Below are 55,591 nucleotides of genomic sequence, written 5' to 3' on the forward strand. Positions count from 1 at the left end.
TGACCGTCATGATCGACAGCAGAATCAACGCCAAAGGCGTGCAGTTCGTAGTAGACCATCTGGCCAACATCCCACGCCCGGACCGCGAAGCCCATCGCTTGATCCGGCAGTGGCTTGCCGGGCAAGGTGTGCATATCGACCCCGATCGCGTCGATGTGGTCACCCTGCACTACCGGCCGGATGACCAAGGGTATGTGGCAGCGGTCCAGCAGACCCAGAGCATGACCCAGGCGCTGCTGGGCAACTGGCAAGGGGAGTCCGATAACAACCTCATCGGCGCACTGTTCGCCAACCCTTGGGCAGGCACCTTCCCCCAAGGGCCGTTGAAGCTGGTCGATCGCCTGCCAACGCTGGGCTACGGCCATCAGGGCGCCGCCTTCGAGGTGTATAACGGCCTGTTCCAGCGATCGTCTCCCGCCCGTTACGATGCCTCGACCCACATTCAGGTTCCGGCTGAAGCCTTCCAGCGGTTCATCGAAGCGCTGGACTTTCACCAGCCGTTCAAAGCCATGCTCGACGCTTACTGGCAGGAGCATCAGGACACTCACCGCCTGGCCAGCAAGCTCAATTTCATCGCCGCCTGCAACGCCCAGGTCAGCCAGGGGCGCCTGAGCAATGCTGCCAGGGAACTGGCATGGCAAGCCGCCGGCATGATGCCGCAGCGCTTCAAGATACGGGTCAGCACGCTGAGCATCTATGGCTATGCGGCCACAGACCTGCTGTACATCAATGCCCCGCACAGCGATCTGACCCTGCTGTACATGCCAGGTAACAGCTCGCCCTTGCTCGAATTCGCAAGCGAGAACCTGCTCAAGGACTGGGTGGGCGATCAGTGCAAGGACCCCGCCCGACGCGAAGCGCTAAAGCAACACTTCAGGCTCGCCGACCGCCCCCAGGGCCTCGATTTCAGTGGCCTGGACACCGCGCTCGAGGGCCTTGGCGACTATCCGGACCGGCACCGGTTGCCACCTGAACACGGTTATTTCAACGATGATGGCGTCTGGCCCCCCAGAACCTACGTGAACTACAAACCTGGCAAATACAACCCCAAACTGACCGGGGATATGTTCGCAGCCCTGACCGAGCGCCAGCGCCAGCGCAGCTACGACGATGCCGATTTTGTCATTACCACCGACAGCCAGGTTACCAAAGCCAAATGGCGTGGCTACCTCGCCAACACGCTCAACCTGCTAGCGCCACTGTGCCTGGTGGTGCCGGGGCTGGCGCCACTGCTGGCGCTCGGTGGCATTGCCCAGTTGGGCCTGGGCCTGGATCAGGTGATCAACGGCCACAGCCTGAAAGCCAAACAGGACGGGGTGGGCGACATCGCCTGGGGGCTGTTCAACGCCGTACCGCTGGCAACGGAGGGCACAGCAGGCATCAAGGCCCTGTTCGAGTTCAAAAGCGATGGTTTTGTCATGCCGCGCGAGGTCAACGAGCAGCTCGGCTATCCGTTGAGCCCGACCAGCCCACCGCGGCTTCCAGAGCCAGAAGGCGCGGAGTACTTCCACCACCACGAGCCGATTACACCGCTTGACGAAGGCGACCCGGCTGTTGCCGGCGCGGTGATACGCTTGCCACACTACGATGGCGAACTGGACGACCTGGAATGCAGCATCGAAACCTACAATGCACGCGTGGTCTATGACCTGGAGCACGACGCATTCATCATCAAGGAAACCGTCAACGAGGTCGAGCCGCAAGCCTACATCGCAGTGCCTGGCAGCCGTGACCTTGTGGCGCTCGACAGGCAGCGCCCAGTCACCGACGCCATGCGCACCCGCACCTTGCGCGCGCTGGGTGTCGACCTGCCACTGCCAGTCACCATTCCGACACCAGCCCCGGACAGCGCCCCCATCCCCAAACTCATCTCCAGCCTCTGGGTCGGCGACAAAGTCATAAGCGAGCCATTGCTGGCCAACCTTGCCGCCAACGCCGCGCGCCTGAGCGACAGTGAATACAGCATGCGCCTGTTTCTGTCGAAGGCTTCGCCTACCGCTTACGAACAGAACGCAAGGCTATTGGCAGCCCGGGCGCCAGGGCTGCAGGTATTGCCGCTTGAAGAGCAAGGCTTCTTCCGGGCCTTCCGCCAGAGCCGCTATTACGCGCAGTACGAGGCAGCGCTGGATGGCAACGGTGGCATCGCCACCAATTACGCGTCTGCGACCGATGTGCTGCGCTACCGGATGCTGCACCATGAGGGTGGGCTGTACATGGACGTGGACGACTTCCTGCTGCCGGACGGCAAGGGCGAAACGATCGATCAGGTCGAGCTGCGCACCCCACCCGATGGGCTGCTGCTGCCACCGCCGATGTCCAACGAGAAAATGAGCATGAATTGCCTGTACAACACCAGCCTCATTGGTAGCCATCCAGGCAACCCGCTGCTGGATGCGATCTCCGATGAAATGCTCGCACGTTACCAGACCCATGCAGACTTCTACGAAAGCCGACCGAGCCTGGAGCAGGACCCGAGCGGTTTCTACCGCTATGCCAACACGCTCAGCTACCTCACCGGGCCGGCACTGCTCACCGAAGTGGTCGATCGCCATCTACCCGGGTTGCGGACCCTGCGCCAGATCATCAACCTGCACACCATGCCACGCGTCAACACCTATCCATTCATCAACCCTTCGCAAGCCAATACAGCCCTGAAGCAACTGCTGCCCCTGAACCGATTCGCCGGCGTGGGCGGCAATCACTCCTGGGTTCGCAACTGAAATGAACAGCGGGTACTGAACGGGCCTGGCGACACCTTTCAGATCGAGCGACGCATGGGCGCCGCTCGATTTCCCAGGCGACGGACCTGCTGCCGAGGGTACCCCCGTCAAGGAGCCCGGTGCACCTTGCTCATCAACTCCGCCTCGGCCTGGGTCAGGCCGCAGCTCTGGGTCAACTCATCAACACTCGCCCCCATCCCCACCAGCTTGGCCGCCTGGCTGAAGGTAACGTTGCTGGGGTCGCGCTGCTCAAGGCGCTCCAGCCGGTCTGGCAGGGTAGCCACTGTCGCACGCAGCTCATGGATGGCCTCACCCATGCGCACAGTGCCGTTCTGGTAGTCATCCAGACGCTTGGCCAAGTCCTTGATGCGCTGGTCACGCAGCGCATCGCCCTCGGCCTGCTGCGCAGCCAGCTCGCGCTGGCGCTTGCTGTAGTTGAGGAAAAACCACAGGCTCAGCGCCCAGGCCAGCGCCAGGAAGATGACAGCAACCTCTAGAATCAACTCAGATGTTCTCCAGCTCGGACCACTCTTCCTCGGTCATCATCTTGTCCAGTTCGACCAGGATCAGCAGTTCGCCATTCTTGTTGCACACGCCCTGAATGAACTTGGCCGACTCTTCGTTACCCACGTTCGGCGCGGTCTCGATTTCAGACTGGCGCAGGTAAACCACTTCGGCCACGCTGTCGACAAGAATGCCGACCACTTGCTTGTCGGCTTCGATGATGACGATACGGGTGTTGTCGGTCACTTCGGTCGGCATCAGGCCAAAACGCTGACGCGTGTCGATCACCGTCACCACGTTACCGCGCAAGTTGATGATGCCCAGCACGTAGCTCGGTGCACCCGGCACCGGGGCAATCTCGGTGTAGCGCAGGACTTCCTGCACCTGCATCACATTGATGCCGTAGGACTCGTTGTCCAGACGGAAGGTAACCCACTGCAGGATCGGATCTTCGGAACCTTGTGCAGACGACTTTTTCATTCCCCTACCCTCAAAATCCGCCGTTGGCGGTATGTTCTGTGTCATTTCTGTTTGGCGTGCATCTGCTTGACCGCACCGCTGGCGATCAGCTCGGCCAGTGCGGCGACGTCGAGCAGTGCGCACATGTGTTCGATTACGGTGCCGGCCAGCCACGGGCGCTGGCCACGCTGGCTGCGCCACTTGATCTCCGACGGGTCCAGGCGCAGCGAGCGGCTGACCTGATGCACCGCCAGCCCCCATTCGTAGCCCTGCACCGAAATCACGTATTGCAGGCCCTGGCGAAAATCATCGCGGTAGCGGTCGGGCATTACCCAACGCGCAGTGTCCAGCACCTTCAGGTTGCCGGCCTGGCAGGTCAGGATGCCGAGGAACCAGTCGGGCTGGCCGAACAGTGGCGTCAGCTCCTGGCCAGCCAGGGTGTAGATCGAGCCCAGGCACACCAACGGCACCGCCAGGGTCAGGCCGGCAACGTCGAACAGCAGGCATTCGAACGGCTCGGCCGCCCACACCGGACGACCGTCGACAGTGGCCGGGGGTACGGGCAGGTTGGGTGCCGGCAGATGCACATCGACCAGCGGCACAGCCGGTTCCACGGTTTGTTCTTCGACCAGTACCGGGATGCTGGCTTCGGCCACGACCTCCTGCTCGACCACCGTCACCACCGGGGCTTCCACCGGCATCACGCTGGGCAGTACCGCCAGACGGGGCTCGGCGAACGGCCGCGGGGCAAAGCTGGCGGCGGCGGCTTCGGCGGGCTCAGGCCGGGCTGGCTGCCGGGCATCGCGTACCTGCTCCTCGCGCACCGCCTCGGCGAACTCATCAGCCACTGCCGGCTGCTCGCTCAGGTCTTCGGCCTCGGTGGCCTCCTGCAGCAGGCCGTCCAGGTACGATTGCAGGGCCATCTGCGGCCGGGTGCTGGTTTGCCGGGTTTGAGTCATCAGGCCACCTGCACTGCGGTCTTGTAGGTGAGCAGGTGCTTGAGCAGCGCCCGGTAGGCGATCAACCCACGGCTCTTGCTGTCGAACTGCGAAGGCGTGACGCCCTTGCGACTGGCATCGCGCAGGCGCGTATCCACCGGAATGTAGCCCTGCCACACATGCTGCCCGTAGGTGTCACGCAGCAACTTGAGGGTGCCAAGCGACGCCTGGGTACGACGGTCGAACAGGGTCGGTACGATCTGGTACGGCAGCGCCTGCTTGCGCGAACGGTTGACCATGGCCAAGGTGCCGACCATGCGCTCCAGGCCCTTCACGGCGAGGAACTCGGTTTGCACCGGGATCACAAGCTGCTGGCTGGCGGCCAGGGCATTGACCATCAGCACACCCAGCAAGGGTGGGCTGTCGATCAGGGCATAGTCGAAATCTTGCCACAGCTGCGCCAGACTCTTGGCGATTACCAGGCCCAGGCCATTCTGCCCTGGCGACTGGCGCTCCAGCACCGCCAGGGCGGTACTCGACGGCAGCAGCGAAATGCGCTCATCGCTGGTGGGCAGCAGCAGTTGCCCGGGCAAGCCTTCGGGCACCGTGCCCTTGTGCAGGAACAGGTCGTAGCAGCTGTGCTCCAGGGCGTCCGGGTTGTGCCCGAAGTAGCTGGTCATCGAGCCGTGCGGGTCGAGGTCGACGACAACCACGCGCTTGCCGGCCTCGGCCAGCAGGCCGGCCAGGGCAATGGTAGTGGTGGTCTTGCCGACACCACCTTTTTGATTGGCTACTGCCCAGACTCTCATCAAGCAAACTCTATCTATTGATTTGGCAGGGACACTGTAGAAACAACCGTCATGCGCAAAACTTCAAAGCTCGCACGCCCCTCTGTGGGAGCGGGCAAGCCCGCGAACACCGGCGTAGCCGGTGCCATTCACCGAGTCGCTGGCTTCGCGGGCATGCCCGCTCCCACAGGGGGCGGCGGCACATTCAAAATCGTGTTCGTATCAGCGACGGGGAATTGACGTATCACGGCCTCGCTACCGTTGCTTGTATTGCCGGTGCACTTTGTGTGCCAGCACGGCGCAATGCGGCATCCGGGGTGGCATTGGCGCTGCCCGAGCCTGTCAGGCTGCGGCGCACTTCCAGGTTACGGGAAATCACCAGCACCACCCGGCGGTTGCGGGCGCGCCCTTCGGCGGTATCGTTGCTGGCCACCGGCTGGTACTCGCCATAGCCCACCGAAGCCATACGCGCCGGGTTGACGCCCTCCATGGCCAGCAGCCGCACGATGCTGGCCGCGCGCGCCGAGGACAACTCCCAGTTGGTGGGGTACTGCGCGGTGCGGATCGGCAGGTTGTCGGTGAAGCCTTCGACGTGCACCGGGTTGGCGAACGGCTTGAGGATGTTGGCCACCTTCTCGATGATCGCAAACGCCTTGTCACTGGGCATCGCATCACCGCTGCCAAACAGCAGCGATGAGTTGAGCTCGATCTCCACCCACAGCTCGTTGCCGCGCACAGTCATCTGGTCGCTGTTGATCAGGTCGCCGAAGGCATCGCGCACGTCATCGCTGATGGTTTTCAACGGGTCGACATTGGTCGCCGCCAGGCCCGCTTCGGTCTGCTCGCTGTCTTTGACCAGCGGTTGGGCCGGGCGAACGCTCAGCGGCTGCTCATCGCCAATCGGGATCGGCTTCATGCTGCGCTCGGGGTCGTTGAATACCCCTAGCAAAGCCTGGGAAATAACCTTGTACTTACCCTCGTTGATCGAGGAAATGGAATACATCACCACGAAGAAGGCGAACAGCAACGTGATGAAGTCAGCGTACGACACCAGCCAGCGCTCGTGGTTTTCGTGTTCCTCGGTATGACGACGGCGACGCATGGGTTACTCCATGAAGCCTTGCAGCTTCAGCTCGATCGAGCGCGGGTTTTCACCTTCGGCAATCGACAGCAGGCCTTCGAGCAGCATTTCACGGTAGCGCGACTGGCGCATGACGATGGCCTTGAGCTTGCTGGCGACCGGCAAGAGCACAAGGTTGGCACTGGCCACACCGTAAATGGTGGCGACAAAGGCCACGGCAATGCCATTGCCCAGTTGCGACGGGTCGGCCAGATTGCCCATCACATGGATAAGGCCCATGACCGCCCCGATGATGCCGATGGTCGGCGCATAGCCGCCCATGCTTTCGAATACCTTGGCTGCCTGGATGTCACGGCCTTCCTGGGTAAGGAAGTCGACCTCAAGGATGCTGCGGATCGCTTCCGGCTCGGCGCCATCCACCAGCAGTTGCAGGCCCTTGCGCGCATAGGGGTCGGGCTCGCTGTCCGCTACCCCTTCCAGGCCCAGCAGGCCTTCTTTGCGAGCGGTCAGGCTCCAGTTCACCACTCGGTCGATGCCGCCCGCCAGATCGACCCGCGGTGGAAACAGGATCCAACGCAAAATCTGCAAGGCACGCTTGAACGACGACAGCGGCGACTGCAACAGCGCCGCCGCCAGGGTGCCACCCAGCACGATCAGAGCCGCCGGGCCATTGACCAGAGCACCGACATGACCGCCTTCAAGGAAGTTGCCACCGACGATGGCAACGAAAGCCAGAATCAAACCGATCAGGCTGAGGACGTCCATCAGACGCACGCCTCCACCAGGTGCTTGCCGATTTCATCCAGGCTGTACACGGCATCCGCCAGGTTGGCCTTGACGATGGCCATGGGCATGCCATAAATCACGCAGCTGGCTTCATCCTGGGCCCACACCGTGCTGCCCCCCTGCTTGAGCAGGCGCGCGCCCTCGCGGCCATCGGCGCCCATGCCGGTGAGCACCACCGACAACACCTTGTCGCCGTACGACTTGGCCGCCGAACCGAAGGTGATGTCCACGCACGGCTTGTAGTTCAGGCGCTCGTCGCCGGGCAGGATCTTCACTGTGCCACGGCCATCGATCATCATCTGCTTGCCACCGGGGGCCAGCAGGGCCAGGCCCGGGCGCAGCATGTCGCCGTCTTCGGCTTCCTTGACGCTGATGCGGCACAGCTTGTCCAGGCGTTCGGCAAACGCTTTGGTGAACGCCGCCGGCATGTGCTGGATCAACACGATCGGCGCCGGGAAATTGGCCGGCAGCTGGGTCAGTACCCGCTGCAGCGCCACCGGCCCCCCCGTGGAGGTACCGATGGCCACCAGTTTGTAGGGTTTGCGCTTGGGTGCCGGCGACTGCGAGGCCGCCGGTGTCGGGGCCGCAGCACGGGCAGGTGCTGCCGGGCGCGTCTGCGCCTGGCTGGCGAAAGTGCTGGCGGGCGCTGGCGCGGCGACCGGCGCCGTTCTGGCATAGCTGCCGATCCGGCGGTTGCTGCGCGAAATGGTGTGCACCTTCTCGCACAGCAACTGCTTGACCTTGTCAGGGTTGCGCGAGATGTCCTCGAAGTTTTTCGGCAGGTAGTCCACTGCGCCGGCATCCAGCGCGTCGAGGGTGACGCGGGCGCCTTCATGGGTCAGCGACGAGAACATCAATACGGGCGTCGGACAGCGCTGCATGATGTGCCGCACGGCGGTAATGCCATCCATCATGGGCATTTCGTAGTCCATGGTGATCACATCGGGCTTGAGCGCCAGCGCCTGGTCGATTGCTTCCTTGCCGTTGGTCGCGGTACCCACTACCTGGATCGTTGGATCCGCCGAGAGGATTTCCGAGACACGGCGGCGGAAGAAACCAGAATCATCCACCACCAGGACCTTGACTGCCATAAACACTCCATTAGGCGGCGCAACCCGCCAGGGCGCGCCACCGAAATCAAATACGCCGCGCGGCGTAACGCTTGAGCATGCTCGGGACGTCGAGAATCAACGCGATGCGACCGTCGCCGGTAATGGTGGCCCCGGACATGCCCGGGGTGCCTTGCAGCATCTTGCCCAGCGGCTTGATGACCACTTCTTCCTGGCCCACCAGTTGGTCAACGACAAAACCGATGCGCTGGGTGCCGACCGACAGAATCACCACGTGGCCTTCGTGCTGCTCTTCGTGCACCTGGCCCTGGACCAGCCAGCGCTTGAGGTAGAACAGCGGCAGCGCCTTGTCGCGCACGATCACCACTTCCTGGCCGTCGACCACGTTGGTGCGCGACAGGTCGAGGTGGAAGATCTCGTTGACGTTGACCAGCGGGAAGGCGAACGCCTGGTTGCCCAACATCACCATCAGGGTGGGCATGATCGCCAGGGTCAGCGGCACCTTGATGACGATCTTGGAGCCTTGGCCCTTGGCCGAGAAAATGTTGATCGAGCCGTTGAGCTGGGAGATCTTGGTTTTCACCACGTCCATGCCCACGCCACGCCCGGACACATCGGAAATCTCGGTCTTGGTCGAGAAGCCAGGGGCGAAGATCAGGTTGTAGCAGTCCGACTCGCTCAGGCGCTCGGCGGCGTCCTTGTCCATCAGGCCCTTTTCCACGGCCTTGGCGCGCAGGATGTTCGGGTCCATGCCCTTGCCGTCGTCCGAGATCGACAGCAGGATGTGGTCGCCTTCCTGTTCGGCCGACAGCACTACGCGGCCGGTACGTGCCTTGCCAGACGTTTCACGCTCCTCGGGCATCTCGATACCGTGGTCGACCGCATTGCGCACCAAGTGCACCAGCGGGTCGGCCAAGGCTTCTACGAGGTTCTTGTCAAGGTCGGTCTCTTCGCCGACCAGCTCCAGATTGATCTCTTTCTTCAACTGGCGCGCCAGGTCGCGGACCAGGCGCGGGAAGCGGCCGAAGACTTTCTTGATCGGCTGCATACGGGTTTTCATCACCGCGGTCTGCAGGTCGGCGGTGACCACGTCAAGGTTGGACACGGCCTTGGACATGGCCTCGTCGCCGCTGTTCAGGCCCAGGCGCACCAGACGGTTACGCACCAGCACCAGTTCGCCGACCATGTTCATGATCTCGTCCAGGCGCGCGGTATCGACGCGTACCGTGGTTTCCGCTTCGCTGGCGGCATGCTTTTCAGCGGCCGGGGCCGGCGCGCGAGGCGCCGCGGCAGGTTTGCTGGCCGGCGAAGGCGCTGGCGCTGGCGCGGCAGCGGGCTTGGTCACTGGCGGGCTTTCGGCCTTGGCGGCAGCCGGCGCTTGCGCCTGGACAGCAGCCGGGGCCTCTACAGCGGCAACATCGCCACCGAACTTGCCCTTGCCGTGCAACTGGTCCAGCAGGGCTTCGAACTCGTGCTCGCTGATTTCATCGCTGGCGGCACTGTTGTCGGGTGCGGCAGGCGCTGGTGCCTGGGCGGCTGGCAAGGCGCCAGCCTGGAAGGTGCCCTTGCCATGCAGCTGGTCGAGCAGCGATTCGAATTCGGCGTCGGTGATCTCATCACTGACCGCTTCGCTGCTGACGGCCACCGGCGGCGCGGCAACCTCGGCATTGAACTGGCCCTTGCCGTGCAACTGGTCGAGCAGCGATTCGAACTCGGCGTCGGTGATTTCATCACCCGCACCGCTGACAGTCTCGCCCTGCATCTGCTCGTCGGCCGCCGCTTGCGCCTTGATCGCATCGAGCGAATCGAGCAACTGCTCGAATTCACTGTCAGTGATGTCCTGGTGTTGCTCCTCGGTCTCGGCCGGCGCGGCAACCGACACGTCGGCAACCGGCGCCGGTGCAGGCGCTGCAACAGTTTCGGCTGCGCCAGGTTCGGCCAGGCGCGACAACGCCGCCAGCAGTGCGGGGGTGGCCGGTGTCACTTCGGCACGCTCGCGCACCTGGCCAAACATGCTGTTGACCGTATCCAGTGCCTCGAGCACCACATCCATCAGTTCCGCATCGACCCGGCGCTCACCTTTGCGCAGGACGTCGAACACGTTCTCGGCGATATGGCAGCACTCCACCAGCTCGTTCAGCTGGAGGAAGCCGGCGCCCCCTTTTACAGTGTGGAAACCGCGAAAGATCGCATTGAGCAGGTCGGCATCGTCAGGTCGGCTTTCCAGCTCGACCAGTTGCTCGGACAATTGCTCAAGAATTTCGCCGGCTTCTACCAGGAAATCCTGGAGGATTTCTTCATCGGCGCCGAAGCTCATCAAACGTGCTCCTTAAAAACCAAGGCTGGACAGCAGATCATCGACATCGTCCTGACCGGACACGACGTCTTCACGCTTATCGGCATGAATCTGCGGACCTTCACCCCGAGTCGGATGTTTTTCTCGATCTTTTTCTGCACGCAATTGATCGTGGTCATGTTTTATACCGGCAAAGCGGTCGACCTGGCTGGCCATCAGCACCAGCTTGAGCAGGTTGCTTTCCACCTCGGTCACCAGTGCGGTGACGCGCTTGATCACCTGGCCGGTCAGGTCCTGATAGTCCTGGGCCAGCAAAATGTCATTGAGGTGCCCGGAAACCTTGCGGTTGCCCTCGGCGCTGTGCGTCAGGAAACTGTCGACTCGCTTGACCAGATCACGGAATTCCGGCGCAGCCACTTCGCGGCGCATGAAGCGCTGCCAGTCGGTGCTCAGGGCCTTGGCCTCGCTGGCCAGCTCATTGAGCACCGGTGTGCTTTCCTCGACCAGGTCCATGGTGCGGTTGGCCGCGCCCTCGGTCAGCTTGACCACATACGACAGGCGCTCGGTGGCGTCGGTAATTTGCGACACCTCTTCTGCCTGCGGCATGGTGGGGTCGATCTGGAAACTGACGATGGCACTGTGCAGCTCGCGAGTCAGCTTGCCGACTTCCTGGTACAGGCCGCGGTCGCGGGTCTGGTTCAGTTCGTGAATCAACTGCACCGCCTCGCCGAAACGGCCCCGCTCCAGGCTTTCGACCAACTCCTGGGCATGCTTCTTCAGGGTCGACTCGAACTCGCCCAAAGACGTTTGTGATGAATCCATGACGCGCCCCCCCTGACGTGACTCAGCCGTTGACGCGTTCGAAGATCTTCTCGATCTTCTCTTTGAGCACCTGAGCGGTGAACGGCTTGACCACGTAACCATTGACGCCGGCCTGTGCCGCTTCAATGATCTGGTCGCGCTTGGCTTCAGCGGTCACCATCAAGACCGGCATGCTTTTCAGCTTGTCGCTGGCACGCACTTTACGCAGCAGGTCGATGCCGGACATGCCCGGCATGTTCCAGTCGGTCACCAGGAAGTCGTAGTGACCGTTTTCCAGCATCGGCAACGCCGTGGTGCCGTCATCGGCTTCGTCGGTGTTGGTGAAACCCAGGTCACGCAACAGGTTCTTGATGATCCGCCGCATCGTCGAAAAGTCGTCAACGATGAGGATTTTCATGTTCTTGTCCAATTAGACCTCCAAGCAGTCTCAAACGCGCTCGGCCTACCGAGCACGCACTCATTCAATTCGGTACAACGTGGAAAACGACTGCAACGACAGTGGGCTCAACGCGCCCGCCATTCCCCCAGGCGGCTGCGCAGGCGCGCGGCACATTGGCTGTGCAACTGGCTGACCCGCGACTCGCTGACACCCAGCACCTCACCGATTTCCTTGAGGTTCAGCTCTTCGTCGTAGTACAGCGCCAGCACCAGGCGCTCACGCTCCGGCAGGTTGGCGATAGCCTCGGTCAGGGCAGCCTGGAAGCGCTCCTCCTCCAGGCCGCGCGCAGGTTCGACCTGGCCACTGGCGCCATCCTCATGCAGCCCTTCGTGCTCGCCGTCCTGCAACAGGTCGTCAAAGCTGAACAGGCGGCTGCCCAGGGTATCGTTCAAGATCCCGTAGTAATCATCGAGACTCAATTGGAGTTCGGCAGCAACTTCATGATCTTTAGCGTCACGGCCTGTTCTGGCCTCAACTGCACGCATGGCATCACTGACCATACGGGTGTTGCGGTGTACCGAACGCGGTGCCCAATCGCCTTTGCGCACTTCGTCCAGCATGGCCCCGCGGATGCGGATGCCGGCGTAGGTCTCAAAGCTGGCGCCCTTGCTGGCGTCGTATTTGTTGGCCACTTCCAGCAGGCCGATCATGCCGGCCTGGATCAGGTCCTCGACTTGCACGTTGGCCGGCAACCGCGCCAACAGGTGGTACGCGATGCGCTTGACCAGCGGGGCGTAGCGTTCGATCAGCTCGTACTGGGCGTCCTTCGCCGCCCGGCTGTACATCTTGAAGCCGCTGGCGTTCATAGTACGGGTCCCGCGCTGGTGGGTTGCACCAAGCGCTCGACAAAGAACTCCAGATGGCCGCGCGGATTGGCCGGCAGCGGCCAGCTGTCGACCTTCTGGGCAATCGCCTTGAAGGCCAGCGCACACTTGGAGCGAGGGAAGGCTTCGTAGACGGCACGCTGCTTCTGCACCGCCTTGCGCACGCACTCGTCGTACGGCACGGCACCCACGTACTGCAGGGCAACGTCAAGGAAGCGGTCGGTGACCTTGGTCAGCTTGGCAAACAGGTTGCGCCCTTCCTGCGGGCTCTGCGCCATGTTGGCCAACACACGGAAACGGTTCATGCCATAGTCGCGATTGAGCAGCTTGATCAACGCGTAGGCGTCGGTAATCGAGGTAGGTTCATCACACACCACCAGCAGCACTTCCTGGGCGGCGCGAACGAAGCTGACCACCGAGTCACCGATACCCGCAGCGGTATCGATCACCAACACATCGAGGTTGTCGCCGATCTCGCTGAACGCCTGGATCAGCCCGGCATGCTGGGCCGGGGCCAGATGCACCATGCTCTGGGTGCCCGAGGCTGCCGGTACGATGCGCACACCGCCGGGGCCCTGCAGCATTACGTCACGCAGCTCGCAACGCCCTTCAATCACATCGGCGAGGGTACGTTTGGGGGTAAGGCCCAGCAACACGTCGACATTGGCCAGGCCCAGGTCGGCGTCCAGCAGCATGACCCTGCGGCCAAGCTCGGCCAGCGCCAGGGACAAGTTCACTGAAACGTTAGTCTTGCCGACGCCACCTTTGCCACCGGTCACGGCGATCACCTGTACGGGATGCATGCTACCCATGTCTGTTCTTTACCTTGTCTCGCTGGGACTCAGGCCACACGTAGGGCAATTCTGCGTGCCCCTTGGCATAGCGACTTTGCACACGCTTCATGGTCAACCCGCTCGCCGTGGGTTGTGATAGAGATCAGCGAACATGTCGGCCATGGCCTCTTCGCTGGGCTCGTCCTGCTGCTGCACATTCACCGCCCGCGTGACCAACTGGTGGCCCCTTGGCAGGTGCAGGTCGTCAGGAATGCGTGGGCCATCGGTAAGATAGGCCACTGGCAGTTCATGACTGATGGCAAGGCTCAACACATCGCCAAGGCTTGCCGTTTCATCGAGTTTGGTCAGGATGCAGCCGGCCAGGCCACAGCGCTTGTAGCTGTGGTAGGCGGCGGTCAGCACCTGCTTCTGGCTGGTGGTGGCCAGCACCAGGTAGTTCTTCGCGGCAATGCCACGCCCGGCCAAGGTTTCCAGCTGCATGCGCAGCGCAGGGTCGCTGGCTTGCAGGCCGGCAGTATCGATCAGCACCACGCGCTTGCGCAGCAGTGGCTCCAGCGCTGCTGCCAGCGACTGGCCCGGGTCGACGTAAGTCACCGGCACGTTGAGGATGCGGCCCAGGGTCTTGAGCTGTTCCTGGGCGCCGATACGGAAGCTGTCCATGCTCACCAGCGCCAGGTTCTGCGCGCCGTACTTGAGCACATAGCGCGCGGCCAGCTTGGCCAGGGTGGTGGTCTTGCCCATGCCCGCCGGGCCGACCATGGCGATCACCCCGCCCTCTTCGATCGGCTCGATTTCAGGTACTTCGATCATCCGCGCCAAGTGAGCCAGCAGCATGCGCCAGGCCTGGCGCGGTTCCTCGATCTCGGCGGTCAGGTCCAGCAGCTCGCGGGCGATCGGCCCGGACAGGCCGATGCGCTGCAGGCGGCGCCAAAGGTTGGCCTGCTGCGGCTTGCTGCCCTGCAGCTGATTCCAGGCCAGCGAACCGAGTTGCACTTCCAGCAGCTCACGCAGGCCCGACAGCTCCGAGCGCATGGCATCGAACAGGCGCGGGTCAACCGGCGCAGCAGCCGGTACGGCAGCGGCCTCAGGGGCATCGACGTGCGGCTCGATCAACGGTTCGGCAGCGGTCAAAGATTGCCCGGCGAACAATTGGCGGTTGTTGTCGCTGCTGTCCTGACGCTGGTCCAGCTCGGCCTGGGCAGTGGCAATGCGCGTGTGGGTCTTGCGCAGCTCTTCTTCCAGCTCGGCGTTGGGCACACGCGGGGCCAGGGCGGACAGCTTGTAGTCCAGCGCGGCCGTCAGCTCGACACCACCGGCAATGCGGCGGTTGCCAATGATTGCGGCATCGGCGCCCAGCTCGTCACGGACCAGTTTCATGGCCTGACGCATATCGGCGGCGAAAAATCGCTTAACTTGCATTATCCCCTACCTCAGCCGTTAGGGCCCACGGTGGCAACGATGGTGACTTGCTTGTTGTCAGGTATTTCCTGATACGCCAGAACATGCAAATTCGGTACAGCCAGGCGACCGAAACGCGACAACATGGCGCGGATCGGGCCGGCGACCAGCAGGATGGCCGGCTGACCCTGCATTTCCTGGCGCTGGGCCGCCTCGATCAGCGAACGTTGCAGCTTCTCGGCCATGCTAGGCTCCAGAAGAACACCATCTTCCTGACCCTGCCCGGCCCTTTGCAGACTATTCAGCAAAATCTGTTCCAACCTTGGCTCCAGGGTAATCACTGGAAGCTCCGACTCAACGCCGACAATGCTTTGCACGATGGCGCGACACAATCCGACGCGCACCACCGCCACCAGTGCGGCGGTATCTTGACTCTTGCCGGCGTTGTTCGCGATGGCCTCGGCAATACTGCGAATATCGCGCACTGGCACCTGTTCCGACAACAGGGCTTGCAGCACCTTGAGCAGCCCCGACAAGGAAATGACACCCGGCACCAGCTCTTCTGCAAGTTTAGGCGATGCCTTGGCCAGCACTTGCAGCAGTTGCTGAACCTCTTCGTGGCCGATCAGCTCGTGGCAGTGTTTCTGCAGAATCTGGTTGAGGTGGGTGGCCACCACGGTGCTGGCATCGACCACGGTGTAACCCAGCGACTGCGCCTGTGAGCGCTGGCCGACGTCGATCCACACTGCTTCCAGGCCAAACGCCGGGTCGCGCGCGGCAATACCGTTGAGGGTGCCAAACACCTGCCCAGGGTTGATCGCCAGTTCGCGGTCCGGGTAGATCTCCGCCTCGGCCAGAATCACCCCCATCAGGGTCAGGCGATAGGCGCTGGGTTGCAGGTCGAGGTTGTCACGAATGTGCACGGTGGGCATCAGGAAGCCCAGGTCCTGCGACAGCTTCTTGCGCACGCCCTTGATCCGCGCCAGCAACTGGCCGCCCTGGTTGCGATCGACCAGCGGGATCAGCCGATAGCCGACCTCCAGGCCGATCATGTCGATGGGGGTGACGTCGTCCCAACCCAGCTCCTTGGTTTCCAGCGCGCGCTGTGGCGAGGGCAGCAGGTCCTGCTGACGCTGCGCCTCTTGCTGGGCTTTGACCTTGGCCTGTTGCTGTTTCTTCCACACCAGGTAGGCGCCGCCGGCCGCCATCAGGCCGAGGCTGAGGAAGGCAATGTGCGGCATGCCCGGCACCAGGCCCATGACGATCATCAGCCCCGCCGACACCGCCAGCGCCTTGGGCGAATCGAACATCTGCCGATTGATCAGCTTGCCCATGTCTTCAGAGCCTGAAGCACGGGTGACCATGATCGCGGCGGCGGTGGACAGCAGCAGTGATGGCAATTGCGCCACCAAACCGTCACCAATGGTCAGCAGGGCGTAGACCTTGCCGGCCTCGCTGAACGACATATTGTGCTGCAGCATGCCGATGAGCATGCCACCGATCAGGTTGATGAACAGGATCAGCAAGCCGGCGATGGCGTCGCCGCGCACGAACTTGCTGGCACCGTCCATCGAACCGTAGAACTCGGCCTCCTGCGCCACCTCGGCACGTCGGTGCTTGGCCTGGGCCTGGTCGATCAGGCCGGCATTGAGGTCGGCGTCGATGGCCATCTGCTTGCCGGGCATGGCGTCGAGGGTGAAACGCGCACTCACTTCCGAGATACGCCCGGCACCCTTGGTCACCACCACGAAGTTGATGATCATGAGGATGGCGAACACCACGGCACCGACCACGTAGTTACCGCCGATCACCACCTCACCAAAGGCCTGGATCACTTTACCGGCAGCGCCGTGGCCCTCCTGGCCATGCAGCATGACCACACGGGTAGACGCCACGTTCAGGGCCAGGCGCAACAACGTGGCCACCAGCAGGATGGTGGGGAACGCGGCGAAGTCGAGGGGGCGCAGGGCGTATACACAGACCAGCAGCACCACGATCGACAGGGCGATGTTGAAGGTGAAAAACACGTCGAGCAGGAACGGCGGTATCGGCAACATCATCATTGCCAACATCACCAGCAGTAACAGCGGCACACCCAGGTTGCCCCGGCCGAGCCCGGCCAGGTTGTTGCGGGCGTTGCTGATTAACTGAGTGCGATCCACCGCGAGTCCTCTTGATGCAAAACTTTGACGCCCAGGGGGCGCCTGGGCGTGGCTTTGCAAGAAGCCTTCCAACTTTGCTCGAAGGGAGATTTATGTTGCCGGCGCCGGCCCTTTCGCGGGTGAACCCGCTCCTACACGACGGCCTGCGCCCAATCACCGATGTGTGTCCATCCCCGATCAGGTGTAGGAGCGGGTTTACCCGCGAATACGGTAGCGGCGGCAATGGTGAACGGCGGGTAGAGATTGGCCAGCAGGCCCGGCCCTTTCGCGGGTGAACCCGCTCCTACACGACGGCCTGTGCCCAAACACCGATGTGTGTCCATCCCCGATCAGGTGTAGGAGCGGGTTCACCCGCGAAAGAGCCAGAAGCCGTGACACAAGGTCAATTGTCGCGGCGCAGGTCCGGCGGGATCGGCAGGTCGTCCTTCAGCGGCTCTGGGCGCTTGCCCTTGCCGGCGCGGTATTGGCGAATCTGGAACACATACGCCAGCACCTGCGCCACCGCCAGGTACAGCCCCGCCGGGATCTCCTGCTCAAGTTCGGTGGAGTAATAGATCGCCCGCGCCAGCGCCGGCGACTCGAGGATCTGGATGTTGTGCTCCACGCCAATTTCACGAATCTTCAACGCCATGAAATCGCTACCCTTGGCCAGCAGCAACGGCGCCGCACCGCCTTTCTCCGGGTCGTATTGCAACGCCACCGCATAATGCGTCGGGTTGGTGATGATCACATCTGCATCCGGTACCGCCGCCATCATGCGCCGCTGCGACACCTCGCGCTGCAGTTGGCGAATACGTTGCTTGACCTCGGGCTTGCCCTCGCTGTCCTTGTACTCGTCGCGCACTTCCTGCTTGGTCATCTTCATTTTCTTGTGCGTCTGGTACAGCTGGAACGGCACATCTGCCGCGGCAATCAGCAACAGCCCGGCCGACATCCACAAGGCACTCCAGCCCACCACCTGCAAGCTATGAATGATCGCCTGCTCCAGCGGCTCATTGGCAATCGACAGCAAGGCCTGGCGGTCACCGGAGAGCACCACCACCGCCACCACCAGAATCACGAAAAACTTGGCCAGCGCCTTGAGCAATTCAGTCAAGGCCTGCATCGAGAACATGCGCTTGATCCCCGACAGCGGGTTCATGCGGCTGAATTTGGGCTGCAGCAAGCTGCCCGAGAACAAGAAGCCGCTAAGCGCGATGGGCGCCACGAAGGAAATCACGAACAGCAGGATCAACACCGGCTGCACCGCCCAGATAGCCATCTTGCCCGAGGCCAGCAGAAAGGCCCCCATGGCCCGTTCATCGACGATGATGTCGCGGGTCAAACTGAAGTTCATGCGCATCAACGCCAGCAGTGTTTCGGCCAAGTGACCACCGAATGCCAGCAGGCCACCAGCGCCCGCCAGGGTCACCGCCACCGTGTTCAGCTCCTTGGAGCGCGCGACCTCGCCCTTCTCACGGGCATCGCGTTTGCGCTTTTCGGTGGGGTCTTCTGTCTTGTCCTGACCGCTCTCGCTTTCTGCCATGTTCAGCGCGCCCTCGCCAGCTCACGCAGCCACTGCAGCGTTTCACTGGCCAATGCCTGATAGTGAGACAGTATATCGGCCAGGCCCACCCAGAAGACGAACATGCCCATGACCAAGGTCAGCGGGAAGCCGATGGAGAAAATATTCAGCTGTGGCGCTGCGCGGGTCATTACGCCAAAGGCGATGTTCACCACCAGCAGCGCGGCAATCACCGGCAGAATCAACAGCAGGCCGGCACCGAACACCCAGCCCATGCGCCCGGCCAACTCCCAGAAGTGGTTGACCACCAGCGCACTCCCCACCGGCAAGGTGGTAAAACTTTCGGTCAGCACCTCGAACACCACCAGGTGGCCGTTCATCAACAGGAACAACACACTCACCAGCATGGTCATGAACTGGCTGATTACCGTGACGTTGACCCCGTTGGCGGGGTCAACCATCGAGGCGAAGGCCATGCCCATCTGCACCGCAACAATCTGCCCGGCAATCACGAAAGCCTGGAACAACAACTGCAAGGCCAGGCCAAACAGTGCGCCAACGATGATCTGCTCGGCGCACAGCAGCAAACCGCGCAGGCTCAGCGGGTCGAATTCAGGCAGTGGCGGCAGTGCCGGCACGATTACCACGGTGATGGCCACGGACACGTACAAGCGCACCCGCGCCGGCAACATGCGGGTACCGAAAATCGGCATGGTCATCAGCACCGCGGTCACCCTGAACAACGGCAGGATGAAGGTGGCGACCCAGGTGCCGATCTGCGTGTCGGTCAGTTCCAGCATCGCCGCATCAACCTATGAGCTGCGGGATGTTGGTGTAGAGCGTGGTGATGTACTCCATGAATTTCTGCACCAGCCACGGCCCGGCAATGATCAGCGTGATCAGCATCACCAGCAGGCGCGGCAGAAAGCTCAGGGTCTGTTCGTTGATCTGCGTGGCCGCCTGGAACATCGCCACCACCAGGCCCACCAACAGGCTCGGCACCACCAGCACGGCAACCATCAAGGTTGTCAGCCACAGGGCATCACGGAACAGGTCGACAGCTACTTCAGGTGTCATCGGCGGCTCTCCTTGACGGCGTCAGACGCCGCCGAAACTGCTGGCCAGGGTGCCCATGATCAGCGCCCAGCCGTCGACCAGCACGAACAGCATGATCTTGAACGGCAGCGAGATGATCAGCGGCGACAGCATCATCATACCCATGGCCATCAGCACACTGGCCACCACCATGTCGATGATCAGGAACGGGATGAAGATCATGAACCCGATCTGGAACGCGGTCTTGAGCTCCGACGTGACGAATGCCGGCACCAGGATCGTCAGCGGCACCTGGTCGGGGCCGGCGATGTCGGTGCGCTTGGACAGGCGCATGAACAAGTCAAGGTCGCTCTGCCGGGTTTGCGCCAGCATGAAGTCCTTGAGCGGGCCCTGAGCTTTGTCGATCGCCTGCTGGGCAGTCATCTGCTCCTTCAGGTACGGCTGCAGCGCGTCCTGGTTCACCCGATCGAACACCGGCGCCATGATGAACATGGTCAGGAACAGCGCCATGCCGGTCAACAGCTGGTTCGACGGCGTCTGCTGCAGGCCCAGGGCCTGGCGCAAAATCGAAAACACGATGATGATGCGGGTAAAGCTGGTCATCAGAATGACGAACGCCGGGATGAAGCTCAGCGCGGTCATGATCAGCAGGATTTGCAGGCTGACCGAATATTCCTGTTGCCCGTCCGGGGTGTTGGACAGGGTGATGGCCGGGATCGACAGCGGGTCGGCGGCCAGGGCCAGCGGCGCAGCCAGCAGCAGCGCCAGAGTCAACAACGTACGCAGCGCGCCGCTCATCACTTGTTGTCCTTAGGGTCCTTGCCCATCAGCTCCATCAGCCGCTGGGCAAACTCCGGCGTCGCCTGACGGACGCTTGCCGGCACTTCCACGGGTTCGGCCAGTACGTGCAGGGCCTCGATGGTGCCGGGGGTATGGCCTATCAGGATCTGCTCCTTGCCCACCTGCACCAGCAGCAGGCGGTCACGCGGGCCGATGGCACGGCTGCCGACAATCTCGATCACCTGCCCACCCTTCACAGCGGTGCTCTGCAGGCGCCGCAGCAGCCAGGCCAGGAAGAAGATCAGGCCCACCACCAGCAGCAGGCCCAAGACCATCTGCGCCAGCTGCCCGCCGAGACTGCCAGGTTGAGCCGCCGGGGTGGCCGCTGGCGTGGCCGCAGCCAGGCAGGCGTGGCTGGCGAACAGCACCGCTGCCACGGCGATGGCGCGCATCGTGCCCTTCACTCAGCGCAGCTTCTTGATACGTTCGCTGGGGCTGATCACGTCGGTCAGGCGGATGCCGAACTTTTCGTTGACCACGACCACTTCGCCATGGGCGATCAGCGTACCGTTGACCAGCACGTCGAGCGGCTCCCCGGCCAGGCGGTCGAGCTCGATCACCGAGCCCTGGTTGAGCTGCAGCAGGTTGCGGATGTTGATCTCGGTGCTGCCCACTTCCATGGAAATGTTCACCGGGATATCCAGGATCACGTCCAGGTTAGGGCCTTCGAGGCTGACATTTTCGTTCGGCTTCGGCGAGCTGGCGAATTCTTCCATCGGCAGGCGGCCCGGGCCGCTGCTGCCGGTGTCCCCGCCCAGCAGTGCATCGATGTCGGCCTGGCCGGCAGAACCGGTTTCTTCCAACGCTGCGGCCCACTCATCGGCCAGTGCCTGGTCCTCTGGGGAGGTGATCTCGTTTTCGTTAGCCATGATTTCCTCGACAGGCATTCAATTCGTTGTAAGCGACCGGCACACCGTCAGCGGCGTTCGATCGGGTCAATGATCTGCAGGGCCAGGTTGCCCTTGTGCGAGCCAAGCCGCGCCTTGAACGCTGGCACCCCGTTAGCGCGCAGCACCAGGTGCTCGGGCAGCTCCACCGGGATCACATCACCCGGCTGCATGTGCAGGATGTCGCGCAGCTTCAGCTGGCGTCGGGCGACCGTGGCGGTCATTGGCACGGCCACGTCCAGCACGTCCTCGCGCAGGGCCTTGACCCAGCGCTCGTCCTGGTCGTCCAGGTCCGACTGGAAACCGGCGTCGAGCATTTCCCGCACCGGCTCGATCATCGAGTACGGCATGGTCACGTGCAGATCGCCGCCGCCGCCGTCCAGTTCGATGTGGAAGGTGGACACCACCACCGCCTCGCTGGGGCCGACAATGTTGGCCATGGCCGGGTTGACCTCGGAGTTCATGTACTCGAAGCTGACCGGCATGATCGCCTGCCAGGCTTCCTTGAGGTCGACGAAACACTGGTCCAGCACCATGCGCACCACACGCAGTTCGGTCGGGGTGAACTCACGCCCTTCGATCTTGGCGTGGCGGCCATCGCCGCCAAAAAAGTTGTCCACCAGCTTGAACACCAGCTTGGCGTCGAGGATGAACAGCGAAGTGCCGCGCAGCGGCTTGATCTTGACCAGGTTGAGGCTGGTGGGCACGTACAGCGAGTGCACGTATTCGCCGAACTTCATGACCTGCACGCCCCCCACGGCCACGTCTGCGGAGCGGCGTAGCAGGTTGAACATGCTGATACGGGTGTAGCGGGCGAAGCGCTCGTTGATCATTTCCAGGGTCGGCATGCGACCCCGCACGATACGGTCCTGACTGGTCAGGTCGTAGCTTTTGATACTGCCAGGCTCGGATGCACTCTCGGTCTGCACCAGCCCGTCGTCGACACCGTGCAACAGGGCATCGATTTCATCCTGGGACAGCAGGTCCTGTACGGCCATTGCGGACTCCTACTGCAATACGAAATTGGTGAACAGCAACTGGTCGATGACCGGCTTGCCGACTTCCTTCTGCGCCACTTCCTGGACCACCGCGGTGGCCTTCTGACGCAGCATCTCCTGCCCTACCGGGCTGCTGGCGAGGGTGTCGAACCCTTGCCCGGAGAACATCATCACCAGGTTGTTGCGGATCACCGGCATGTGCACCTTGAGGGCATCCAGGTCGGCCTGGTTACGCGCCTGCAGGGTGATGCTCAGCTGCATGTAGCGCTGGCGGCCGTTCTGGTTGAAGTTGACCACGAAGGCCGGGGTCAGCGCCTCGTAGATCGCCGCTGGCTTGACGTTGCCGGCCGCGGCTTCGGCGGCCGGAGCGGGCTCGCTCTTGTGCATGATGAACCAGGTAGCGCCCACCGAAAGGCCGATCGCCAGCAGCAGGCCTACGACGGCCAGCAGGATCAGCTTGAGTTTGCCTTTAGTGGCGGGGTCTTTGACTGCTTCGCTCTTCGCCATGCCAATAATCCGTCGTCCATCGGGGGGTTCAAGGGAGGATGGCTTGGCTTGAGCAAGTGTTATGCCAGATTTTGCAGGGGATGGATTCCAGCAGGTTTTGCGGTGCTGGCTGCTTCGCGGCCACGCCCGCTCCCACAGCTACCGCACAGGGTTCGAAATCAACGAAATGCCTGTGGGAGCGGGCTCGCCCGCGAAGAAGCCAGCCCAGACCAACCGTTATCAGGCGTAGTAATCGACCGCACTGTCGCCGACAACCACCTGCTGCTCCAAAGGCCGGGCGCTATCGACCGCCTCGACCCCACCCTGCTCGGCCCGGCGCGCCGCCACCCCGGAAAGGTTGCTGCCCTGCGCCTGCCCCTGCTGTTGTTGCTGCCCGCGCGACTGGTCAGCCACGTTGACATCCGGCTGCGCCAACCCCTGCTGGGCAAACAGTTCGCGCAGGCGATGCACCTGGCTATCGAGGGCGTCACGCACGCCGGCGTGGCCGCTGATGAAGGTGACCTGGGTGGCCTGGTCCGCCGCAACATTGACGCGAATGTCGAGGCGACCGAGTTCTGCCGGCTCCAGTTGGATATCAGCCGACTTGAGGTTCTGGCTGGACAGGTACATGACCCGGTTGACCAGGCCTTCGGCCCAAGCGTTCTGGTTCATTGGCAATGGCTGATGCAGCGGGTTCGCATTGGCCGGCACGGCATTGGCGGTCTTGGCCGTGGCCGCCTGGGTCAGGTTGGCCAGGCGGTTGGCAAAATCATCGATGCGGGTGTCGCTGCTGGCACTCTTGGTGTCTTTCAGGCCGTCCTCAAGCAAGCTGCCAAAGGCCTTGTCACCGGATTCGGCGCTTTCGCCATCGGTATTCTCGACCAAATTCGCCAAGGTATTGACGGCCGCCTGCCCTTCCTCGCCCTGAGCCTGGGCAGCATCGAGGGCATGTGCCGAGGTGCCACCCTTGGCCTGGGCACTGTGCTCCAGCGCGAGGCGCAGGGTTGGCAGGTTGGCCAGGGGGTCAGCATCCGGATCGAAGGCCTCCTCGGCGGACGGCTCTTCAGGCAGTGCCGCGGCGACCTGGGTTTGCGCCGTGGCCGCCTGCAGCACTGGCGCCACCGCCTCGGCCTGAGCCTGGATCAATTGCGCGCCGGGCTGGGCATCAGTGACCTGACCGGCCACCAGGCTGGCATCACGCACACCCGTATCGGCCTGGGCCGAATCCTCTTCTGGCAACTTGTTGCCGTCATCGGCAACTGCAGCTTTGCCAGCCGGGTCTTTCTTGCCGCCGGCTGCCGCATCAGGTTTGTCCTTGGGCTTGGCTTGAGCGACCTTGTCGTCCTGCCCGGTAACCTTGTCGCGGCCCTGCTTGGCCATCACCTGGCCAAAGGCATCGCCCTTGTCGCCCAGCGCCTGCAGCGGCTTGTCCGCCTGCACGGTGGCCGAACGCGAGGTCTTGGCAATGGCATTGGCTTGCAACAAAGGGTTGGGTGCGACAGGCATCGAGCGGTCTCCGCGCCAGAAACAAAAATCATCGGTGCAGAGACAGGCAAAACTCGCGCCAACTCGCGTATCAGCCTGCGGAAATACGTTGCTGCTCACCACGGTAAAAGTGCTGCACCACGACGAATTCCATGTCGATGCGGCTGATCAAGTCTTCAATTCCATATAACGGAGGCCGCCGTGCGCGCTCTTCGAGCTGCTGGCACAGGCTGGCCAAGGCCACCGCGCCCATGTTGCTGCTGCTGCCCTTGAAACTGTGGGCTGCCGCGCCAAGCTCCTCGGCGCTTTTGGCCGCGTGCAGCTGGCCAAGACGCCGCTCTGAGTCGTCGAGAAAAGTCTGCACCAACTGCAGGTAGCCATCTTCCATGACCTCACGCAGGTCACTGAGTACCTTGTGGTCAATATGCATGTCAGTCACTTGTTCACTCCTTGATCAAGCCAGATTATGCCCGAGCCAACCCGTGGCTCACCATACGAACTCCACATGCGCGCAACGCCCGCCTTCACTCCAGCGCGCGTCACTGGCCAACTGCCGCACCAGATTCAGACCGCGACCGCTCAGCCCCTGATCCAGCGAAGGCCGCGCAAGCACTTGCTGCACGTCGAAGCCGGCACCACTGTCGCGCACCTCGATCATCAGACGCCCACCGCCGCCATGCGGTTCAACCTTGAAATCGATGCTTACAAAGCCTTCGGTCAGCGAGCCCAGGCGCCGGGCGCGCTCCTGGTAATAGTCGGTAAAGCCCTGCACATCGCGCTTGAGCTGTGAGTCAAGGCCCAGCACACCATGCTCTAGCGCATTGGCATACAACTCGCTAAGCACACTGTGCAAGTTGCCGGTACGCGCGCGCAGGCCATGAATTTCTTGCAACAACTGCACCAGGTAAGGCACAGGGTTGAAGCGCTTGAGGCTTTCGCCCCGCACTTCGAAGCTCAGCGACCAGTCCAGCGGGCTGGAGCGGCCACTATCAGAGTAGATCATCGGTGCCGGCACCCGCTCCTCGGCAGTGAACATGCGAATGTCGCACAAGCTGATGTCATCGCGTGGCTGCCCACCAAAACGCTCCAGGGCCAGCATCAGCTCATCGAACAACTGCACGGGGTCGTGGTTGTCGGCCAGCACCGCTCGCAGGCGCTGTACGCCAAACAGGCGCTCCTGGTCGTCGGCGGTATCGAGCACACCGTCTGACAGCAGCAACAGGCGCTCGCCCGGTGCCAGCGGCAACACCTCTGTACTGTCATCGAAGCGCTCAGCGGCCAGAATGCCCAGCGGCAGGTGCCGCGAACTCAGTGCCGACAGCACTTGGCCATCCACCGACAGGCGATAACCATCGGGCATACCGCCATTCCACACCTCCACCGAGCCGCGCTGCATGCTGAGGTTGAGCAGCAGCGCACAGCAGAACATGTCCACCGGCAGGATGCGCTTGAGCTTGGCATTCATCTCGCGCAGGATCTGCGCCATGCCGTAGCCCTTGGCGGTCATGCCGTAGAACACCTCAGCCATCGGCATGGCGCCGACCGCCGCCGGCAGGCCGTGACCGGTGAAATCGCCAAGCAGCACACGCATGTCGCCGGCCGGGGTAAATGCCGCCAGCATCAGGTCGCCATTGAACAGCGCGTAAGGCGATTGCAGGTAGCGAATGTTGGGTGCAGAAAGGCAACCCGAGTGGGCCACCTTGTCGAACACCGCCTTGGCGACCCGCTGCTCGTTAAGCAGGTGATGGTGATGCCGGGTGATCTGGTCACGCTGTTCCAGTACCGTTGCCTGCAAGCGACGCAGACGGTCCATGGCGCGAATCTTGGCAGCGAGGATCACCGCACTGTAGGGCTTGGCCATGAAATCATCGCCCCCCGCCTCCAGGCAACGCACCAGGCCTTCTTCTTCATTCAGCGACGTCAGGAAAATGATCGGCACCAGCGCCTCGCCAGCCAATGCCTTGATCTGCCGCGCCGCCTCGAAGCCATCCATGACCGGCATCAAGGCGTCCAGCAGCACCAGTTGCGGGCGCCGCTCAAGGTACAGCGCTACCGCCTGTTCGCCGTTCTCCGCGGTGAATACCTTATGCCCCTGGCGGCGCACGATCTGCGCAAGCAGAAGGCGATCGACAGCACTGTCTTCGGCGACCAGCACGGTCAACGCCTGTTCGGCCGGCATGTCGGCGCTCAACTGATATCGAAGAGTTTTTCGAAATTGGAGATAGCGAGAATCTTGCGCACGTCGGAGCTGGCATGCACTACCCGCACATCCGACTCGTCGCCGCCCGCGTGGTCGCGCAGCAACAGCAGCATGCCCAGCGCGGAGCTGTCGAGGTATGTGGTGTCCTTCAGGTCGACGACCACCGAATCCGGCCGCCTGGGCTGGCGTTCGTAGGCGTCGCGAAACTCCTGATGCTTGCCGAAATCGAAGCGCCCCTTGATCTTGATGGTCAGCTTTTTCCCGTCCTGCGAAAAATCAGTCTCGACTGCCATGCTAGCGATTCCTTCGATGATGGCGGATGCAACTGCTTTAAGGTTTAGCAGGCGATGGTGGGGGTGGCAAGCGGATGCAGGCTCATGGCGTTGATGGCCTGTGCCGGCCTCTTCGCGGGTGAACCCGCTCCTACAATCAATCGGTGGTGTCGCCCCATACCGTGGTAGGAGCGGGTTCACCCGCGAATAGGCCGGACCTGCCAGCCAATATACCCGGTCATACACCGTCGCAGCCGCCACCGCATTCGCGGGCAAGACCTCGCATTTGTTTCGGGCCAATTATTCCGCTGCAAGGCCTGCGGCGAACACCTATAGATGGTTTTGCCGCGGCAGGCGCTGCGACAGCTCATCCAGCAAGCGCTGCTCACGCTTGTCTTCAGCGCGCCGGGCCTCGTCCTGGTAGCGCTGTACCAGCTTGCGCAAACCTTCCACCCGGGCATAAGCCTGCTGCCAGGTACCCCGGGCGTTATTGAGGTTGTTCTGGTGCCAGACCAGGCTTTGCCGCTGCTGGGTCATGGCCGTTTCCAGCTGCCCCAGAAAACGCTGATAATTGACCAGCCAGCTGCCATTGACCCCTTGCCCGCCGCGGTTGATCCACTGCAGCTGGTAATCCTCGCGAAAGCGCTCCAGCTCGGCCAGCTTGGCCTGGGCCGTGGCCACCTGCTGCTGGAAATGACCAAGGCGCTGAGCCGCCTTGCGCTCGGCTTCTTCGGCCATGTCCACCACCGGCGCCAGGCGCGCGGCACGTCCGGGCAGCGCCATGGCTTATCAACCTGCCGGGGGCGTGAAAATTGCCCCCAGCTGTTCGCGGCTCTGCGCCATGCCCACATTCTCGCGCAGGCCTTGGCGCAGGAACTCAACCAGCTTCGATTGCAAGGCAATGGCCAGGTCGGTCTCCGGATCACCGCCGGCCACGTAAGCCCCCACGCTGATCAGGTCGCGGCTTTGCGACAGGCGCGACCACAGTTGCTTGAACTTCTGCGCCTGGCGCAAGTGGTCGGCATCGACCACTTGGGGCATGACCCGGCTGATCGACGCTTCGATGTCGATGGCCGGGTAATGGCCCTCCTCAGCCAGCCGACGCGACAGCACAAAGTGGCCGTCAAGCACGCCCCGCGCCGAGTCGGCGATCGGGTCTTGCTGATCGTCGCCTTCAGACAGCACAGTATAGAACGCAGTGATCGAACCACCGCCAGGTTCGCCATTGCCTGCCCGCTCCACCAGCTTGGGCAGCTTGGCGAACACCGATGGCGGGTAACCCCGGGTGGCCGGTGGCTCGCCGATGGCCAGGGCAATTTCCCGCTGGGCCTGGGCGAAACGGGTCAACGAGTCCATCAGCAACAGCACATTCTTGCCTTTGTCGCGGAAGTACTCGGCAATGCGTGTGCAATACATGGCGGCGCGCAGGCGCATCAGCGGGGCATCGTCGGCCGGCGAAGCCACCACCACCGAGCGCTTGAGGCCCTCTTCACCGAGGATGTGCTCGATGAACTCCTTCACCTCGCGCCCCCGCTCACCGATCAGGCCGACCACGATGATTTCGGCTTCGGTGAAGCGGGTCATCATGCCCAGCAGCACCGATTTACCCACCCCGGTACCGGCAAACAGGCCCAGCCGCTGACCACGGCCGACGGTAAGCAGGCCGTTGATACTGCGAATGCCCACATCCAACGGCTTGCTGATAGGGTCGCGGTTGAGCGGGTTGATCACCGGGCCGTCCATCGGCACCCAGTCCTCGGCCTTCATCCCGCCCTTGCCATCCAGCGCACGGCCGGCGCCGTCGAGCACCCGGCCCAGCATGCTCATGCCCATGGGCAGGCGGCCGCCGTCATCCAGCGGCACGACCCGGGCCCCCGGGGCAATCCCGACGATGCTGCCCACCGGCATCAGAAACACCTTGGGCCCGGCAAAGCCCATGACTTCGGCCTCGACCTGCACGGGGTGATAACTGTCATCGTTGATCACCAGGCAGCGGCTGCCCACCGCAGCGCGCAGGCCTTCGGCTTCCAGGGTGAGGCCGACCATACGCAGCAAGCGGCCTTCGACGATGGGCTGCGCCGGTAGCGCGATGGCCTCAGCGTAAGAGCCGAGGCGCTTGCCGAAACTGGTGCGCTCAAGGTGCATCAGGGCTGTCCACGGCACGCTCGACCGGCGCGTCCAGGTCTATCGACATATCTGGCGCCGCCGGGTGCAGGGAATGGTCGTGCAACTGGTCGAACAGCTGCGCCACCGCTTTTTCAATACGCGTTTCCATGGTGGCATCGATACGGCTGTGGGCCGTCTCGATGCGGCAACCACCCGGCAGCAGCGCGCTGTCTTCCAGCAGCCGCCAGTTCTCCTCATGGCGCTCGCGCAGGGCCTTGGCCAGCTCGAAATCCTGCGGGTTGAGGTGGATGCGGATATTGTCCGCGCCCATGGGCAGCAGCTTGAGCGCTTCGCGCAGCACCTGAGTGATCTGGCTGGAATCGTTGCGCAGCTCGCGGCCGATCACCTGGCGGCTCATGTGCGCGATCAGGTGCACCAGGCTTTTCTCGATCTGCGTGTCCTGCTCGGCGATCGGCTCCATCAGGTTGGCCATCAGCCGCTCGAGGCTTTCCAGCTTGGCCTTCAGGGCCTCTTCGGCCTCCTGGCGAACCTTGAGCTGAGTACTGTGGAAACCTTCGCGCTCACCGGTGGCGAAGCCCTCGTTGTAAGCCTCCTGACGGATGGCTTCGAGCTCTTCCAGGGTCAACGGCTGGACTTCTTCCAGCGGCACTTCCTCGACTTCCTCGATGACCTCGGGTTCCGGCTCTGGCTCGGGCGCAGGCTCCGGTTCCGGGTCGAAGCTTGGAAGCGTCCACACGTCCACGCCCTCGAGGTCGCGGGCGCGGATCAAGTCGCTGGGGTGATGTTCTTTGCTGGACATGCTGTCATGTTCTCAAACCATGTTCGGCCGACACGGTCCCTTGTAGGAGCGGGTTCACCCGCGAATGCGTCGGCAGCGACAACCTCGATTGCCAGGGCCGACGCCTTCGCGGGTAAACCCGCGCCTACAAAAGGCGGCGTCGGCTATGGGATCGCGAATACCTTAGATCATTTCCTCGGCGCCCTTGCCGCCGAGGACGATCTCGCCGGCCTCGGCCATACGCCGGGCAATGGTGAGGATTTCTTTCTGCGCGGTTTCCACGTCGCTGACCCGTACCGGCCCTTTGGCCTCCAGATCGTCGCGCAGCAGCTCCGAAGCACGTTTGGACATGTTCTTGAAGATCTTGTCCTTGACCCGCTCGTCGGCGCCCTTGAGCGACACCACCAACACGTCGGAGGACACTTCGCGCAACAGCGCCTGGATGCCCCGGTCGTCGACGTCGGCCAGGTTGTTGAAGACGAACATCAGGTCTTCGATCTGCTCCGACAGGTCGCTGTCGATTTCGCGGATCGCGTCCATCAGTGCGCCTTCCACCGAGCTGTCGAGGAAGTTCATGATGTCGGCCGCCCGCTTGATGCCACCCAGGGTGGTACGCGCGGCGTTGGAGTTGCCCGAGAACTGCTTCTCGAGAATCTGGTTCAGCTCCTTCAGCGCCGCGGGTTGCACGGTGTTCAGCGATGACACGCGCAGGACGATGTCCAGGCGCACCTTGTGGTCGAAGTTGCTCAGCACTTCACCGGCCTGGTCCGGGTCGAGGTAGGCGACCACGATGGCCTGGATCTGTGGGTGCTCGTAGCGGATCACGTCGGCCACGGCACGCGGTTCCATCCACTTGAGGCTGTCCAGGCCGCTGGTATTGCCGCCGAGCAGGATGCGGTCGACCAGGCCGTTGGCCTTGTCCTCGCCCAGGGCCTGGTTGAGCATCTTGCGGATGTACGCATCAGAACCGACGCCCAGGCTGGTCTGGTCGCCGACGATGTCGACGAACTCGCTCATCACCTGTTCGACCTGGTCACGGTGCACATTGCCCATCTGCGCCATGGCCACACCCACCCGCTGCACTTCCTTCGGGCCCATGTGCCGCAGCACCTGGGCCGCATCGGTCTCGCCCAGCGAGAGCAGGAGGATCGCCGCCTTGTCGACGCGGCTCAGCTTGGCGGTAACGGCTCGGTTATCACTCATCGGCGTTGATCCAGTCTTTCACGACCTGAGCCACACGGCCCGGGTCTTCGGCCACCAGGCCTTTGATTGCGTTGAGCTGTGCCTCGTAACCCTCGCTCGGGCTAGGCAGCAGAATGCTTGTCGGGCCACCCAGGCTGACGCGGTCGTTGGCCAGTTCGCCATCCAGACCCATCATGCCGCCCAGCTCCATGTCGCTGTCCGGGGCAGCCTGCTTGCCGCCCCCGGTAATGTTGTTCAGCACTGGCCGCAGCACGCCGAACACCAGCACCAGGATGAACACCACGCCCAGCACCTGTTTGACGATATCCCAGAACCACGGCTGCTGGTAGAAGGCGATATCGGCGATTTCCTCGCCACGGTCGGCGGCGAACGGCACGTTGATCACCGTCACGCTGTCGCCACGGCTGGCATCGAAGCCGACTGCGTCCTGCACCAGGCGGGTAAAGCGCGCCAGGTCCTCGGCACCCCATGGCGCCCGCGTGGTATCGCCAGTGGCCGGGTCGATCTTGACCTGGTCGTCCACCACCACCGCTACCGACAGGCGGGTCATGCGCCCCTGCTGCTGGCGAGTGTGGCTGATGGAACGGTCCAGCTCAAAGTTCTTGGTGCTTTGCTGACGTTTGTCTGACGGGTACGGCGCGAGCATCGGCTGACCGGTGGCCGGGTCCATGATCTGCTGACCGTTGGCATCCACCAGCGGTTGGCCAGGCTGAATGGCGGCAGCCGGGGTAGCCGCGCCACCGGTGGTCTGCGGTGCCGAAGCGGCGCCTGGCGGCTGGTTGCTCAGCGCGCCAGGCACGCCTTGCGGGCCTTGGCTGCTGGCACGTTGCTCGTCGACCGACTGCTCGCTGCGCAACGCCGGCTGGTCGGGGTTGAACTGTTCGGAGGTGGACTCGACCGCGCTGAAGTCCAGGTCGGCGGACACTTCGGCCTTGTAGCGGTCGTTGCCCAACACCGGCTGCAGAATGTTGTGCACACGCTGGGTGAGCATGCCTTCCACCCGGCGGCTGTAGTCGAACTGCTTGCCGGCCTGGGTCAGCGCGGAATCCTGAATCTGTTCGGACAGCAGGTTGCCTTTCTGGTCGACGACGGTGACCTGGGACTTGTCCAGTTCCGGCACGCTGGTGGCGACCAGGTTGACGATGGCCATCACCTGCCCGGCTTCCAGTGCACGGCCCGGGTACAGCTCGACCAGTACCGAGGCGCTGGGCTTGCGTTCATCACGCACGAACACCGAACTTTTCGGGATGGCCAGATGCACGCGCGCGGCCTTGACGTTATTGAGGCTGGAAACGGTACGGGCCAGTTCGCCTTCAAGGCTGCGGCGGTAGCGGGTGGCTTCCATGAACTGGCTGGTGCCCAGGCCCTGCTCCTTGTCGAGCAGCTCGAAGCCGACATTGCCGTCGCTCGGCGCCACGCCGGCGGCTGCCAGTTTCAGGCGCGCACGGGAGAGGTCGTCGGCCTTGACCAGCAGGGCGCCCGAGTTGGGCTCCACGTTATAGGGGATGTCAGCAGCGGCCAATGTGTCCATGACCTGCTTGGTGTCCATGCCCGACAGGCTGCCGTACAACGGACGGTAATCGGGTTGTTGCGACCACAGCACCACGGCAAAGCCGATGGCCACGCTGGCCGCCAGGCCGACCATGAGGCCGATCTGGCGCAGCATGGGCATCTGCGAGATGTTTTCCAGAAACGCCATGCCAAACAGCGGCGGCTTGGCCGCTGGCGAGCCAGCTTTGGCGGGGGCGTTTTCGACGACTGCTTCAGCCATGGGTTACATCCGTCCTCAAACCGGCATCTGCATGATGTCCTGGTACGCCTGGACCAGCTTGTTGCGTACCTGGGTCATGGCTTGCATCGACACGCTGGCCTTTTGCGAAGCGATCATCACGTCAGTCAGGTCGACGCCGCTTTTGCCGATTTCGAACGCGTTGGCCAGTTGGGTCGAGGCCTGCTGCGTCTCATGCACCTTGCCGATGGCCTGGCCGAGCATGTCGGCGAAGGTGCTTTGCCCTGGCGCCAGCTCGGGGGCGGCAGTTACCTTGGGCAGCGACATGGCATCGGCCTGCATGGCCCGCATGTCCAACATCAGACGATTGAATTCAACACCTTGGCTCATGACCCTTCTCTCTCCTGCGGCCGCATTTTTTTGACACTCATGCGGCGAATGACCTACCTAAAGCAACAAAGGTGCCAGCCTTCGCGACTCATTTCCCAGGGCTCCCACAGAGGTCCGCGCCAGTTGCAGATGACTGGCCTGTCAGCCGAACAGGCTGGCCTCGACGTCAAACCCGGCATCGCGCATCTGCGCCAGCTTGTAGCGCAACGTCCGCGGACTGATCCCCAGGCGTTCGGCCGCTTCTTTGCGGCGGCCGCGCTCGGCGCGCAGGGTGTCGATGATCATCTGGTACTCGTGGCGACGCATGTCGTCCCCCAGGCCGCCGGCATCAGCAACCACCTCGAGAGATGGCTCGGTGCCAGCTGACAATGGAATGGCGCCTGCCAGACAAAAATCCGCCGCCTCGATCACGCCACCCTGCTGCAGAATCAACGCCCGCTGCAGGGCGTTGTCCAGCTCGCGCACGTTGCCCGGCCAGGCATAGGCTTGCAGGCAGGCCCGCGCCGCTGGCGAGAGGCGCACCGGGGCGTGCTTCATCTTGGCCACATGGCGCGCCAGCAAGCGCTCAGCCAGCTGCAGGATATCGCCCGGCCGCTCACGCAGCGGACGCCAGGCCAGCGGAAACACTGACAGGCGGTAGTACAGGTCTTCGCGGAAGCGCCCGGCTGCCACTTCGCCGGCCAGGTCGCGGTTGGTGGTGGCCAGCACCCGAATGTCCAGGCTGATCGGCTTGCGCCCGCCTACCCGCTCCACCTCACGCTCCTGCAGCACACGCAGCAGCTTGGCCTGCAAGGCCATGGGCATTTCCGAGATTTCGTCGAGCAGCAGGGTGCCGCCTTCGGCCTGCTCGAACTTGCCCGCCTGAGCCGCAATAGCGCCGGTGAAGGCACCCTTCTCGTGGCCGAACAGGGTGGCCTCGAGCATGTTGTCGGGGATCGCCGCGCAGTTGATCGCCACGAAGGGCTGCGCCGCACGCGGCGACTTCTGGTGAATGTAGCGCGCCAGCACTTCCTTGCCAGTACCGGACTCGCCGGAAATCAGCACGGTCGAGTCACTGCGCGCCACACGGGCCGCCAGTTCCAGCAATTGGCGGCTGGCCGGCTCGCAGGCCACCGGCCCCTCTTCGCCAGTCACACGCCCGGCGGCATGCCGCTCCACGAGGCTGAGCAGCGCCTTGGGCTCGAACGGTTTGACCAGGTAGTCGACGGCGCCTTGGCGCATGGCCTCGACCGCACGCTCGACGGCAGCGTGCGCCGTCATCAACAGTACCGGCAACTGTGGCTGCTGGCGGCGCAGCTGGCTGAGCAACTGGTGCCCGTCCATACCGGGCATGTTGACGTCACTGACCACCAGGCTGAACGCGTCATCCAGTACGGCCTCCAGCGCTTCTTCGGCACTGCCCACGGCCTGGTAGGCGAAACCGCCGATTTCCAGGGTATCGCCCAGCGCCTGGCGCAATACGCGGTCATCCTCGACCAGCAGCACCTTGATTGCCATTACACCCCCTCCGCCAATTGCCCGTCGATCAATGGCAGCTCTACCCGCACGCAGGTACCACGGCCGACCTTCGAACGCAGGTTGATCGTGCCCTGGTGCGCACGCACCACCGCCTTGACCACGGCCAGGCCCAGGCCGGTGCCGGTGGCCTTGGTGGTGAGGAACGGCTCGCCCAAACGGCCGAGCAAGCCTGCATCGATGCCACTGCCGGCATCGCTGACGCACAGGTGCAAGCTACGTTCGCGGCGGTACAGGTGCACCTTCAGCCGTGCCGGGCCATCGCTGGCCTGCAGGGCATTTTCAATCAGGTTGAGCAAGGCACCGACCAGGGTGTCGCGGTTGCACAGCAGCTCACCCAGATGACTGTCGCACTGCCAGCGCACGGCGTGCCCCTGCACATGCGCCTGGGCCGCCTGCTGCAGGGCCTGGAACAGCGCTTTCGGGGTCACCCGATCCCCCAGCGGCAACTCGCCACGGGCAAACACCAGCATGTCGCGCACCTGGTGTTCCAGTTCGTGCAGGCGCTCCTTCAAGGTCGCGGCGAAGCGCTGACGGGTTTGCGCGCTCAGCGCTTGCTCGTTGTCGGCCAGGTGGCCGGCATACAGCATGGCTGCCGACAGCGGCGTGCGGATCTGGTGGGCCAGCGAGGCAACCATGCGCCCCAACGACGACAGCCGCTCGTGGCGAGCCAGCTGGTCCTGGAGGCGACGGGTTTCAGTCAGGTCGTTGAGCAGCACCAATTGGCCAGGCTCGGCATCCAGTGAGCGGGTGGCGATCGACAGGCGGCGACCGTCGCGCAGCGAGACCTCGTGGCCGTCGTCCTTGCGCGGGGCAAAGCTACGGGCGATTACCTGACGCCACAATTGGCCGATCAGCGGCTCGCCGAGCAACTCGCAAGCCGCCGGGTTGGCTTCGCGCACCAGGCCCTGGCCATCGATCACGATCACCCCGCCGGGCAGCAAATCCAGCAGGTTCTGCAGGCGGTTGGCCAGACGTTCCTTTTCACTCAGTTCGTCGATGCGCTGGCCGCTGACCACGGCCAGCTCGCCCTTGAGCTCACTGACCCGGGCTTCGAGCAGGCTGTAGGACTGGCTCAGTTGGCTGGACACCTGATTGAACAGGGCGAAGGCCTGCGCGATACCCTGGCCGCTGTCCTGCGCGACCGGGGTTTGCCCCTGCTGTTCGGGGGCTCGGGATACGTGGGCGGCCTGGGGCATCGTGCTCTCTCGCGTGGCTGACCGTCATAAAAACGGTGTGTTGCCAGCGATGTAGCAATAGCCGTGCCGGAGATAGGGATTTGTACCTGCCTCTTCGCGGGCACGCCCGCTCCCACAGGGATATCACCGAATTGAAGATGTGTATCGATCCTGTGGGAGCGGGCGTGCCCGCGAAGAAGCCGGCACAGGCAACCGCCAGGCGTCAATCCTCGGCCTGTTCCTCGCCACCCTGGCGGCTCATGCCGTACTTGCGCATTTTCTCGACCAGGGTGGTACGGCGAATACGCAAACGTTCAGCCGCGCGCGCAACGATACCGTTGGCATCGTCCAGCGCCTGCTGGATCAGCCCCTGCTCCAGGCTACCCAGGTAGTCCTTGAGGTCCAGGCCTTCGGGCGGCAGCATGGCGTGGTTGCTGAAGTTGGGTGTGTGGCCATTGATCGCCACGCGCTCTTCCAGGTCGCTGCGCAGGCTGTCGACCATCTGCTCGTCTTCGTCATCGACATAGCGGAATTTCTTCGGCAGTTCCGACACGCCAATGACCCCGTACGGGTGCATGATCGCCATGCGCTCGACCAGGTTGGCCAGCTCGCGCACGTTACCCGGCCAGCCGTGACGGCACAGCGACATGATCGAGGCGGAATTGAAGCGAATGGAACCGCGCTTCTCGTGCTCCATGCGCGAAATCAGCTCGTTCATCAGCAACGGGATGTCTTCCACCCGCTCACGCAACGGTGCCATTTCGATAGGGAACACGTTTAGGCGGTAGTACAGGTCTTCGCGGAAGGTGCCGTCCTCGATCATGGTTTCGAGGTTCTTGTGCGTCGCAGCGATGATGCGCACGTCGATGCTTTGGGTCTTGTTGCTACCCACGCGCTCGAAGGTACGCTCCTGCAGCACACGCAGCAGCTTGACCTGCATCGGCAACGGCATGTCGCCGATTTCGTCGAGGAACAGGGTACCGCCGTTGGCCAGCTCGAAACGCCCGGCACGGCTGGTGATGGCCCCGGTAAAGGCGCCCTTCTCGTGGCCGAACAGTTCGCTCTCCAGCAGCTCGGCCGGGATCGCGCCACAGTTGACCGGCACGAACGGCGCTTCACGGCGCTTGGAATGGTAGTGCAGGTTGCGCGCCACCACTTCCTTGCCGGTGCCGGACTCACCCAGGATCAGCACGCTGGCGTCGGTATCCGCCACTTGCTGCATCATCTGCCGCACGTGCTGAATGGCACGGCTGGTGCCCACCAGGCTACGGAACAGATTGGGCTCGCGCTGGCGACCGCGCTCGCGCGCCTGGTCATACATTTCGCGGTAAACCTGAGCACGGTGCAGCGAATCCAGCAGCTGGCTGTAGCTTGGCGGCATTTCCAGGTTGGACAGCACCCGGCGGCGAAGGTCTTCCGGCAGCTCGGCAGAAGAAATTTCACCTAAAAGCAGAACCGGAAGGAACTCATCCCAGGTAGCCACTGTCTTAAGCAGCCCAAGCAGATTGCCCGGAGCATTCACGGTGCCGATGAGCACGCACAGCACTTCGCGGCTCGAGGACAATGGCTCGACCGCCTGCTGCCAGTCATGGCTGGCACATGCGAGGTTTTCTTCGCCGAGGAAGTTCAGCACCACCGCAAGGTCGCGGCGGCGCGCGCTGTCGTCATCGATCAGCAGAATCTTGGTTTCACGCCACATGCAATAGCAACTTCCCTAGTCATATCGGCGCCCTGCAGGGGCGTGCTCGACATCATTCCGACTGAATGGTCAGTGTTCGGACGTCTGAAATTCGAAAACAGCCACTAGTAAAGTCAAAAAGGCCCTAACAGTCAAATTTATGGCGCCTTTTGTTAAGTTGTGCGCATCTTAACTGAAGAGATGGTAAACCTTCGATGCATTTTTCGCTTGATTGATCTGCATCATCTCTTCGGCAATTGCCTGGCGTTCACCGGTTGTCACATCGATCAGGTTGCGGTAGACCTGCAGCACCCCTTCCAGCTTCTCGCGCAGCAACGCCTGATCCATCGCATGGGCTTCCAGCACCTCGTCGATGCACGCGCGGCACGCCACATCCAGCTTGGCAATGGCCTCCCAGTCACGTTCACCCAAGGCCCCGATCAGGGCATCGCAGGTGTCATCGAGGCGTTGCAGTGCGGTCACGGTAATCTCCTTGCCATCAGCTGGCAGGCTGGGCGTCGGCAATGCCGTCCCAGCCACTTTTCACGGTAATCAGCAGCTGTGCAACTTCGTCGATAATGCTGGCATCGTTGTCCACATTGGCCTGCATCAGGCGATTGGTCATGTAGACGTAGAGGGCGTCGAGCTTTTCGACGTACTCCGGGTTTTCGCTTTTTTCAGGCGACAAGCCATCGCGCAAGCCGATGATGATGTCGATCGCCTTGCCCAGCATCAGGCCCTTTTCCGCAATGTCGCCACGCGCCATCGCCCCCTTGGCCTGCGCCATGCGATCGAGGCCGCCTTCCATCAGCATCTGCACCAGGCGATGGGGCGTGGCTTCGGAAATCTGGGCATGGGAATTGACCTTCTGGTACTGACGAAGGGCTCTCATGGGATTCATCTTGCGACCTCGTGACGGGCAGGCTTAAGGGGGAGATATTCCTTGTATCGGGCAGGTGGCGAAAAACTTTACCGACCGATGACATGAAGCCCGGCATCTTGCACGGACTTCATGCAAGGATCACGGATTAATCTTCGCTGTTCGCCTTGTTCAGTGCGTTGAGGGTGCTCAGCACTGAGTTCTGCTGCTGACGCAGCTGGGTGACCAGGGTATCCATGTTGTTGTACTTGTCCTGCAGGCTCTTCTGCAGGGCTTCCATGCGGGCGTCCAGGGTATCCTGCTCGGTCTTGAGCTTGGTCAGGCTTTCGCTCAGGACCTTGGAGCGCTCGGCAAGGGTGCCGGTTGCAGCCTTGGCGAATGGCTCGGTGACTTTTTGCAGGCGTGCCAGCAGGCCATCCTTGCCATTGAAAATGCTGGTCAGGTCCGCCGCGTTGGTGGAGGCAACCTTGTCCCATTTCTTGTCGTCCAGGCTCAGCGCACCGCCATCCTGGGCAGAAGTGACGCCAAAGGCCGCCAACGACTTCAAGGTACCGTTGCCCGATACCGCGTTGAGTTCTTCACGAATGGAGGTCATCAGCGTGCGCATGGTGGCATCGCCGGTCAAAGCCGCAGCCGTCATGGTGCCATCGGGATTCTTGGTGACCTTGGTTTCTGCGTTCATCACAGTGAGCAGGGCGTTGTAGGTGTCGATGAAACCCTTCAGACCCGACTTCAACGTGGTGGAACTGGTAGTCAGCGAGAGAATAGTCGCTGTGACTTCACCACTTGTTGCGTTTTTCGGGGAGGTGCCTACCAATTTGATGTTGAGCCCGCTGACGGCATCATTGATGTCGTTGGTCTTGGACTTCATGGCAACACCGTCGAGCGTATACTCGGCGTCTGCCGGCTCTTCGACCACGGTATAGCCAGTATCGATACCCGAATTGCCGGACAGCGTAATGTCGGAACCTTCGCCCATCTTGGTTGAGGTAACAATCAGACGCGAGCCGTTGGCATCCGTCAGCACGTTCGCACTCAGGCCGGCCACACCAAACTGGCTGTTGATGCTATCGCGCACCTGCTGCAGTGTTGCACCGGCAGGAACACTCAGATCGTAGGCCTTGCCATTCTGAGTCATGGTCAACGTGGTCGGCGTGCTACCGGGGTTAACTACCGAGCCTGCACCGTTGGCGTAAACCTTGGTCGAAACCTTCGACGCGGTCGCCAGCTTGTCGACAATCAACTTGAAGGAGCCGTTAGCAGCCCCAGTGCCCATGGTGACGGTGGCGACTTTCTCATCCGAAGATTTCAGGCTAAGACCACCAAAGCTATTGCTGTCGGTCATGGTGGTCAGTGCGCCGCGGAAGGCATCCAGGGCCGCCTGGATCTTGCCAATAGAGGACAACGTGGTGGTTGCCTTCAGCGTTTGGGTATTGATCTGCGCCTGTTTCGGCGCCTTCTGCGCGGCCACCAGGGATTCGACGATCGCCTGGGTATCGATGCCCGAGCCAATACCGCTGACTGTTGTACCTGCCATCATTGCTCTCCTTGTTCAGTAGCTGCCGGATCCTTGGCGGATAAATCCATCAAATAGTCGACAGCAACAAAAATCATGCCAGCCTATGCCTGACCGTCGAACAGCAGGCTGCTGGCTTCACTGAGGCTCTGCGCCAATTTCAGCGCAGCTTCCGACGGAAGTTGCCGGATTACCTCACCGGACTGGGTAGCAATCACTTTGACTACAATCCGGCCCGTGGAATCATCAATGGAAAAATCCAGCTGGCGCTGGCTCGACTGGACGAAATCACGAATTTCGCCAACCGCTTTTTCCAAGTCCTCGCGCGAGTGCGGCTGATTGTCGGAGGCAGCGGCTTCCTGCACCTTCGCAGGCATAGCTGGGTCCCGCTCGCGATCAGCTCCTGGCACCTGGGGTAACACGGTTGGATACACCTGGTTCAGCTTGACACTCATGTCCATGTTTCGAACTCCTCATGTCAAAAAGGGTGAAAGGGCACGTCAACGCACCCTTTCACCCTTCACTCAAGCGCCTGAATTACTGAAGCAGTTTCAGGACCGACGATGGCAGCTGGTTAGCCTGCGACAGGATCGCAGTCGAAGCCTGCTGCAGAGTCTGCTGCTTGGTCAGCTCGGCAGTTTCCGAAGCGAAGTCCACGTCCTGCACGGTGGAGCGGGCAGCGGTGGAGTTCTTCTGGATGTTCTGCAGGTTGTCGACGGTGGTTTGCAGACGGTTCTGGGTAGCACCCAGGCCCGAACGGACGCTGTCGATGGAGCCGATCGCTTTGTCGATAACAGCCAGAGCGTTCTGAGCGTTGGTGGCGTCGGTCACGTCGGTTTCGGCGATAGAGGTCTTGGCCGAAGTCACAGCGGTAACACCAGTTCCCGCGAACAGGTCTTCAACGCCAGCGCCGGTCAGCGAGTAGCCCTTGGCGGAGTCCAGGTTAACAGCACCGGTAACGATCAGAGTGGCTGCATCCAACGCGGCGGCAGTACCAAGTTTGCCCGAACCGTCTTTGGCGGCAACTTCGATACCTGCAACAGCACCGGCGTCGGCGCCAGTGAACTTGAGGTTTTCACCGGTATCGGACTTGACCGACAGAGTGCCCTTGGTCTCGTCATAGTTGACGCTGATACCCAGCTTGGCAGCGTTGGACTTCAGCTGGTCAGCAAGGCCAGCGGTGTCGGTGACACCCACGAAGTCGACAGTCTGACCACCGACTTCGAGTTTGAAGTTGGCGGATGCCGGGGTGGCAGCGGCGATAGCAGCTTTGTCGATGGTGAATTCGACTTCGGTGCTTGCGGTAGCGGTCAGGCCACCTACTGCGCCGTTCAGGGTCTTGGCGATTTCCTTGGCGGAAGCACCTGCAGCGAGCGTCACGTCAGTGCTCTGGCCGTTACCGGTGATGGTGACAGCGCCACCTGCGATACCATCGGCATCTGGCAGGATGCCAACACTTTTCACTTGCTGCGAACCAATGCTCTTGGCCGAAACGTTATCCAGAGTCAGGTTGATGGTTTCGTTGGCGTTTGCGCCGACCTGAATGGCCTTGGTGCCGTACGAACCGTCCAGCAGCTTCTGGCCACCGAAGGTGGTGGTATCCGAGATACGGTTCAGCTCAGCGGTCAGAGCCTGGTATTCGTCGTTGTTCGACTTACGGTCGTCGGCGCTCAGCGAGCCAGTAGCCGAGGACAGAGCCAGGGTACGCATTTTCTGCAGGATGTCGGTCGAGGCCTGCATTGCACCTTCAGCGGTCTGGGCGATCGAGATACCGTCGTTGGCGTTCTTCACAGCCTGGCCCAGGCCATTGATCTGGCTGGTCAGACGGTTGGCGATCTGCAGGCCGGCAGCGTCGTCTTTAGCGCTGTTGATGCGCAGACCCGAGGACAGACGCTGCATCGAAGTGGTCTGAGCGTTGCTCGCCTTGGTCAGGTTGCCCTGGGTGGTGATCGACGCAATGTTGGTGTTTACAGTTAAAGCCATGACGAAATCCTCGTTGGATGGGTACTGCGGCTTCCGGCCTTGGCAACCGCCGGATTGGCCTAGAGAACCTTCGTAATGGTTATCGTCGGGTGCGCGGGTTGCTTGAGGGTTTTTTCAAAAAAAAAATACTGGCATGGGGCCAGCCCTGAGAAATCAAGGGGTTAAGGGCGGTTTATTGGCGTCAAAAACTGTTCGAACTGGGGCTGAATGCCTCATCCCGTCTGTGGGAGCGGGTTCACCCGCGAACACCGGCGAAGCCGGTGCCATAGACCGAGCTGCCTTCTTCGCGGGTGATGCCGCTCCTACAATGGGCTGCGTCAGGCAGAAGTTTATTTTCGGCAGAAAAAAAGCGCCGGGCGGTGGCCGCCGGGCGCTTTTGTGGGCTGACTGGGGATCAGTCGCGGTACAGGATGGCCGAGCCCCACGACAGGCCCACGCCAAAGCCACTGATCGCCACGCGCTTCCAGCTGCCATCGAGCATATGCTTCTGCAGCAGCAGCGGAACACTGGAGGACACCGTATTGCCGGTTTCCAGCATGTCCTTGACGAACTTCTCCGGGTGTTGCTCTTCAAAGCGTCGCGCCACGGCGTCGACAATCGCCGCACTGCCCTGGTGGATGCAGAAGGCGTCGATATCCGACGACTTCAGGCCGCTGGCGTCCAGCAGCTCGTGCAGGTGCGCAGGCACTTTGATCAAGGCGAAGTTGAATACCTGGCGGCCGTTCATGAAGAACTTGCCGTCGCTGACTTTCAAGTGCTCGGCACCGGAACCGTCAGTGCCGAAACGCGCCTGGCCCAGGTTCCATACCGCGTTTTCACCCATCCAGGTGGCCGTGGCGGCGTCGCCGAACAGCATGGTGGTGTTGCGATCTTCCGGGTCGACGATCTTCGAATACGGGTCGGCGGTGATCAGCAGGCCGTTCTTCAGGCCTGCCGCTTCCATGAAGCCTTTGATCGCATACAGGCCATACACATAGCCGGAGCAGCCCAGCGACACGTCGAACGCCGCCACGCGGGTAGACAGGCCAAGTTTGCTCTGGACGATGGCTGCGGTGTGCGGCAGGCCTTCTTCGTCGCCGTTCTGGGTGACCACGATCAACGCATCGATCGATTGCGGATCAAGGTCGGGGTTGCTGGCGAACAGTGCCTGGGCGGCCTCTACGCACAAGTCGGAGGTTTCTTGCTCTTCGGCCTTGCGCGGCAGGAACGACGCACCGATCTTGCCGAACATGAACTCTTCGTCCTTGCCGAACTTCGCACCCTGAACGTAGTTGTCCAGGCCAGCGGTGGGCACGTAACTCGCAATGCTTTTGATGCCAATCATTCTGGCTTCCCAATGAAAACAGCCAAAGACCACCACTCGATGAATTGAGGGCGCCAAATACCGGAGCGGCCACCGCCAGGGGTTGTAGCCAGGGCTCGCCTGCGCACCGGTAACAAAATGCTGCAACAGCTGCTGCATAGAATACAGGGAAGATGAGCGTTTTGACTCATTGGTCACATTGAAATGCTACGAAAGCCGTGGCGAGGGTGTGGGGACTGGGGAATTTGCGGAATGGCCGGGCGGGCACTGGACCCCGAATGATCAGCTTCGCAGCAGATATCGATGGGGCCGCTTAGCGGCCCTTTCGCGACGCAAGGCCGCTCCCACGAACGCCACCTTCAGAAGGGAGGAGGACCTGGAATGCCCCAAGAAGCTGGACATCAATCCAACCCTTGTGGGCAGCACAAATACGCCACCTCCAGGAGAGAGGAGGACCTGTGGGGGCCTTGTGTCGCGACAGGGCTGCGCAGCAGCCCCAGGATCAGGCAGGCAGATCAGAGCTTGTTGAACAGGCTCAGCTGGGAAATACGCGAGAAGGCCAGCTGCGAGGCCTCCAGCATGGCCTGCTGCAAGGTCAAGGTGATGGCCGCCTGCGACATGTCGGTGTTGCCGATGGCGTTCTGGGTGGTCTTGTTGGCCAGACCCAGGCTGGTGTTCTCCTGGCGTTGAATCTCAAGCGAGTTGCCGCGAGCACCGATCGAACCACGGGTGATATCGACCTGCTCACGGGCACTGGCCAGGTTTGCAATGGCCGAGGCCGCCGCATCTTTCAGCGCATTCGCCGCGCCAGCGCCGGTCACCGGTGTTTCCAGTGCCGCGCGCAGCTGGCTGAGGGTTTCCAGCACGTTCTGGTTCTGGTGAGTATTGGCCGTGACCGCAAACTGGTCGCCTGCCTCCGGCGAACCGGACACCTGGTAGGTCACCCCGGCCACCGTCAACGACGGCGCCGAAAAGGTACCTTTGGCGACCGGTTTGCTGTCGGCCGTCAGCGGCTGGGCATAGAACTCGTAAGCGCCCGGCCCCGTGAACTTGATCACCGCACCATTACTGGGGAACGTGCTGCGATAGGCGGCCTCGTCGGTGACGCTGCTGCTGGTGACCTGAGCGCTGGAGGTATTGCTGCCGTTACGGGTGGTATTGAACGAGTCCGGGCGTGCTTCCAAGGAGAACTCGCGCCCGCCCACGGCGGCGTCGGCATCGGCACCCTCCTCCAGGGTAACGGTTATTTCGAATTCCACCCCACGCAGGGCAATCTTGTTGGCACCTTCGGTCTTGCTGTCGAAGGTACCGTTGGTGGGCGTTTCCGAGGTGATGTCATTGCCGTTGGCGTCAGTGATGGTGTACTGCGTCGCGCTGGTAAAGGTCAGCTTGTAGGGCTGGCCTGCCGTGAAACTGTTGTTGTAGGTGGTGCTTGAGGTCAGCAAACCGGACGACACCCCGACCACGCTATCGTCAGTCGCCGGCACCAGCAGGGTCGACTGGGTGCGGCTCTTGTTGCTGGCCGAGTCGAAGATGCTGAAACCGGTGTCGTTGGTGGCCAGGCTCAGGGTATCGGATACCTGCAGGCTCAGCTGGGTCTGGTCACCGTGGTAGCTGTAGGTGCCATCGGAGTTACGCACATAGGGCGGCGTGGTGCTCTTGGAGCCTCCGAACATGTAATCGCCGTTGGCATCGCGCGAGTTGAGCAAGCCAAAGATGTTGGCCTCGATCTCTTTGAGTTCGGTGCCGATGGCCACGCGGTCAGAATCGGTCACCCCGGCGCCACCGGCACGGATCGCCAACTCGCTGGCACGCTGCATGGCATCGTTGATGGTAGAGAGCACACTCTCTTCCTGCAGCAGCGAGTTGCTCACGGTGTTGATGTTACCGCTGTACTGGTCCAGCAACGATTGCTGCTGTTGCAGCAGCAGCAGGCGTGCAGCACCGACCGGGTCATCGGCAGCGGTCTGGATACGGATACCCGACGTCACCTGGTCGTTGGTCTTGTTCATGCTGGAGAAGTTCTTGGAGTAGCTACTGGCGCTGGCCTCATAGAACTGAGCAGTGGAAATACGCACGATAGTCTACTCCTTACAAAGCGTTGATCAGGGTGCTGAAGGTTTCTTGCGCCGCCTTGATGATCTGCGAGGACGCCGTGTAGTAATGCTGGAACTTGACCAGGCTGGCCGCTTCGTCATCCAGGTTGACCCCGGACACCGCGCTGCGGCTTTCGCTGGCGGACTTGAGCACCGCCTCGGTCGCAGTGCTGTCGATGGACGCCTGGTTCGCCTTGGCACCCACGCGCTCGACCAGCGAGGCGTAGGCCGAAGTGAAGCTGGTACCGCCGCCGGAACCGGTGTTCACCGTCGACTTGGTCTGCAGGTCGAGCAGTGCCGTTGCGTTGCGGTTATCGGCCTTGCCGTCGGCATTGAACGACAGGGTAAAGCTGTCATTGGCCGCAGGGCTGCCGCCGATGGTGGTCTCGACGGCAAACGTGCGCGGGTTACCGCTGCCATCCAGAATCGGGTCGCCGGCCGCATCGAGCATCGGCACGGTCACCGACAGTTTGTTGTCGGTACCGGGTACAACGCTGCCGGTACCAATCTGGGTGCCCTTGGCATCGAACAGCTTGTAGCCCTGGGAGCCGCCACTGCCAGCATCGAACACCACGCGCACCGGCATCGAATCGCGAATCGACTGCTGGATCAGCGCGGTATCGGCACCGCCGTAGATGTCCAGCGACTCGCTCAGGGTCGGCTGGGTGATGGTGCCAGTACCGCTGTTGCCACTGCCCGAGGTCGCGCTGACAGGGCCGGCGAAGGCCAGCTTGTTGGCATCGGTCAAGGTCGTGGTAATGCTCCCGGCAGCTGCACGGGTGGGGATGACCTTGAAGCTGTCGCCGGCCGCCAGGCCGCCGCCTTTCAACGCCAGGCTGAAACCATCGATCACCGGTGCCGGGTCGGTATTCAGGTCGAAGCTGCCCATGTCGGTGCCGTCCGAGCGGCGCACACTGTACTGGTTGGCGCTGGTGAACTTCACCTCGTAGTCGTAGGTGGTCAACGCACCGCTGTTGGCGATGGTGACATCCAGATTGCCAGAGCCGGCACTGTTGTTCGACGAGGCCAGGCTGCGCTGGGCAATGGCGGTGGCGCTGTTGATGCTGGAGAACAGCGAGCTGCCGAACTGGCCGTTGGCATCCAGGCCCTGCCCCAGCTGGCTATTGATGCTGTCGGCGACGACCAGGGCAACGCGACCAAGCTCGTTCATCGACGGCGTCAGCACGTCCTGGCGATAACGCAACAGGCCGCCAATGGCGCCACCAGACACCACCGAAGTCACGTCCGAGCTGAACGAGTCATAGTTGATGCGCAGGGCAACCTGGCTCTTGTCGGCCACACCCGGCTCCACCGACAAGGTGTTGGCCTTGGTACCGGTGACCAGAGACTGGCCACTGCCCAGGTACACGTCGTAGTTGCCATCACGCTCCTGCACCGTCACCCCTACCAGCTCGTTGAGCTGGCGCACGGCTTCGCTGCGCGCATCCAGCAGGCTGTTGGGGGTGTTGCCGGAGGCGCTGGCGGCGGTGATCTGCTTGTTGTACTCGGCAATGTTGGCGGTGAGCTTGTTCACCTGGCCGGCCATGGTGTCGAGCTGGGAGTTGATCGTGGCGTTCTGCTGGGTCAGCTGGGTGCTCACCGCGTTGAAACGGTTGCTGAGGGTTTGCGCCTGGGTCAGCAGCAGCTGACGCGAGGCAACGTCACCCGGTTTCGCCGCCGCAGTCTGCAGGGCCGAAAAGAAGGCGGTAAGGACCGAGCTGATGCCGGTGTCACGGTCGGCCAGCAGTTTGTCGACGCTGGTGATCTGATCCTGGAACGTCAGTGAGTCTGCCTGCAACGAGGTGGCTGTCTGCAGCTGGTTGTCCAGGTAGGAACTGTAGATGCGACGCACATCCGCCAGCGTGGTCCCGGTACCCAGGAAACCTGCGCCAATGTTATGCGAGGGCCCCGCCGCCTGAACTGTCTGCTGGCGCGAGTAGCCACTGGTCGCGGCGTTGGCGATGTTGTTACTGGTTACCGACAAGGCCGCCTGGCTGGCACTCAGGCCACTCAGGCCGATGGAAATCAGGCTCGACATGATTTAGTCCTTTTATAAGTTCGTGGTTCTGCCAGCCATGGCGTATTGCGGGGTTGACTGCATTTGCTGGGCGATGCTGATGATCTTCTTCGCATAGCCCGGGTCGGTCGCATAACCTGCTTTTTGCAGCTCTCTTGCAAACTGCTCAGGGTTATCGGCCGCATCCAGCGCACCTTGATAGCGAGTATTGCTCTGCAGCAAGGTAACGAGATCGTGGAAGCTGTCCTGGTAGGAGTCGTAGCTGCGGAACGCCGCGGTTTCCTTGACGAACTGGCCATCGCGGAATTCGCTGGTGATCGCCCGCGCCTGCTCGCCTTGCCAGTTGCCGGTGGCTTTGATGCCGAACAGGTTGTGGCTGCTGCTGCCGTCGCTGTTGCGCATCACCGACTTGCCCCAACCGGTTTCCAGCGCGGCCTGGGCCACCAGGTAGCGCGGGTCGACACCAATGCGCCTGGCGGCCTGCTCGGCCATTGGCAGCATGGTGGCGACGAAGGCGTCGCTGTCGGTGAAAGCCTTGTTCGGCGCCAGCGGTGGCTGGGCCACGGCACGGCCGACAATGCGCAGGCCGTTGTCCGGCACGGCGAAGGCCTTGGCGACTGGCTGACCGTCACGGGCAGGCACGGCGGCGTTATTGGCAGTTTCCGCCGACGGCACGATACCGGCCAACAGGCGGTCGGTGAGTTTGCTGGGCAGGGCCAGGCGCCGCGCGTTGAGTGCAGCAACGTCATTTCGCGTAGTGGACGAGGCCATGGCATGCGCCGGCTCCGCCACCTTGTTGCCCCACAATGCCGGGCCACTGCTATCGACGCGCGGGAACGGGCTGGTATTGATCGACGCACTGCGGCCCTTGGTCAGCTGGCGCACCAGCACGTCCTGCAAGCCGATGCCGCCACCTTCGCGGGACATGCTCACGGCCAACTGCTGGTCGTACATGTCGCGGTACTGCTTGACCGTTTCGGTGTTCATCGGGTTGTCGTCGGCCAGCACGTCACTGGCCTTGCGCGAGGCCTTGAGCATTTCGCTGATGAACAGCGACTCGAATTCCTGGGCCACCTTGCGCACATTGGCTTCGCTGTCGCGGTCGCCGTGCTTGAGGGCACTCAGGCGGTTGAGGTCGGTATAGGCGCCGCTGTCGGCACTACCGGATACCTGGCTTTTGATATTCATCCGCGCCGTCCTCAGATCACGATCAGGTCGGCCTGCAAGGCGCCGGCCTGCTTCAAGGCTTCGAGGATCGCCATCAGGTCGCCGGGCGCTGCGCCCACCTGGTTCACCGCGCGGACGATTTCATCCAGCGTGGTGCCCGGGCCGAACTTGAACATCGGCTTGGCTTCCTGCTCGGCATTGACCCGCGAGCGTGGCACCACGGCAGTCTGGCCATTGGAGAAGGCCCCCGGCTGGCTGACGATCGGGTCTTCGGTGATGGTCACGGTCAGGCTGCCGTGGGTAACCGCCGCCGGCGACACCTTGACGTTCTGGCCGATGACGATGGTGCCGGTACGCGAGTTGATGATGACCTTGGCCACCGCCTGGCCTGGGTCGATTTCGAGGTTTTCGAGGATCGACAGATAATCCACGCGCTGGCTTGGGTCCATCGGCGCGCTGACCCGTACCGAACCACCATCCACGGCCTGGGCCACGCCAGGGCCGAGCAGGTCGTTGACCTTGTCCACGATGCGCTTGGCGGTCGTGAAGTCGGGGCGATTGAGGTTCAGGGTCAGGGTATTGCCCTGGTTGAAGCCACTCGGCACCGCACGCTCGACACTGGCACCACCCGGGATACGGCCAGCCGACGGCACGTTGACAGTGATCTTCGAGCCGTCACGGCCCTCGGCGTCAAAGCCACCCACGACCAGGTTGCCCTGGGCAATGGCGTAAACGTTGCCGTCGATACCCTTGAGCGGGGTCATCAACAGGCTGCCGCCGCGCAGGCTCTTCGAGTTACCGATCGACGACACGGTGATGTCCACCACCTGGCCCGGCTTGGCGAACGGTGGCAGGTCGGCATGCACCGACACTGCGGCAACGTTCTTCAGCTGCACGTTGCCGGAACCGGCCGGCACCTTGATGCCGAATTGCGACAGCATATTGTTGAAGGTTTGCAGGGTGAACGGCGTCTGGGTGGTCTGGTCACCCGTGCCATTGAGGCCCACCACCAGGCCGTAACCAATCAACTGGTTGGAACGTACGCCAGAGATGCTGGCAATGTCCTTCAGGCGCTCGGCCTGGGCAGCGAAGGCGCAGGACAAAAGCAGGGTTGTGGCAATCAGCTGCCTTACGTTGAACATGGTCATCCGTACTCAGAAAGGCCAAAGCGGGCTGATGAAGAAGCGGTCCAGCCACCCGGGCTGGCTGGCATCGGCGAACGAACCGGTACCGGAGTAGGTGATGCGCGCGTCGGCCACACGGGTGGACGGCACGGTGTTGTCGGTGGCGATATCGTCAGCGCGAACCATACCGGCAATGCGCACCAGCTCTTCGCCGGTGTTCAGGGTCAGCCACTTCTCGCCGCGCACGGCGATGATGCCGTTGGGCAGCACCTCGGCCACGGTGACGGTGATCGAACCGGTCAGCGTGTTGCCCTGGGTGGCTTTGCTGTCGCCCTTGGTCGCGCGATCGCCGCTATAACCGGCCTCCAGCGAAAGGTCACCGCCACCGAACGGATTATTGGTGTTGGGCGTGCTACCAAACAGCGAAGTCAGGCCGATGTCGGCCTTGCTGGTCTTGGCGATCTGCGAGCCCGCGTTCTTGCTGGCGGACGTGCGCTCATTGAGCGTGATGGTGATGATGTCACCCACCCGGAACGCCTTGCGGTCGCTGTACAGGTTCTGCTCGAAACCAGCCTGGTAGATCGAACCGTTGTTGGCCGCTGCCGGCAACGGGGTGCGCGGCAACACCGGCGCATAGTACGGGTCGTTGGGCTTGGGCGTCGGTGCGACGCAACCTGCCAGCAACACCGCCCCCCCCAGGGCGAAAACGGACAACAGACGATTCATGACACTTACCTCACGGGCGCAGCTGAGTGACAGGGCTTAGAGCTGTTGAGTAACGAACGACAGCATCTGGTCGGCCGTGGAAATGACTTTGGAGTTCATCTCATAGGCACGCTGAGTGGTGATCATGTTCACCAGCTCTTCCACGGTGCTGACGTTGGAGTTCTCCAGCGTCTGCTGCAAGGTGGTGCCAAAACCGTTCAGGCCTGGGGTGCCGACCTGCGGTGCACCACTGGCGGCGGTCTCGAGGAACAGGTTGTCGCCGATCGCCTGCAGGCCAGCCGGGTTGATGAAGTCGGCGGTCTGGATGTTGCCGATCACCTGTGCAGCCGGGTTGCCGGCGGTGGTGATCGACACGGTGCCGTCCTGGCCAACGGTGAAGGTCTGGGCGTCGTTAGGCACGACAATGGCAGGTTCCAGGGCGTAGCCGTTGGCGGTGACGATCTGGCCATCGGAGTTCAGGTGGAAGGTGCCGTCACGGGTGTACGACACGGTGCCGTCCGGCTGCAGGACCTGGAAGAAACCGCGGCCGTTGACTGCCATGTCCAACGGGTTTTCGGTGGTTTGCAGGCTGCCGGCGACGAAGCTTTTCTGGGTGCCCACAATACGCACACCGGTACCGACCTGCAGGCCCGAGGGCAGCTCGCTGTCCTGAGTCGACTGGGCGCCAGGCTGGCGCTTGATCTGGTAGAGCAGGTCTGCGAATTCGGCGCGATCACGCTTGAAGCCGGTGGTCGAGACGTTGGCCAGGTTGTTGGAAATGACCGTCAGGTTGGTGTCCTGAGCGGACAGGCCGGTTTTAGCGACCCAAAGAGCCGGAAGCATGTGAGTTCTCCTCGTGCGCCTGTTTTACGGCACCCGTTCAAAAGTGATTAGCCGATTTGCAAAACCCGAGCCATGGCTTCGTCGCCTTCCTTGGCCGTATTCATCATCTTGACGTGCAGTTCGAACTGGCGGGACAGCGCCAGCACCGAGGTCATTTCCTCGACAGCGTTGACATTGCTGCCCTCCAGGAAGCCAGCCACCACCCGCACGTTGACGTCGGCATCGGCCGGCTGGCCGGAGGCGGTATGGATCAGGCCGTCCAGGCCCTTTGTCAGGCCTTTGGTGTCCGGGTTGACCAGCTTGATGCGGTCGACCTCGGCCATCACCCGCGGGTCTTCACCCATGGAGCGGATGCTGATGGTGCCGTCGGCGCCCACTTCCACTTTCTGCTCCGGCGGGATGGCGATCGGGCCACCGTTGCCGATCACCGGCATGCCATTGCCGGCACGCAGCACACCGAGGGCATCGATGTTCAGGCTACCGGTACGCACATAGGCTTCGCTGCCGTCCGGCGCCTGCACGGCGATAAAGCCTTTGCCGGTCACCGCGACGTCAAGGTCGCGGCCAGTTTCGACCAACGGGCCTTCACTGAAGTCCGTGGCCGGCCGCTCAGTCATGGCGAATGCGCGCGCCGGAAAGCTGTCACCGAACACCGGCATCGAGCGGGCCTGCTCCAGGTCGCGCTGAAAACCGTTGGTGGAAATGTTCGCCAGGTTGTTGGCGTGGGCCTTCTGCGCCAGCGCATTCTGGCTGGCGCCGGTCATGGCCACATAAAGCAACTTGTCCACAGTTTCTCCTCTGCGCGTAGCTGCCGCGCTGTCACTGGGCAGGTTCCAAGCAATAATTGAACCAAGTCTGAAACACCCGTTTTACGGGGCTTTCAGCGCGGCAAAGGGCAATAACCGTCAGTTTGTCGGCGGATGTTTGCCGCCTGCGGCAAAGGCTTGCTCAATGGGCGCGGCAGGCGGCGTTGTTGTAGGGGCCGGAATGGCGCACCCAGCCTTTGCCCGGGTTGTGGGCCGAACACAGGTAGCGGCCGGTGACCAGGCTTTGCCATTGATAGAACGGGGCGGGGGCGGCGGGGGCCGGCAGAACCAGCACCAGCAAGGGGAACAAGGCCAGTAACGACAGCCGCTTCATTGGCGTGAACCTTCACATTCTTGGGGCCGCGTTGCGGCCCCAATTACAAACACCACAGCCAAAACAATCATCAGGTCATCTGAATGATGGTCTGCATGATGGTGCTTTCAGTGGAAATGGTCTTGGCATTGGCCTGGTAGTTGCTCTGCGCCTTGATCAGGTTGACCAGCTCGCCGGTCAGGTCGACGTTGGAGTCTTCCAGGGCACCACCGGAAATCTGGCCGAGGGTACCGGTGTCCGGAGCGCCGACCACCGGCACGCCCGAGGCATAGGACTCTTTCCAATTGGTACCGCCAATCGGCGTCAGGCCCTGCAGGTTGGCGAAGCTGGCAATCGCCACCTGGCCGATCACCTTGTCCTTGCCGTTGGTGAAGCTGGCAAACAGGTAGCCGCTTTGGTCGATGCTCAGCCCCGACAGCTCACCGGTGGCGAAGCCATCCTGGGTTTTGGCGATTTCTGCGGACGACGCGTTGTATTGGGTGGCACCCAGCATGTCCAGCTTCACACCGTCCGCGTTGGCGATGGCGCCATTGGCCGACCACTCTCCGGCGGCATTTTTCTGTGCCGGGATCCAGTCGTTGAGCTGGAAGATCTTGTCTTCGCCAATGCTCAGGCCGCCCGCGACGTCACCCGCAGTCATTGCATCCTTGTCCAGCGTACCATCGGACTTGAACGGCACGGCGTTGACCAACGGCGTGGTGGAAGCCGGGTCAGCCGGGTTGCGCCCATCGATAGTGGTGTGCATCGACCAGGTATTGGTCGTGTCGTCCTTGATAAAATACTGATTCATCTGGTGTTCGTTACCCTGGCTGTCGAACACCGGGGTATTGAACGTGAAGTTGTACGAACTGGCGTTGGTGGGATCGAAGGGCGTCACCGACGGGGAGGTCGCGGCCGAGTTCAGGTTGATCTTCTCGGTGATGAGGCTGGTCGGCTTCGGCGTCAGGTTGGAAGTATCGATCTGCAGGTCAGTCAGGATGCCCTGGATGATCTTGCCATCTTCGCCGACCGCATAACCCTGCAGGTTGGCACCCGAAGCATTCACCACATAACCGGCCTTGTCGCTGTAGAAAGCGCCCGCACGGGTGTAGATCTTCGAGCCGTTGTCGTTCAGGGCAAAGAAGCCGTTGCCATCAATGGCCATGTCCAGCGCCTGGCCGGTGGCATTGATATTGCCTGGTGTGAACAACTGCGAAACCGCAGCGGTCTTTACCCCGGTGCCGATCACGGTCTTGCCCGCACTGGTGCCGCGGATGGAGTTGGAATACTGGTCGGCGAACTCGGCACGCGACGACTTGAAGCCGGTGGTGGCGACGTTGGCAATGTTGTTGCCGGTAACGTTCAGGGCCTTGTTTGCTGCATAGAGGCCGCTAAGGCCGATATTGAAAGACATGTGTAACTCCTGTCGTTTTGCTCAGGCCCTAGATGCCGATGCTTTGGATTTTGGAAAGCGCAACACTGCCCAGCCCGGCCAGGTTGAGCGTCATCTCCGAACCGTTGCTACCCATGGTCACACTGGTTACCGAGGCCGGCAGGTTGGTGGTCATGGCCGTGGCCTTGCCATCGATCGAGGCGGTGGCCTTGAAGGTGTAGGTCCCGGCGGCCGCGACTTCACCGTCATCGTTCAGGCCATCCCAGGTAAAGTCGATGCTGCCAGACTTCTGGGTACCGAGCTCGATGGTGCGCACCAGCTTGTCGTCCTTGTCGTAGATCCCCACCGAGGTGGAGGTACTGGACGACGTCAGGTTGACCGAGCCCTTCATGTCCTTGCTGGTATCGACCACGGCCTTGTCGGTCTGGACAATGACATTGCGCCCGACCAGCGAGGAGGCCTGCAAGGCCTGGGAAGATTGCAGCCCGGCCGCGATGTAGGTCACTGCGTCGTTCAACGACTGCATGCTTTCCAGGCTGCTGAACTGCGCCAACTGGGCCACGAACTCGCCGTTTTCCTGCGGGTCGAGCGGGTTCTGGTTCTGCATCTGGGTGACCAGCAACTGCAGGAACGCGTCCTTGCCCAGCGCGCTGCCGGCGGCACCGGTAGAACTGTCAGTCTTGGACGTCTGCTTCTGCAGCGAGGTCAGATATGCGCTGCCGACGTCTGTAGTGGAATTGGTGGTGGTCATGTCGGCTTCCTATCACTGCCCCAGGGTCAGCACTTTCTGCATCATGTTCTTGGCCGTGTTCATCAGTTCAGCGTTGGTCTGAAACGCGCGGCTGGCGGAGATCATGTCAGCCATCTCCTCAACCACATTGACGTTCGGGTAGTAGACGTAGCCGTCCTTGTTCGCCGCCGGGTGGTTAGGCTCGTAGCGTGCTTCCAGCGTGCTCTGGTCTTCGACGATGCCTTTTACCTGCACGCCCTGCCCTGCCTCGCCCTGGTCTTCGAACAGCGACTGGCTGCTGCCGGCCTGCGCATTCTGGAAGGTGGTGGCGAACACCGGGTGGCGGGCGCGGTACGTCTGGTCGATGCTCGAAGACACGGTCTCGGCGTTGGCGATGTTGGACGCCACGGTGTTCAGACGCGTGTTCTGTGCGCTCATGCCGCTACCGGCAATGTTGAAGACACTGGAAAGGGACATGGTCATTCTCCCCGCAGGGCGGAAACCAGCCCTTTGAATTTACTGTTGAGCAAGGTGAAGCTGGCCTGGAAGCCAATCGCGTTTTCGGTGTAGTTCGATTGCTCGATCTGCGCATCCACGGTGTTCTGGTCGATCGACGGCTGCAGCGGTGTACGGTACTTGAGGGTATCGTCAGCCGCGATGGCGAGGCCTTCGGCTTCGATATGCCGGCTGTTGGTACGGTCCATGGCGAAGCGGCCGCCTTGCTGCTTGCTGGTCTCGGCGGCGAGCACCGAAGAAAAGTCCATGTCACGCGCCTTGTAATTGGGCGTGTCGGCGTTGGCGATATTGTTGGCCAACACCTCGGCGCGCTGAGCGCGGAAGCCCAGGGCCTTTTCGTGGATACCAAGCGCCTTGTCGAAACTGATGCTCATGTCGGGGAAACCTTCAGAGGTTGACCGGAATTTCGTTGAGCAAGGTATAGCAAGGGCTGTGCCAACCACTGAAAAGCCCGTGTTTAGGGAGGATTGCGGCGCAGTACTGTCAGGTTGATGCCAGAAAAGCGGCAAAGGCCTTCCGCCTGAGGTGACAAAAGCGGCAATTGATGGGCGGCAAACGCGGCAAAACAAAAAATTGACGTCAGTGTTTTCCTGTGCGGGCCTCTTCGCGGGTAAACCCGCTCCTACACGCGGCCTGTGCCTAACCACCGACCTATGTCCACCCCCGATTCGTCGTAGGAGCGGGTTTACCCGCGAATACGGTAGCGGCGGCAACGGTGAACGGCGGGTGGAAATTGGCCAGCAGGGCCGGCCTCTTCGCGGGTAAACCCGCTCCTACGACGGCCTGTGTCCA

54 protein-coding genes are annotated in these 55,591 nt (G+C 62.3%); 1 reads left to right on the forward strand and 53 read right to left on the reverse strand.

All coding sequences use genetic code 11. From position 1 onward, the window contains the following. Positions 1 to 8 precede the first annotated feature (8 nt). A complete protein-coding gene (locus ACK59Z_RS18555) occupies positions 9 to 2,720 on the forward strand; it encodes a dermonecrotic toxin domain-containing protein (protein ID WP_409293552.1) in 2,712 nt (903 codons plus the stop codon). Positions 2,721 to 2,827: 107 nt separating this feature from the next. Here ACK59Z_RS18555 and ACK59Z_RS18560 read toward each other — a convergent pair whose 3' ends face one another. The 53 genes from ACK59Z_RS18560 to flgB all read right to left on the reverse strand — a co-directional run bounded on the left by ACK59Z_RS18560 (position 2,828) and on the right by flgB (position 55,173). Continuing rightward, on the reverse strand, positions 2,828 to 3,223 hold the full coding sequence (locus tag ACK59Z_RS18560; protein ID WP_003254391.1) for a DUF2802 domain-containing protein: 396 nt from the start codon (positions 3,221 to 3,223) through the stop codon (positions 2,828 to 2,830). A gap of 1 nt (position 3,224) precedes the next feature. After that, positions 3,225 to 3,704 (reverse strand): chemotaxis protein CheW, encoded by a 480-nt coding sequence (locus tag ACK59Z_RS18565; RefSeq protein WP_003254393.1) that lies wholly within the window; start codon positions 3,702 to 3,704, stop codon positions 3,225 to 3,227. Positions 3,705 to 3,745: 41 nt separating this feature from the next. After that, on the reverse strand, positions 3,746 to 4,642 hold the full coding sequence (locus ACK59Z_RS18570; protein WP_108191973.1) for a CheW domain-containing protein: 897 nt from the start codon (positions 4,640 to 4,642) through the stop codon (positions 3,746 to 3,748). Continuing rightward, the gene (locus tag ACK59Z_RS18575) at positions 4,642 to 5,430 is read right to left on the reverse strand and encodes a ParA family protein (RefSeq protein ID WP_003254396.1); all 789 of its coding nucleotides are present in this window, start codon (positions 5,428 to 5,430) and stop codon (positions 4,642 to 4,644) included. Before ACK59Z_RS18575 ends, ACK59Z_RS18570 begins: the two co-directional genes overlap by 1 nt. Before the next feature lie 223 nt (positions 5,431 to 5,653). Continuing rightward, complete coding sequence (motD, locus tag ACK59Z_RS18580) at positions 5,654 to 6,511, reverse strand: flagellar motor protein MotD (RefSeq protein ID WP_047604168.1); 858 nt, start codon at positions 6,509 to 6,511, stop codon at positions 5,654 to 5,656. A gap of 3 nt (positions 6,512 to 6,514) precedes the next feature. Then, positions 6,515 to 7,255 carry a flagellar motor protein gene (locus ACK59Z_RS18585; RefSeq protein WP_003254399.1) on the reverse strand — a complete coding sequence of 247 codons (741 nt, stop codon included), beginning with the start codon at positions 7,253 to 7,255 and terminating at the stop codon, positions 6,515 to 6,517. Continuing rightward, positions 7,255 to 8,367 (reverse strand): chemotaxis response regulator protein-glutamate methylesterase, encoded by a 1,113-nt coding sequence (locus ACK59Z_RS18590; protein ID WP_003254400.1) that lies wholly within the window; start codon positions 8,365 to 8,367, stop codon positions 7,255 to 7,257. Before ACK59Z_RS18590 ends, ACK59Z_RS18585 begins: the two co-directional genes overlap by 1 nt. A 46-nt stretch (positions 8,368 to 8,413) precedes the next feature. Then, the gene (locus ACK59Z_RS18595) at positions 8,414 to 10,663 is read right to left on the reverse strand and encodes a chemotaxis protein CheA (protein ID WP_108191974.1); all 2,250 of its coding nucleotides are present in this window, start codon (positions 10,661 to 10,663) and stop codon (positions 8,414 to 8,416) included. A 12-nt stretch (positions 10,664 to 10,675) separates the two neighbouring features. Then, on the reverse strand, positions 10,676 to 11,464 hold the full coding sequence (locus ACK59Z_RS18600; protein ID WP_003254403.1) for a protein phosphatase CheZ: 789 nt from the start codon (positions 11,462 to 11,464) through the stop codon (positions 10,676 to 10,678). 22 nt (positions 11,465 to 11,486) lie between these two features. Beyond that, positions 11,487 to 11,861, reverse strand: coding sequence for a chemotaxis response regulator CheY (locus ACK59Z_RS18605; protein ID WP_010955070.1), 375 nt, complete (start codon positions 11,859 to 11,861; stop codon positions 11,487 to 11,489). A 107-nt stretch (positions 11,862 to 11,968) separates the two neighbouring features. Next, positions 11,969 to 12,709, reverse strand: a complete 741-nt coding sequence (gene fliA / locus ACK59Z_RS18610) for an RNA polymerase sigma factor FliA (RefSeq protein WP_003254406.1) — start codon at positions 12,707 to 12,709, stop codon at positions 11,969 to 11,971. Next, positions 12,706 to 13,539 (reverse strand): flagellar synthesis regulator FleN, encoded by an 834-nt coding sequence (gene fleN / locus ACK59Z_RS18615; RefSeq protein ID WP_003254408.1) that lies wholly within the window; start codon positions 13,537 to 13,539, stop codon positions 12,706 to 12,708. Before fleN ends, fliA begins: the two co-directional genes overlap by 4 nt. Positions 13,540 to 13,632: 93 nt before the next feature. Then, positions 13,633 to 14,940, reverse strand: a complete 1,308-nt coding sequence (gene flhF, locus ACK59Z_RS18620; RefSeq protein WP_003254409.1) for a flagellar biosynthesis protein FlhF — start codon at positions 14,938 to 14,940, stop codon at positions 13,633 to 13,635. An 11-nt stretch (positions 14,941 to 14,951) separates the two neighbouring features. Beyond that, positions 14,952 to 17,081 carry a flagellar biosynthesis protein FlhA gene (gene flhA, locus ACK59Z_RS18625; protein WP_003254410.1) on the reverse strand — a complete coding sequence of 710 codons (2,130 nt, stop codon included), beginning with the start codon at positions 17,079 to 17,081 and terminating at the stop codon, positions 14,952 to 14,954. Positions 17,082 to 17,463: 382 nt separating this feature from the next. Continuing rightward, positions 17,464 to 18,606: a flagellar biosynthesis protein FlhB gene (gene flhB / locus ACK59Z_RS18630; RefSeq protein ID WP_003254412.1), complete on the reverse strand. Its 1,143-nt coding sequence runs from the start codon at positions 18,604 to 18,606 to the stop codon at positions 17,464 to 17,466. 2 nt (positions 18,607 to 18,608) lie between these two features. Further along, positions 18,609 to 19,385 carry a flagellar biosynthetic protein FliR gene (gene fliR, locus ACK59Z_RS18635; protein ID WP_003254413.1) on the reverse strand — a complete coding sequence of 259 codons (777 nt, stop codon included), beginning with the start codon at positions 19,383 to 19,385 and terminating at the stop codon, positions 18,609 to 18,611. A 7-nt stretch (positions 19,386 to 19,392) separates the two neighbouring features. After that, the gene (fliQ, locus tag ACK59Z_RS18640) at positions 19,393 to 19,662 is read right to left on the reverse strand and encodes a flagellar biosynthesis protein FliQ (RefSeq protein WP_003254414.1); all 270 of its coding nucleotides are present in this window, start codon (positions 19,660 to 19,662) and stop codon (positions 19,393 to 19,395) included. 21 nt (positions 19,663 to 19,683) lie between these two features. Next, positions 19,684 to 20,439 carry a flagellar type III secretion system pore protein FliP gene (fliP, locus tag ACK59Z_RS18645; protein ID WP_003254415.1) on the reverse strand — a complete coding sequence of 252 codons (756 nt, stop codon included), beginning with the start codon at positions 20,437 to 20,439 and terminating at the stop codon, positions 19,684 to 19,686. Then, the gene (fliO, locus tag ACK59Z_RS18650) at positions 20,439 to 20,873 is read right to left on the reverse strand and encodes a flagellar biosynthetic protein FliO (protein WP_014860286.1); all 435 of its coding nucleotides are present in this window, start codon (positions 20,871 to 20,873) and stop codon (positions 20,439 to 20,441) included. The genes fliP and fliO overlap by 1 nt, the downstream gene beginning before the upstream one ends. Positions 20,874 to 20,885: 12 nt before the next feature. Then, positions 20,886 to 21,350, reverse strand: coding sequence for a flagellar motor switch protein FliN (fliN, locus tag ACK59Z_RS18655; protein WP_003254417.1), 465 nt, complete (start codon positions 21,348 to 21,350; stop codon positions 20,886 to 20,888). Between the two features lie 47 nt (positions 21,351 to 21,397). Further along, complete coding sequence (fliM, locus tag ACK59Z_RS18660; RefSeq protein WP_003254418.1) at positions 21,398 to 22,366, reverse strand: flagellar motor switch protein FliM; 969 nt, start codon at positions 22,364 to 22,366, stop codon at positions 21,398 to 21,400. A gap of 9 nt (positions 22,367 to 22,375) precedes the next feature. Then, positions 22,376 to 22,873, reverse strand: coding sequence for a flagellar basal body-associated protein FliL (gene fliL / locus ACK59Z_RS18665; RefSeq protein WP_054889678.1), 498 nt, complete (start codon positions 22,871 to 22,873; stop codon positions 22,376 to 22,378). Positions 22,874 to 23,092: 219 nt separating this feature from the next. Further along, entirely contained in the window at positions 23,093 to 24,358 is a 1,266-nt protein-coding gene (locus ACK59Z_RS18670) for a flagellar hook-length control protein FliK (RefSeq protein WP_070096695.1), read from the reverse strand. A 70-nt stretch (positions 24,359 to 24,428) separates the two neighbouring features. Then, on the reverse strand, positions 24,429 to 24,776 hold the full coding sequence (locus ACK59Z_RS18675; RefSeq protein ID WP_004577674.1) for an Hpt domain-containing protein: 348 nt from the start codon (positions 24,774 to 24,776) through the stop codon (positions 24,429 to 24,431). Positions 24,777 to 24,824: 48 nt separating this feature from the next. Then, positions 24,825 to 26,516, reverse strand: coding sequence for a fused response regulator/phosphatase (locus ACK59Z_RS18680; protein WP_108190574.1), 1,692 nt, complete (start codon positions 26,514 to 26,516; stop codon positions 24,825 to 24,827). Between the two features lie 8 nt (positions 26,517 to 26,524). After that, positions 26,525 to 26,830, reverse strand: a complete 306-nt coding sequence (locus ACK59Z_RS18685; RefSeq protein WP_003254426.1) for an STAS domain-containing protein — start codon at positions 26,828 to 26,830, stop codon at positions 26,525 to 26,527. 309 nt (positions 26,831 to 27,139) lie between these two features. Beyond that, positions 27,140 to 27,592 (reverse strand): flagellar export protein FliJ, encoded by a 453-nt coding sequence (gene fliJ, locus ACK59Z_RS18690; RefSeq protein WP_003254427.1) that lies wholly within the window; start codon positions 27,590 to 27,592, stop codon positions 27,140 to 27,142. Positions 27,593 to 27,598: 6 nt separating this feature from the next. After that, positions 27,599 to 28,954, reverse strand: coding sequence for a flagellar protein export ATPase FliI (gene fliI, locus ACK59Z_RS18695; RefSeq protein ID WP_019750734.1), 1,356 nt, complete (start codon positions 28,952 to 28,954; stop codon positions 27,599 to 27,601). Further along, positions 28,944 to 29,735, reverse strand: coding sequence for a flagellar assembly protein FliH (fliH, locus tag ACK59Z_RS18700; protein ID WP_409293547.1), 792 nt, complete (start codon positions 29,733 to 29,735; stop codon positions 28,944 to 28,946). Before fliH ends, fliI begins: the two co-directional genes overlap by 11 nt. Positions 29,736 to 29,897: 162 nt before the next feature. Next, the gene (gene fliG, locus ACK59Z_RS18705; protein WP_003254434.1) at positions 29,898 to 30,917 is read right to left on the reverse strand and encodes a flagellar motor switch protein FliG; all 1,020 of its coding nucleotides are present in this window, start codon (positions 30,915 to 30,917) and stop codon (positions 29,898 to 29,900) included. Further along, positions 30,910 to 32,688 (reverse strand): flagellar basal-body MS-ring/collar protein FliF, encoded by a 1,779-nt coding sequence (gene fliF, locus ACK59Z_RS18710; protein WP_004577671.1) that lies wholly within the window; start codon positions 32,686 to 32,688, stop codon positions 30,910 to 30,912. The genes fliG and fliF overlap by 8 nt, the downstream gene beginning before the upstream one ends. 15 nt (positions 32,689 to 32,703) lie before the next feature. Next, the gene (fliE, locus tag ACK59Z_RS18715) at positions 32,704 to 33,036 is read right to left on the reverse strand and encodes a flagellar hook-basal body complex protein FliE (RefSeq protein WP_003254438.1); all 333 of its coding nucleotides are present in this window, start codon (positions 33,034 to 33,036) and stop codon (positions 32,704 to 32,706) included. Positions 33,037 to 33,177: 141 nt separating this feature from the next. Further along, positions 33,178 to 34,533 (reverse strand): sigma-54-dependent transcriptional regulator, encoded by a 1,356-nt coding sequence (locus ACK59Z_RS18720; RefSeq protein ID WP_409293548.1) that lies wholly within the window; start codon positions 34,531 to 34,533, stop codon positions 33,178 to 33,180. Beyond that, the gene (locus tag ACK59Z_RS18725) at positions 34,533 to 35,750 is read right to left on the reverse strand and encodes a PAS domain-containing sensor histidine kinase (RefSeq protein ID WP_108190572.1); all 1,218 of its coding nucleotides are present in this window, start codon (positions 35,748 to 35,750) and stop codon (positions 34,533 to 34,535) included. Before ACK59Z_RS18725 ends, ACK59Z_RS18720 begins: the two co-directional genes overlap by 1 nt. 202 nt (positions 35,751 to 35,952) lie before the next feature. Then, positions 35,953 to 37,428, reverse strand: coding sequence for a transcriptional regulator FleQ (gene fleQ, locus ACK59Z_RS18730; protein WP_003254443.1), 1,476 nt, complete (start codon positions 37,426 to 37,428; stop codon positions 35,953 to 35,955). 168 nt (positions 37,429 to 37,596) lie between these two features. Continuing rightward, the gene (locus tag ACK59Z_RS18735) at positions 37,597 to 37,890 is read right to left on the reverse strand and encodes a flagellar protein FliT (protein ID WP_070096905.1); all 294 of its coding nucleotides are present in this window, start codon (positions 37,888 to 37,890) and stop codon (positions 37,597 to 37,599) included. Positions 37,891 to 37,906: 16 nt separating this feature from the next. Continuing rightward, entirely contained in the window at positions 37,907 to 38,308 is a 402-nt protein-coding gene (fliS, locus tag ACK59Z_RS18740; RefSeq protein WP_019438376.1) for a flagellar export chaperone FliS, read from the reverse strand. A gap of 127 nt (positions 38,309 to 38,435) precedes the next feature. Then, entirely contained in the window at positions 38,436 to 39,824 is a 1,389-nt protein-coding gene (gene fliD / locus ACK59Z_RS18745; RefSeq protein WP_409293549.1) for a flagellar filament capping protein FliD, read from the reverse strand. An 83-nt stretch (positions 39,825 to 39,907) separates the two neighbouring features. Beyond that, complete coding sequence (locus tag ACK59Z_RS18750) at positions 39,908 to 40,264, reverse strand: flagellar protein FlaG (RefSeq protein ID WP_060545056.1); 357 nt, start codon at positions 40,262 to 40,264, stop codon at positions 39,908 to 39,910. 76 nt (positions 40,265 to 40,340) lie between these two features. Beyond that, positions 40,341 to 41,786 carry a flagellin gene (locus tag ACK59Z_RS18755; RefSeq protein WP_409293550.1) on the reverse strand — a complete coding sequence of 482 codons (1,446 nt, stop codon included), beginning with the start codon at positions 41,784 to 41,786 and terminating at the stop codon, positions 40,341 to 40,343. Between the two features lie 394 nt (positions 41,787 to 42,180). After that, positions 42,181 to 43,110 carry a ketoacyl-ACP synthase III gene (locus ACK59Z_RS18760; protein WP_003254453.1) on the reverse strand — a complete coding sequence of 310 codons (930 nt, stop codon included), beginning with the start codon at positions 43,108 to 43,110 and terminating at the stop codon, positions 42,181 to 42,183. A gap of 494 nt (positions 43,111 to 43,604) precedes the next feature. After that, a complete protein-coding gene (locus ACK59Z_RS18765; RefSeq protein WP_143494359.1) occupies positions 43,605 to 45,167 on the reverse strand; it encodes a flagellar hook-associated protein 3 in 1,563 nt (520 codons plus the stop codon). A gap of 13 nt (positions 45,168 to 45,180) precedes the next feature. Continuing rightward, on the reverse strand, positions 45,181 to 47,223 hold the full coding sequence (gene flgK, locus ACK59Z_RS18770) for a flagellar hook-associated protein FlgK (RefSeq protein ID WP_409293551.1): 2,043 nt from the start codon (positions 47,221 to 47,223) through the stop codon (positions 45,181 to 45,183). A 12-nt stretch (positions 47,224 to 47,235) separates the two neighbouring features. Beyond that, positions 47,236 to 48,390, reverse strand: a complete 1,155-nt coding sequence (flgJ, locus tag ACK59Z_RS18775; protein WP_230064960.1) for a flagellar assembly peptidoglycan hydrolase FlgJ — start codon at positions 48,388 to 48,390, stop codon at positions 47,236 to 47,238. An 11-nt stretch (positions 48,391 to 48,401) separates the two neighbouring features. Then, on the reverse strand, positions 48,402 to 49,511 hold the full coding sequence (locus ACK59Z_RS18780; protein WP_004575771.1) for a flagellar basal body P-ring protein FlgI: 1,110 nt from the start codon (positions 49,509 to 49,511) through the stop codon (positions 48,402 to 48,404). Between the two features lie 12 nt (positions 49,512 to 49,523). Further along, positions 49,524 to 50,219, reverse strand: coding sequence for a flagellar basal body L-ring protein FlgH (flgH, locus tag ACK59Z_RS18785; RefSeq protein WP_143494361.1), 696 nt, complete (start codon positions 50,217 to 50,219; stop codon positions 49,524 to 49,526). Between the two features lie 36 nt (positions 50,220 to 50,255). Then, positions 50,256 to 51,041, reverse strand: coding sequence for a flagellar basal-body rod protein FlgG (flgG, locus tag ACK59Z_RS18790; protein ID WP_003254462.1), 786 nt, complete (start codon positions 51,039 to 51,041; stop codon positions 50,256 to 50,258). A 47-nt stretch (positions 51,042 to 51,088) separates the two neighbouring features. Beyond that, positions 51,089 to 51,829, reverse strand: coding sequence for a flagellar basal-body rod protein FlgF (gene flgF, locus ACK59Z_RS18795; RefSeq protein ID WP_003254463.1), 741 nt, complete (start codon positions 51,827 to 51,829; stop codon positions 51,089 to 51,091). Positions 51,830 to 51,989: 160 nt separating this feature from the next. Then, positions 51,990 to 52,181, reverse strand: coding sequence for a hypothetical protein (locus tag ACK59Z_RS18800; RefSeq protein ID WP_003254464.1), 192 nt, complete (start codon positions 52,179 to 52,181; stop codon positions 51,990 to 51,992). 70 nt (positions 52,182 to 52,251) lie between these two features. Beyond that, the gene (gene flgE, locus ACK59Z_RS18805) at positions 52,252 to 53,574 is read right to left on the reverse strand and encodes a flagellar hook protein FlgE (protein ID WP_064614947.1); all 1,323 of its coding nucleotides are present in this window, start codon (positions 53,572 to 53,574) and stop codon (positions 52,252 to 52,254) included. Positions 53,575 to 53,602: 28 nt separating this feature from the next. Continuing rightward, the gene (flgD, locus tag ACK59Z_RS18810) at positions 53,603 to 54,304 is read right to left on the reverse strand and encodes a flagellar hook assembly protein FlgD (RefSeq protein WP_003254468.1); all 702 of its coding nucleotides are present in this window, start codon (positions 54,302 to 54,304) and stop codon (positions 53,603 to 53,605) included. 12 nt (positions 54,305 to 54,316) lie between these two features. Further along, complete coding sequence (gene flgC / locus ACK59Z_RS18815; RefSeq protein WP_003254469.1) at positions 54,317 to 54,760, reverse strand: flagellar basal body rod protein FlgC; 444 nt, start codon at positions 54,758 to 54,760, stop codon at positions 54,317 to 54,319. Positions 54,761 to 54,762: 2 nt separating this feature from the next. Continuing rightward, positions 54,763 to 55,173, reverse strand: coding sequence for a flagellar basal body rod protein FlgB (gene flgB / locus ACK59Z_RS18820; protein ID WP_012051595.1), 411 nt, complete (start codon positions 55,171 to 55,173; stop codon positions 54,763 to 54,765). Between the last annotated feature and the right edge of the window lie 418 nt (positions 55,174 to 55,591).

Source organism: Pseudomonas sp. KCJK9058 (genome assembly GCF_046230975.1).
In the GTDB taxonomy this organism is placed as follows: Bacteria; Pseudomonadota; Gammaproteobacteria; order Pseudomonadales; family Pseudomonadaceae; genus Aquipseudomonas; species Aquipseudomonas alloputida.

Coding starts and splice junctions, on each gene's coding strand:
- ACK59Z_RS18555 (WP_409293552.1), top strand. CDS start 9: ATGATCGACAGCAGAATCAACGCCAAAGGCGTGCAGTTCGTAGTAGAC.
- ACK59Z_RS18565 (WP_003254393.1), bottom strand. CDS start 3,704: ATGAAAAAGTCGTCTGCACAAGGTTCCGAAGATCCGATCCTGCAGTGG.
- ACK59Z_RS18570 (WP_108191973.1), bottom strand. CDS start 4,642: ATGACTCAAACCCGGCAAACCAGCACCCGGCCGCAGATGGCCCTGCAA.
- ACK59Z_RS18575 (WP_003254396.1), bottom strand. CDS start 5,430: ATGAGAGTCTGGGCAGTAGCCAATCAAAAAGGTGGTGTCGGCAAGACC.
- motD (WP_047604168.1), bottom strand. CDS start 6,511: ATGCGTCGCCGTCGTCATACCGAGGAACACGAAAACCACGAGCGCTGG.
- ACK59Z_RS18585 (WP_003254399.1), bottom strand. CDS start 7,255: ATGGACGTCCTCAGCCTGATCGGTTTGATTCTGGCTTTCGTTGCCATC.
- ACK59Z_RS18590 (WP_003254400.1), bottom strand. CDS start 8,367: ATGGCAGTCAAGGTCCTGGTGGTGGATGATTCTGGTTTCTTCCGCCGC.
- ACK59Z_RS18595 (WP_108191974.1), bottom strand. CDS start 10,663: ATGAGCTTCGGCGCCGATGAAGAAATCCTCCAGGATTTCCTGGTAGAA.
- ACK59Z_RS18600 (WP_003254403.1), bottom strand. CDS start 11,464: ATGGATTCATCACAAACGTCTTTGGGCGAGTTCGAGTCGACCCTGAAG.
- ACK59Z_RS18605 (WP_010955070.1), bottom strand. CDS start 11,861: ATGAAAATCCTCATCGTTGACGACTTTTCGACGATGCGGCGGATCATC.
- fliA (WP_003254406.1), bottom strand. CDS start 12,709: ATGAACGCCAGCGGCTTCAAGATGTACAGCCGGGCGGCGAAGGACGCC.
- fleN (WP_003254408.1), bottom strand. CDS start 13,539: ATGGGTAGCATGCATCCCGTACAGGTGATCGCCGTGACCGGTGGCAAA.
- flhF (WP_003254409.1), bottom strand. CDS start 14,940: ATGCAAGTTAAGCGATTTTTCGCCGCCGATATGCGTCAGGCCATGAAA.
- flhB (WP_003254412.1), bottom strand. CDS start 18,606: ATGGCAGAAAGCGAGAGCGGTCAGGACAAGACAGAAGACCCCACCGAA.
- fliR (WP_003254413.1), bottom strand. CDS start 19,385: ATGCTGGAACTGACCGACACGCAGATCGGCACCTGGGTCGCCACCTTC.
- fliQ (WP_003254414.1), bottom strand. CDS start 19,662: ATGACACCTGAAGTAGCTGTCGACCTGTTCCGTGATGCCCTGTGGCTG.
- fliP (WP_003254415.1), bottom strand. CDS start 20,439: ATGAGCGGCGCGCTGCGTACGTTGTTGACTCTGGCGCTGCTGCTGGCT.
- fliO (WP_014860286.1), bottom strand. CDS start 20,873: ATGCGCGCCATCGCCGTGGCAGCGGTGCTGTTCGCCAGCCACGCCTGC.
- fliN (WP_003254417.1), bottom strand. CDS start 21,350: ATGGCTAACGAAAACGAGATCACCTCCCCAGAGGACCAGGCACTGGCC.
- fliM (WP_003254418.1), bottom strand. CDS start 22,366: ATGGCCGTACAGGACCTGCTGTCCCAGGATGAAATCGATGCCCTGTTG.
- fliL (WP_054889678.1), bottom strand. CDS start 22,873: ATGGCGAAGAGCGAAGCAGTCAAAGACCCCGCCACTAAAGGCAAACTC.
- ACK59Z_RS18670 (WP_070096695.1), bottom strand. CDS start 24,358: ATGCCTGTCGCACCCAACCCTTTGTTGCAAGCCAATGCCATTGCCAAG.
- ACK59Z_RS18680 (WP_108190574.1), bottom strand. CDS start 26,516: ATGCCGGCCGAACAGGCGTTGACCGTGCTGGTCGCCGAAGACAGTGCT.
- ACK59Z_RS18685 (WP_003254426.1), bottom strand. CDS start 26,830: ATGGCAGTCGAGACTGATTTTTCGCAGGACGGGAAAAAGCTGACCATC.
- fliJ (WP_003254427.1), bottom strand. CDS start 27,592: ATGGCGCTGCCCGGACGTGCCGCGCGCCTGGCGCCGGTGGTGGACATG.
- fliI (WP_019750734.1), bottom strand. CDS start 28,954: ATGCACCTTGAGCGCACCAGTTTCGGCAAGCGCCTCGGCTCTTACGCT.
- fliH (WP_409293547.1), bottom strand. CDS start 29,735: ATGTCCAGCAAAGAACATCACCCCAGCGACTTGATCCGCGCCCGCGAC.
- fliG (WP_003254434.1), bottom strand. CDS start 30,917: ATGAGTGATAACCGAGCCGTTACCGCCAAGCTGAGCCGCGTCGACAAG.
- fliF (WP_004577671.1), bottom strand. CDS start 32,688: ATGGCTGAAGCAGTCGTCGAAAACGCCCCCGCCAAAGCTGGCTCGCCA.
- fliE (WP_003254438.1), bottom strand. CDS start 33,036: ATGAGCCAAGGTGTTGAATTCAATCGTCTGATGTTGGACATGCGGGCC.
- ACK59Z_RS18720 (WP_409293548.1), bottom strand. CDS start 34,533: ATGGCAATCAAGGTGCTGCTGGTCGAGGATGACCGCGTATTGCGCCAG.
- ACK59Z_RS18725 (WP_108190572.1), bottom strand. CDS start 35,750: ATGCCCCAGGCCGCCCACGTATCCCGAGCCCCCGAACAGCAGGGGCAA.
- fleQ (WP_003254443.1), bottom strand. CDS start 37,428: ATGTGGCGTGAAACCAAGATTCTGCTGATCGATGACGACAGCGCGCGC.
- fliS (WP_019438376.1), bottom strand. CDS start 38,308: ATGAATCCCATGAGAGCCCTTCGTCAGTACCAGAAGGTCAATTCCCAT.
- fliD (WP_409293549.1), bottom strand. CDS start 39,824: ATGGCAGGTACAACAGTCAGCGGTATTGGCTCGGGCATCGATACCCAG.
- ACK59Z_RS18750 (WP_060545056.1), bottom strand. CDS start 40,264: ATGGACATGAGTGTCAAGCTGAACCAGGTGTATCCAACCGTGTTACCC.
- ACK59Z_RS18755 (WP_409293550.1), bottom strand. CDS start 41,786: ATGGCTTTAACTGTAAACACCAACATTGCGTCGATCACCACCCAGGGC.
- ACK59Z_RS18760 (WP_003254453.1), bottom strand. CDS start 43,110: ATGATTGGCATCAAAAGCATTGCGAGTTACGTGCCCACCGCTGGCCTG.
- flgK (WP_409293551.1), bottom strand. CDS start 47,223: ATGTCGAGCCTGATTTCCATCGGCCTGAGTGGCCTGAGTGCCAGCCAG.
- flgJ (WP_230064960.1), bottom strand. CDS start 48,390: ATGAATATCAAAAGCCAGGTATCCGGTAGTGCCGACAGCGGCGCCTAT.
- ACK59Z_RS18780 (WP_004575771.1), bottom strand. CDS start 49,511: ATGTTCAACGTAAGGCAGCTGATTGCCACAACCCTGCTTTTGTCCTGC.
- flgH (WP_143494361.1), bottom strand. CDS start 50,219: ATGAATCGTCTGTTGTCCGTTTTCGCCCTGGGGGGGGCGGTGTTGCTG.
- flgG (WP_003254462.1), bottom strand. CDS start 51,041: ATGCTTCCGGCTCTTTGGGTCGCTAAAACCGGCCTGTCCGCTCAGGAC.
- ACK59Z_RS18800 (WP_003254464.1), bottom strand. CDS start 52,181: ATGAAGCGGCTGTCGTTACTGGCCTTGTTCCCCTTGCTGGTGCTGGTT.
- flgE (WP_064614947.1), bottom strand. CDS start 53,574: ATGTCTTTCAATATCGGCCTTAGCGGCCTCTATGCAGCAAACAAGGCC.
- flgD (WP_003254468.1), bottom strand. CDS start 54,304: ATGACCACCACCAATTCCACTACAGACGTCGGCAGCGCATATCTGACC.
- flgC (WP_003254469.1), bottom strand. CDS start 54,760: ATGTCCCTTTCCAGTGTCTTCAACATTGCCGGTAGCGGCATGAGCGCA.
- flgB (WP_012051595.1), bottom strand. CDS start 55,173: ATGAGCATCAGTTTCGACAAGGCGCTTGGTATCCACGAAAAGGCCCTG.